The following is a 57,671-nucleotide window of genomic DNA, read 5'->3' as shown; positions in this document are numbered from 1 at the left end:
TCAGCAGCGTGGCGGCGGCCGAGACGGCAAGCCGGTTGGTGTTGTCGGCGGTGGTGTTGATGCCGAGATAAGACGGTGTGCCGATGGCGTCATGGATGGCCCAGGTGGTGCCGTTGTGGATCTTCAATTTGTCCTCGGCGAGGAACCAGCCGCGCCAGCCCTCTTTCGGGCTGATGAAGATCCAGTCGCCGTCCTGGCGGAAGGCGAGTTTGCCGCTCTTGCCGGTCCATGCGCCGGTGGATGACGCGGCGATATCGTAGCAAGTTCCTTCCTGTGGATCGGAAGGCGGGGTTGGCAAGCTCGCGGTCACCGTCAGCTGGGCGACGGCGTCGAGCCGCTGCAGTGCTTCATTGTGGGTGACGTGCTTTTGTGCCTGGGAGGGCAGGATATAGGGCAGTTCGAGATTGGCGGTGGTCTCGCTCATCGGGCGGTTCTCCTTTGTCGTCAGGAGAAGGGTATCTGTTCACGGCAAAGCGGGGACGGATGCTCCAATGTTGCGTTGGCCGCAAAGGGGAATTTCGCCCGACTGTTCCCGCTGCCGCCTCACAGCGACGAGACGCGCGGTGCGCGCCTTGCGAAAACTCAGGTCATTTTTTTCCCCGCGAAACGAAGTGCGGGTTGGCGAAGTCCACGTCGAAGGCCTGATTGCGCTTTCCGTAGGACAGGGGATTGCCGTCCATGGTGAGTGTTTCGCCGCCGGCCGCCCGCAAAACGGCGTCGCCGGCGGCGGTGTCCCATTCCATCGTCCGGCTGAGGCGTGGATAGATGTCGGCCAGACCTTCGGCGAGAAGACAGAATTTCAGCGACGAGCCGATGGACTCGTAATCGGTGATGCCGTGCTCGGCGAGGTAGGCGATGGTTTCCTCGCTGTTGTGCGACCGGCTGGCCAGCGCGACGAGGCGGTCGCCGCGGCTGCGGCAGCCGATGATCGTCGGCGGGCCGATTTCGCGTTGGCCGGAGACGACGGCCTTCTCCGCCTTGTTGCGGCTGGCGGCGTAGAGGATGCCGAGCGCGGGCGCGTAGACGACGCCGGCGACAGGCTCGCCGTTTTCGACCAAGGCGATGTTGACGGTGAAATCGTCGTTGCGGCCGACGAATTCCTTGGTGCCGTCGAGCGGATCAACGAGAAAGAAGGGCTTGCCCTCGATATCGGGAACGTACCCGGCCGATACGGCTTCCTCGGCGACGACAGGGATGTCCGGAAAGGCCGCTGCCAGCCGATCGAGGATGATCCTTTCCGCGCTCTCGTCGGCATCGGTGACGGGGGAGGAGTCGGCCTTGTAGCTGACATCCGGGCCGGCATGATAGACGTCGAGGATTGCCTTCCCCGCTGCCACGGCCGCTTCTTCCAGTATGTCCAGCATTTGCTTCCCGCGCCCCTGATGAATTTCTCCGGAAACCGCCGATGATGTTGTCCGGAACGACGAGTATACATCCACGTTCCTTACCGGTCTTTTCAAGATTTGTTCGTCGAATTTTTCCGACTGTGCCGGATTTGGCACTGTGTCGCGGGTTCGCTTCGGCTAGAGATTCGACAGCATGGCGTGGGCCGAGGCGGCCTTTGCACAGGTCGCAGCCCGTGCAGATGCGGCGCGGCAGCATGATGGGGAAAATGGGACTGGCATGCGCTATTCGGCATTATCGATCGTCAGGAACGCGCTTTCGGGCAACCTCAACTGGAAGCGGGCCTGGCGCCAGCCGGAGCCGAAACCCTTCTATGACGTGATCATCGTCGGCGGCGGTGGCCACGGGCTGGCGACGGCCTACTATCTTGCGAAGGAATTCGGCCTCAAGAACATCGCGGTGCTGGAAAAGGGCTATCTCGGTTCGGGTAATGTCGGCCGCAACACGACGATCGTGCGCTCCAACTACATGCTGCCCGCAAACGAGCCGTTCTACGAATTCTCGATGAAGCTCTGGGAAGGCCTGGAGCAGGATCTCAACTACAACGCCATGCTCTCTCAGCGCGGCGTCATCAATCTCTACCACAATGACAGTCAGCGCGACGCCTATATCCGCCGCGGCAATGCCATGTGGATGGAGGGCGTTGCAGCCGAGCTGCTCGACCGGGCCGCGCTGAAGAAGATGCTCCCCTTCCTCAATTTCGACCATGCGCGCTTCCCGATCCTAGGCGGGCTGCTGCAGAAGCGCGGCGGCACGGCGCGGCACGACGCTGTCGCCTGGGGTTACGCCCGCGCCGCCGATCGCCTCGGCGTCGACCTCATCCAGAATTGCGAGGTCACCGGCATTCGCCGCGAAAACGGTCTCGTGACAGGGGTCGAGACATCGAAGGGCTTCATCGGCTGTGGCAGGCTGGGCCTTGCGGCGGCAGGCAACACCTCACGCGTCGGTCAGATGGCCGACCTGAAACTGCCGATCGAAAGTCATGTGCTGCAGGCCTTCGTCACTGAAGGGCTGAAGCCGGCGATCAACCATGTCATCACCTACGGCGCCGGGCATTTCTACATCTCCCAGTCAGACAAGGGCGGCCTCGTGTTCGGCGGCGAGATCGACGGGTACAATTCCTATGCCCAGCGCGGCAATCTGGCGACGGTCGAACATGTGATGGAGGAGGGGGTGTCGATGATCCCCGGCCTGTCGCGCGTGCGCGTCCTGCGCTCCTGGGGCGGCGTCATGGATATGAGCATGGACGGCTCGCCAATCATCAGCCATACGCCAATCGCCAATCTCTACCTGAACTGCGGCTGGTGTTACGGCGGCTTCAAGGCGACGCCGGCCTCGGGATGGTGTTTCGCCCATCTCATCGCCAAGGACGAGACCCATCCCGTCGCCCGTTTCCTGCGTCTCGATCGCTTCCAGCGCGGCTATGCCATCGATGAACGCGGCGCCGGCCCGCAACCCAATCTGCATTGAGACCCGCATGGCAAGCCTCATTCATTGTCCGCACTGCGGCATACGGCCCAGACAGGAATTTTCGATCCGCGGCGACGCGTCGGTGACGCGCCCGGCCCCCGAGGCCTCCGACGAGGCCTGGCATGATTACGTTCATCTGCGTTCCAACCCGCGGGGCCGCCATCAGGAGCACTGGCACCATGTTGCCGGCTGCCGGCGATGGCTCGTCGTCGAGCGCGATACCTTTACCCATGACGTCTTTTCGGTAACGGATGGCGCAGCCGTGGCGCGGGAGGGTGGCCGATGACCGCCTATCGCCTTGCATCCGGCGGCGTCATCGACCGCAGCAACACGTTGGGCTTCAAGTTCGACGGCCGGGCCATGAAGGGATATGCAGGCGATACGCTGGCCTCGGCCCTGCTTGCCAATGATCAGCTTCTGGTCGGCCGCAGCTTCAAGTATCACCGGCCGCGCGGCATCGTCACGGCTGGCCCTTCCGAGCCGAATGCGCTGGTTGCGATCGGCAAGGGGGCAGCCACCGACCCGAATACCAGGGCAACGGTCGCCGAGCTTTGCGCGGGGCTCGACGCCCGCAGCCAGAACCGCTGGCCGTCGCTGAAATACGACATCGGCGCCCTCAACGGTCTTCTGTCGCCATTCCTGTCGGCGGGTTTCTACTACAAGACCTTCATGTGGCCGGCTGCCTTCTGGGAGAAGGTCTACGAGCCTCTCATTCGCCGCGCCGCAGGTCTCGGCCGGGCCGTGCTGGAACACGATCCGCACAGCTACGAGAAGTGCTGGGCCCATTGCGACCTGCTCGTCGTCGGCGCCGGACCGACGGGTCTGATGGCGGCGTTGACTGCCGGCCGCGCCGGGCTGCGGGTCATTCTGGCGGACGAAGATTTCCGGCTCGGCGGTTCGCTGCTGGCCGAGACGACACGCATCGACGACCGCCCTGCGGTGGATTTCGCCGAGGCATGCCTTGCCGAGCTTCGCGCTTTGCCGAATATCACGATCATGCCGCGCACGACCGTCTTCGGCTGGTATGATGACAATGTCTTCGGTGCGCTGGAGCGGGTGCAGAAGCATGTGGTCGCGCCACAGGCGAAGCTGCCGGTGGAGCGGCTCTGGCGTATCGTCGCCAAGCGCGCGCTGCTCGCGACGGGCGCGGAGGAACGGCCGCTGGTGTTCGGCGGCAACGATCGGCCGGGCGTGATGATGTCAGGTGCCATGCGCACCTATGCCAACCGGTTCGGCGTTGCGGCGGGCAGGTCGGTGGCGATCTTCACCAACGGCAGTGCGGGTTACAGGACAGCCAGCGACCTTGCCGCTCATGGCATCGAGGTGGCGGCCATCATCGACAGTCGCGAAGCGCCGCACGACGCTGCACCAGCGGGCGTGCGGGTCATCCAGTCCGCGTCGGTCATCGACACGCGCGGGCGCCAGCGCATCCGCGGCCTTGTCGTTGAACGCGCGGGCTTCGAGGAAACGATTGCCTGCGACGCGATCGGCATGTCCGGCGGCTGGAACCCGGTCATTCATCTCGCCTGCCAGCGTGGCGCGAAACCGGTCTGGTCGCCGGAACTGAACACGTTTCTTGCGCCTGACATTGGCAAGGGGCTGGTCGTCGCCGGCTCTGCCGCCGGCCGATACAGCCTTGGCGGTTGTCTTCAGGACGGCGCGGAACGGGCTGCAAGGATCGCGGCTGATCTCGGTTTTCCATCCGCTGGCAATCCGTTGCCCGCGGTGGGCGAGGAAGTCGATCCCTCCTTCACGGCATTGTGGTACGCCCCGGGCGCCAGGGCGAAAGCCTTTGTCGATTTCCAGAATGACGTCGATGTCAAGGATCTCGGTCTGGCTCTCAGGGAAGGTTTCGGCCATGTCGAGCATGCCAAGCGCTACACCACTGCCGGCATGGCAACGGATCAGGGCAAGCTGTCGGCTGTCAACACCACCGGCCTTCTGGCGAGCATGCAGGGTATCAGCCCCGGAGACGTCGGAACCATCACCTTCCGTCCCTTCTATACGCCGGTCGCAATCGGTGCCCTTGCCGGAACAGCGCGTGACGAGCGTGCCGTGCCGGTGCGCAAGTCGCCTCTGTATGGCTGGGCGGAAAAGAACGGTGCGACCTTTGTCGATTCCGGCCTGTGGTATCGGCCGGCCTATTTCGCCCGGCACGGCGAGAAAACATGGCGGGACAGCACCGATCGCGAGGTTGTCAACGTGCGCCAGCATGTCGGGCTCTGCGATGTTTCGACGCTCGGCAAGATCGAGATTTTCGGGCCGGACGCCGCCGAGTTCCTCAACCGGCTCTATTGCAATCCATTCCTCAAGCTGCCGGTTGGCAAGGCGCGCTACGGCTTGATGCTGCGCGAGGACGCAATGGTCTATGACGATGGCACCACCAGCCGGCTTTCGCCGCAGCACTTCGTCATGACCACCACCACGGCGCTCGCCGGCGGGGTTATGTCCCATATGGAATATTGCGCGCAGGTGCTCTGGCCGGAGCTCAAGGTTCGTTTTAGCTCCTCGACCGATCAGTGGGCGCAGATGGCGATTGCCGGTCCGAAATCCCGCCTTGTCGTCCAGGCGCTGGTCGAGGATGATGTCTCGGATAAGGCCTTTCCATTCCTTTCTGCCGGCGTCGTGACGCTGAAGGGCGGGCTTAACGCGCGGCTGTTCCGCATCTCCTTTTCCGGGGAACTGGCCTACGAGCTTGCGGTGCCCGCGGGCTTGGGTGAAGCCGTCGCCGATGCGATCATGGCAGAGGGCAGCGCGCATGGCATCTGCGCCTATGGGCTGGAGGCCATGAACGTGCTGCGCATCGAGAAAGGTCATGCCACCCATGCCGAATTCGACGGCCGCGTGACGCCGGACGATGCCGGTTTCGGACGGATGGTATCGGCGCAAAAAAACGATTTCATCGGCAAGCGGCTTTCGACGCGCTACGGACTGACGGCGGCAGACCGCATGCAGATGGTCGGGCTGAAACCCGTCGAGACGGACCAGCATATCCGCGCCGGTGCGCACCTGCTGCGCGAGGGCGCCAAGGCGTCGACCTTGAACGACCAGGGCTATGTCAGTTCCGCCTGCCACTCCCCGACGCTCGGTCATGACATCGCGCTCGCCTTCCTCAAATCGGGCCGCGAACGCTATGGCGAACGTGTCGTCGTCTGGGACAAGCTTGGCGGCAGCGAGACAGTGGCGGAGATCTGTCACCCGGTCTTCGTCGATCCCGGCAATACGCGGTTGAGGGTGTGAGCGGATATGATCAGGACCTACATTTCCCACCACCCACTGGAAGGCCGCATTCCGCTGGAACCCGGCATCCGGGCCGTCGATCACCTGGAGGTTCCTCGCCGGCAGGCGATCGTGACGGTCATGGCGGCTGACGGCGAGGAAACTGCCGTCGCCGCGGCGCTGAGTACGATGAGCGAGGCATCCTTGCGATTCGTCGGGCCGGGAGAGTGGCTGGTGGTATCGCAGTCGGAAACGCCGGACGGCCTGGTGCGCAGCCTTTCGCTTGTGCTTGCTGATACCGCCTATGTCCTTGACCAGAGCGACGGTCGCATCGTCCTGCGGCTGTCGGGTCCGAACGCGCGCCGCATCCTGGCCAAGGGCGTGGCAATCGATCTGCACCCTTCCGCTTTCGCGATCGGCGCCGCGTCGAATCTTCTGTGCGGACATATCAGCGTCAATCTGGCGCGAACCGGCGAGAACGAATTCGAACTGATCGTCGCGCGTAGTCTTGCCGAATCGCTGTTTGACGACCTGAGGCTGATGGGGCGGGAGTTCGATCTCTCCATCGATTTCTCCGGCTGAAACCGTCTGTCGTTGAGATGCTGACAGTTCGCCCGAAGGTGCAACCCTTCGTGCCGCGGATCGCACCTGCGATCTTGCCGAAACGACTGGCGGGGCTCTCGCCGTAGATTTCACGGTTTGCTGCCTAAAAACCGGCATGCGACTGCTCTTTTTTTTAGCCCTAAAAGCGTCAATGTCACTAAACTGGGAAAGAATTTCAGCAGGCTGTCATTTTACGCTTCACTTTTTGTTCGAAAGCATTATGGAATCCGTATCGAAAAAGGCTCGTTAAGAGCTTCTAAAACAAGAGGTCTGACCGAAACGGATCCGGCCCGGGGGATATAGATGGAGTATTTTGTCCAGCAGCTCGTCAACGGGCTGACGCTTGGCTCGATTTACGGTTTGATCGCCATTGGCTACACAATGGTTTACGGCATCATCGGCATGGTCAACTTCGCCCACGGCGATATTTTCATGCTTGGCGGCTTCGCAGCCCTGATTGTCTACCTGATCCTTGTCGGGCTCTTTGGCGGCGTTCCGGTCGCCCTTGCCCTGTTCGTCATGATCCTCATCGCGATGCTCATGACGGGCCTGTGGAATTGGGTGATCGAAAAGCTGGCTTACCGCCCGCTGCGCGGTTCGTTCCGGCTGGCGCCGCTGATCACCGCCATCGGCATGTCGATTGCGCTGTCGAACTTCGTTCAGGTGACGCAAGGCCCGCGCAACAAGCCCGTGCCGCCGCTGGTGTCGTCCGTTTACGACATTTTCGGCATTGCGATTTCACTGAAGCAGATCATCATCGTGCTGGTGACCGCGGTTCTGCTGACCATCTTCTGGTACATCGTCAATCACACGCCGCTTGGCCGTGCGCAGCGGGCTACGGAGCAGGACCGCAAGATGGCGGCGCTGCTTGGCATTGACGTCGACAAGACGATCTCGATCACCTTCGTCATGGGTGCGGCTCTGGCGGCCGTCGCCGGTACGATGTACCTGATGTACTACGGTGTCATCGTCTTTACCGACGGGTTCACGCCGGGCGTCAAGGCTTTCACGGCGGCCGTTCTCGGCGGCATCGGCTCGCTGCCCGGCGCAGTGCTCGGCGGTCTGATGATCGGTCTGATCGAATCGCTGTGGTCTGCCTATTTCACCATCGACTACAAGGATGTCGCGACATTCTCGATCCTCGCCATCGTGCTGATTTTCAAGCCGTCTGGTATTCTGGGTCGGCCGGAAGTCGAGAAGGTATAGTTTCATGGCAAACATTTCGCACACCACTGAGGCCGTCAGCACCAATCTGATGGCACGGGCTCTGCGCGAGGCCTTTTACGCGGGTCTCATCGCTCTCGGGCTGTTCGTATTGTTCGTCGGGCTGAAGACCGACCAGAACATTCTGAACGAGCTTGTCCTGGTTCAGCGCTGGGGTCTCCTGGCAACCTTTGTCGCCCTTGCCATGGTCGGCCGTTTCCTGGCGGTCGCCTATGTTCGTCCCTGGCTGGAGGCGCGCAAGGCGGCGAAGGCCGCAGCTCCCGTCGTCGAGCGGGAGGCTGGCTTCGTTGCACGCAATTTCAACCTGCTCGCCATCGTTGCCCTGATCGCGTACCCTTTGGTCATGGTCGCTGTGTTCGGCTTTCAGGGCTCGCTGAAATGGGTCGACAATTTCGGCATCCAGATCCTCATCTACGTCTTGCTGGCATGGGGCTTGAACATCGTCGTCGGCCTTGCCGGTCTTCTGGACCTTGGCTACGTCGCCTTCTATGCGGTCGGCGCCTATTCCTATGCGCTCTTGTCCTCCTATCTCGGCCTGTCCTTCTGGTTGCTCCTGCCGATCGCCGGCGTCCTGGCAGCGCTATGGGGCACCATCCTCGGATTCCCGGTGCTGCGCCTCAAGGGTGACTATCTGGCGATCGTGACGCTCGCCTTCGGGGAAATCATCCGGCTGGTGCTGATCAACTGGACGGAAGTCACCAAGGGCACCTTCGGTATCTCAGGCATCGCCAAGGCAAGTGTCTTCGGCATCTGGTCCTTCGACATCAGCGCCGCGAACAACTTCGCCAAGGCGTTCGGCCTGCCGATGTCCTCGGCCTATTACAAGATCTTCCTGTTCTACCTCGCTTTGGCACTCTGCATGCTGGCTGCCTTCGTGACGATCCGCCTGAGGCGCATGCCGATCGGCCGTGCCTGGGAAGCATTGCGTGAAGACGAGATCGCCTGCCGTTCGCTCGGCATCAACACGGTTACCACCAAGCTGACGGCATTCGCCACCGGCGCGATGTTCGGGGGGATTGCAGGGTCGTTCTTTGCGGTCCGCCAGGGCTTCGTCTCGCCGGAATCCTTCGTCTTCCTGGAATCGGCGATCATTCTTGCGATCGTGGTTCTCGGCGGCATGGGCTCGCTGGTCGGCATCGCCGTCGCTGCGACCGTGATGATCGGCGGCACCGAACTGCTGCGTGAAATGAACTTCCTGAAGCAGATCTTCGGCCCGGACTTCACCCCGGAACTCTACCGCATGCTGATCTTTGGTCTGGCAATGATCGTCGTCATGGTCTGGAAGCCTCGCGGCTTCGTCGGCTCGCGCGAACCCACGGCATTCCTGCGTGAACGCAAGAGTGTCTCCGGCAGCTTTACCAAGGAAGGGCACGGCTGATGGCCCTCGAGACAGACACAATGACGAAAGATCCAATCCTCAAAGTCGAGCATCTGTCGATGCGTTTCGGCGGACTGATGGCCATCAACGACCTGTCGTTCGAAGCCTATCGCGGTGATATCACCGCGCTCATCGGCCCGAACGGGGCCGGCAAGACGACGGTGTTCAACTGCATCACCGGCTTCTACAAGCCGACGATGGGCATGATCACATTGCGGCAGAAGGCCGGGAAGGAATACCTTCTCGAGCGCATGTCGGATTATGAAGTCAACCGCGATGCCAAGGTGGCCCGCACCTTCCAGAATATCCGGCTTTTCTCGGGCCTGACGGTTTTGGAAAACCTGTTGGTCGCCCAGCACAATAAGCTGATGCTGGCGTCGGGCTACACCATCCTCGGTCTGCTCGGCTTTCCGACCTACAAGGCGGCGGTCGGAGAATCAATCGAGCGTGCGAAATACTGGCTCGACAAGGCCAACCTGACGGATCGTGCCGACGATCCGGCCGGCGATCTGCCGTATGGTGCCCAGCGTCGCCTGGAAATTGCGCGTGCGATGTGCACAGGCCCGGAGTTCCTCTGCCTCGACGAGCCTGCGGCCGGTCTCAACCCGCGCGAATCGCTCGCTCTCAACGAGCTCTTGCGCAGCATCCGCAAGGACACCGACACGTCGATCCTTTTGATCGAGCACGACATGTCGGTGGTCATGGAAATTTCCGATCACGTCGTCGTGCTGGAATACGGCCAGAAGATCTCCGACGGAAATCCGGACTATGTGAAGCACGATCCGAAGGTTATTGCGGCCTATCTCGGTGTTGAAGACGATGAGGTCGAAGAAGTGATCGAACAGATCGAGGAAATCGCACCGGGAGAGACGCACTGATGAGCGATACTCTCCTGAATGTAAAAGGCGTCGAAACCTATTACGGCAATATCCGCGCACTCGCCGGTGTTGATGTCGAGGTCAGGCGCGGTGAAATCGTCTGCATGATCGGTGCCAACGGCGCCGGTAAGTCGACCCTGATGATGACCATATGCGGCAGTCCGCAGGCGAAGGCCGGTTCGGTCACCTTCGATGGACAGGATATTACCCGCATGCCGACGCACGAAATCGCCCGGTTGCGCGTTGCCCAGTCTCCTGAAGGGCGGCGGATCTTTCCGCGCATGACCGTCCTTGAAAATCTTCAGATGGGCGCGAGCCTCGACAACTTGAAGTATTTCGATGAGGACGTGGAAAAAATCTTCACGCTTTTCCCGCGGCTCAAGGAGCGGCAGGCGCAACGCGGCGGTACCCTGTCCGGCGGTGAGCAGCAGATGTTGTCGATTAGCCGTGCGCTGATGGCCCGCCCCAAGCTTTTGCTGCTCGACGAGCCATCGCTCGGTCTTGCGCCGCTGATCGTCAAGGGCATCTTCGAAGCGATCAGGAAGCTCAACGAACAGGAGGGCCTGACCGTCTTCCTCGTCGAGCAGAACGCCTTCGCTGCCTTGAAGCTCTCCCATCGCGCCTATGTCATGGTCAACGGCAAGGTCACGATGAGCGGCAGCGGCAAGGAATTGCTGGCCAATCCGGAAGTGCGCGCCGCCTATCTCGAGGGCGGCCATCATTGACGCCATGCCTGCCGGCGGCGTTTCCCGCAGTCGGCAGGTGGGATTTGGTATATTGGGCCGTTTTGCGCAGGCTCGCAGTCTGCCGGGGCCTTGAAGGGGAGAGTTGGAATGCAGGGCATTCTCTACGAAGAACCGACCGTTCTTCAGTTCGCGCTGGTCACAGTGGTGATGGGCGGGTGGACGGCCTGGCGCACGGGAAAGAGCGCTGCCGAGGGCTGGAGCAAATACTCGACGCTGATCATCTACGTCCTCCTTCTGGGCGTCGCTATCCGCTTTATCCATCATGCGCTTTTTAACGGCAGCATGTTGACTTTGCAGTACTATATCGTGGACACCGTCGTTCTTTTGTTGTTTGCTACCGCCGGCTATCGCTACTATCGCACGAGGCAGATGACCAACAATTACTACTGGCTCTATGAGAAGGCATCGCCCTTCTCTTGGCGATCGAAATAATAGAGGGAACCCGCGGTTGCGCCGGGTGCGGCGCCTGCGGTTACGAGAATACCGGCGCGGTTATGGTGGGTATCGTGACCGGTTTTAAACGACACCCGCTCAATTTTTTGGGAGTAACAAGATGAAAAAGTCACTTTTGTCGGCTGTTGCGCTGACTGCAATGGTCGCTTTCAGCGGCACTGCATGGGCCGACCTCCTGGTTGGTGTTGCTGGCCCGCTGACGGGACCGAACGCAGCTTTCGGCGCGCAGCTCCAGAAGGGTGCTGAACAGGCCGCGGCTGACATCAATGCTGCAGGCGGCATCAATGGCGAACAGATCAAGATCGTGCTCGGCGACGACGTCTCCGACCCGAAGCAGGGCGTTTCCGTAGCCAACAAGTTCGTTGCCGACGGTGTCAAGTTCGTCATCGGTCACTTCAACTCGGGCGTTTCGATTCCGGCCTCGGAAGTCTACGCTGAAAACGGTATCCTGCAGATCACGCCGGCTTCCACCAACCCGACCTTCACCGAGCGCGGCCTGTGGAACACCTTCCGTACCTGCGGTCGTGACGACCAGCAGGGTGCAGTTGCCGGTGCCTACATTGCTGCAAACTTCAAAGACGCCAAGGTTGCGGTTGTTCACGACAAGACGCCGTACGGCCAGGGCCTGGCTGATCTGACCAAGGCGGCGATGAACGAAGCAGGCGTCAAGGAAGTCGTCTACGAAGGTGTCACGACCGGCGACAAGGACTTCTCAGCCCTGATCGCCAAGATGAAGGAAGCCGGCGTAAGCGTGGTTTACTGGGGCGGTCTGCACACCGAAGCCGGCCTCATCATGCGCCAGATGGCTGACCAGGGCCTGAAGGCCACCTTCATGTCCGGCGACGGTATCGTTTCGAACGAACTGGCCTCGATCGCTGGCGACGCTGTCAACGGCACGCTGATGACGTTTGCTCCGGATCCGCGCAAGAACCCGGCTGCAAAGGAACTGGTTGAGAAGTTCCGCGCTGCTGGCTTCGAACCGGAAGCCTACACCCTGTACTCCTATGCCGCTCTGCAGGTCATCGCGGAAGCTGCAAAGACCACCGGCAGCAATGATCCGCAGGCTGTTGCCGAAAACATCAAGGGCAAGGGTCCGTTCCACACCGTCATCGGCGAGTTCGGCTATGACGAAAAGGGCGACATCACCCGTCCGGACTACGTCATGTACACCTGGAAGAAGGGTGACGACGGCAAGTACAGCTACTTCCAGAACGAATAGTTGTTCCATTGGTCCATCGGATCGCGAAAGGCCCGGCTTTGCCGGGCCTTTTTGCATTATCGGTCCCGGCGGTGTCAGGGCTATCGCATATGGATATGCGGCGGTCTCCCTCTTCTCCCCGGCGGGGAGAAGGTGGCGCGAAGCGCCGGATGAGGGGGCGGCGGCTATAGCGCCGAAATTGCCGAGAAAACCCCCTCATCGCCTCGCATACGCTCGGCACTTCTCCCCGGCGGGGAGAAGAGGGAGCTTGTCGCAATCGCCTTCAGTTTATATGCGATAGCCCTGCTGGCCGTGGAGACAGCGCAACACCTTGCCTGCAGGGCGTGGCTATCGCAGCAGCGATGATCTCAGCGCCGCGATCTCTTTCTTGAGCCGCGCCAATTCCTCCACCTCCAGGCCGCTTGCCTCGAGAATGCAGGGCGGAATGGTTTTCGCCCGAGCTTGAAGCGCGCGTCCCGCTGCCGTCAATTGCACCCGCACCTGCCGCTCATCCGTCTTGTCGCGCGTCCGGGCGATGAGCCCCAAACCTTCCAGACGTTTCAGCACCGGCGTCAGTGTGCTCGATTCCAGAAACAGCTTTTCGCCCAGGCTGCCGACCGTTCGGTCATCCTGCTCCCAGAGCGTGACCATGGCTATGTACTGCGTATAGGTAAGCCCGATCTCGTCGAGCAGCGGCTTGTAGACGCGGTTGAGGGCGTGGTTGGCGGAATAGATGGCGAAACAAAGGAAGTCGTCGAGTTTTACCGTGTCGGTCTTGCCGGTCGATGTTTGATCCATTGTGTCCCGTCCTTTATCCGTCGCGCGCAAGATAAATCGTTCGCGATTTAAAGCAAGGCATTGACATTCGAAACGCCGGCGGATAAACATCGTGCACGATTTGATTGAGCACAAATTGTTCTGCGTCGGCTGAGCTGATCAAGTGGAAGCCTCGGATACTAATATCGCGCGCGATTAAATCGTATGTCATAAACTCAGCGTCGCCAGCGGCATCGCAAAGGAGCAACCAAATGTCCGATAGCGCCAACAACCAGAATTTTTCCCGTCGTAACGTCCTGCTTGCCGGTGTCGGCGGAGCAGGGATCGCCGCCGTATCCGGCGCTCTGGCCGGCGCGCGCGCACACGCCGAGGAACAGGCTGCGCGCGCGTCGGCAGATCGCTCGCCGGTAAAGCAGAGCGTCAACACCATCCTCACCCGCGATGGAGTCGAGATCTACTACAAGGACTGGGGTCCGAAGGATGGCCCCGTCGTCATTCTCAGCCACGGCTGGCCGCTGTCTTCCGACAGCTGGGAAGCCCAGGCGCTGCATCTTGCCGATCACGGTTTCCGCGTCATTACACATGACCGTCGCGGTCACGGCCGATCCTCCCAGCCCTGGCACGGCAACGATATGGATCACTATGCCGATGACCTGGCCGATCTGATCGAAGTCCTGGAGTTGAACGCCGTTTCGCTGTTCGGCTTCTCCACGGGCGGCGGCGAGATCAGCCGCTATATCGGCCGCCATGGTACCAGCCGTGTGGCCAGGGCCGGTCTGATCGCCGCCGTGCCGCCGCTGATGCTCAAGACTGCTGCCAATCCCGGTGGCCTGCCGATCGAGGTGTTCGATGGCATCCGTGCAGCGTCGATCGCCGACCGCTCGCAACTCTACAAGGATATCGCTTCAGGCCCGTTCTTCGGCTTCAACCGGCCCGGTGCCAAGCCCTCGCAGGGCATGATCGACTCATTCTGGCTGCAGGGCATGATGGCCGGCCACAAGAATACCTATGACTCGATCAAGGCGTTTTCCGAAACCGACTTCACCGAGGACCTGAAGAAGTTCGACATCCCGACGCTGATCGTCCACGGTGACGACGACCAGATCGTGCCGATCGACGCTGCAGCCCGCGCTTCCAAGGCGCTGGTGCCGCACGCCACGCTGAAGGTCTATGCTGGTGGGCCGCACGGCATCACCGATACCCACAAGCAGCAGCTGAACGACGACATGCTCGCCTTCCTGAAAGGCTGACGACAACCTTTCGGGGCGCTACCCTGGCGCCCCGATCGTCGCGCGGGAGCCCCAATTCGATGGGCATGAAAGCTGCCGGGAACGTCCCGGCGCTGTCGCGAAGCCGGCAGCTTCCGGATCGCGCTGCATAAGTCCCTGACTTACAAATGCTAAATATTAGAATGTTGCGATATTGCAACGTGGAGCGTTTGTCGACGGCCGCCGATTGCCGCCGCGGACAAATCGGCGGATAATGCTCAAATATAAGGCAGGCTGGCACCACCCAGGGATTGTCGTGGCGCCATGTCCAGGAACGGAGGCAGGACCCGGAAGGGGTCATGCTGATGTCGGCGTCGGCGCAGCTTGCCGACGTCAGCCGGCATGCGGGAAGAAACGCTTCGACGGCGGGAACAGCAGTGGTCCCAAACCAGGAGTTCTTCATGCGCTTCTCAAAGGTAGCCTACCGCCCCATCTCCGATGGACATGTTTCGGTCGCGATCTTCGTCCTTCAGGAAAGAAGATACTACCTCGCCTGGCTCATACCGCCGCTGATTGCAGCTGGCTTGTGGCCTGCGGTGGCCAAGGCGCATGATGCGCCGTCCGGCTGGAGTTACCCGTTCTCCTGCTGCTCCAATCAGGATTGCCGGCCAGTCGCCACCAAGGCGATCAGCGAGAGGCCGCAAGGCTATGTCATCAATATTACCGGTGAGGTCGTACCCTACAAGGATACGCGCGTCAGGACCTCGCCGGACGGCGAGTACCATTGGTGCTCTGTCGCCGGTCAGGAAAGAAGCCGGACCATCTGTCTCTTCGTCCCACCGCATTCCTATTGACGGCGGCTGGAGCCGAATGATTTCAGTCGAAACGACCTGACCCCGCATCCGCTCTGGAACCAGGGAAGCAGAGCCTGATGTCGTGCGAAAGGCGCTTGTTCGGCATCACACTCTAGACCTCGCGCAAGGCGTTCGCCGCTTTGACCGCGGCAGAAGCACGGTTTTCGACGCCGAGCTTCACGTAGATCTGTTCCAGGTGCTTGTTGACGGTGCGCGCGCTCAAGCCCAGGATTTCGCCGATGTCGCGGTTCGACTTGCCCTTGGCGATCCAGAGCAGCACCTGGGCCTCGCGTACCGTCAGCGAAAAATTCTGCCTGAGAATGTCGTCGTCGCTGGTCTGGCTGACGCCGGTGAGGCGGAACAGGAATTCATCGCCGCCGATGGCGCCGAGATAGGCAAGCTGCAGGACCGGTTGCCCATGCTGGTGGATCATCAGCGGCTCCTTGGAGACACCGTGTCTTTGGCGCTCCTCCAGCCAGGTGCGGATATGGTCGGCGAGCGTCTCCAGCCCGTCGTCCCGGCCCGTTGCGGCATTGACCAGCCGCGTTGCCTGCGGCGTCGACCATTGGATGCTGCCGGAACCACGCACCGCAAGCAGGTGCCGCCCGGCCGCATCCAGCGCCACGCGCGCGCTTTGCGCCGAGCGCGCATTGGCGAGATGAACGCGGATGCGGGCGCGCAGCTCGTCGATGTTGATGGGTTTCGAAAGATAGTCGACGCCGCCGGATTCGAGCGCGCGGACGATATGTTCGGTCTCCGTAAGCCCGGTCATGAAGATCACCGGAACCTGAGCGATGCCGGGGTTGGCCTTGAGGCTGCGGCAGGTGTCGAAACCGTCCATGCCGGGCATGACCGCATCCATCAGGATGATATCCGGCGTGATGCGGTCAACGACATTGATCGCAGCCTTGCCGGACGTGGCGATCAGTACCGAGAACCCGGATTGTTCGAGTGCATCGGTGAGGAAGCCCAGCGTTTCCGGAGAATCATCCACGATGAGCACGATATCGCGTGGATGGACTGCGTCATTCACCGGCGGCTCTCCCTTGTCTGTTTATGGTCTGGAGGAAATCGGCATAGCCGGCAAGGTCGAAAGCCTGAACATAGGTCTTCACCGCCTCGGTGAAGGGCTGATTTTCCTCGAGACGGGCGAGATCGGCGAGCTTTGCCTCGATGCCGCGGACATAGCCGATTTCACCCAGCCGGATCAGTTCCTCGACATGGGCGACACCGGGCGTCTTGACCTTGGCGTTGGCCTTCGGCTTAGGCGCCGGTGCAGCCATATCGCTGTATTCCCATTTGAGCGCCAGATGGACAGCCAGCCTGTCGTGCAACTGGCGGATATCGAAAGGCTTGGCAAGGCTGTCGTTGTGGCCGGTGTGACTCTCTGCCTCGCTACTGTCGCCGATATTGGCCGACAGCATGATGATCGGAGCGGTTTGTCCGTACTCGCGCAGGCGGGTGACCAACTGCCAGCCGTTCATGCCGGGCATTGAGATGTCGATCAGGAAGAGATCGGGCTCGATGCCCTCGATCAGCGTCAGGCATTCCGTTCCGCCCGCTGCCGTCAGGACGACGAAATCGAGCGGCATCAGCACCTCACGCATCAAGTCGCGGTGATCCTCGTTGTCGTCGACGACGACGATCGTTCGGCGCGGTCCGGCATAGCCGGCGATCTTGCGCACCGAGGGGAGCGAGGCGGTCGGCCGGTTGATTGCCGAAAGCATCAGGCGGACCCGGAAGGTCGAACCCTTGTCGCGCTCGCTGTCGACGACGATCTCGCCGCCGAGCGTCTGGGTCAGAAGCCGGGTGATGGTGAGCCCCAGCCCAAGGCCCGGCATCGGCCGGACATGTTCGGCCTCGCCACGCTGGAAGGGTTCGAAGATGCGGGGCAGGTCGGCTTGCGAAATGCCGCGACCGGTATCGGAGACGGTGAAGGTCGCGACCTGGCTGCGATAGGCGACATCGAAGCGGATCGTGCCGGTGTCGGTGAACTTGATGGCATTTGAGAGCAGGTTGACGAGGATCTGGCGCAGCCGTTTCTCATCGGTGCGGACATATTGCGGCAGGGTGCTTGCCCGCTCCTGCGCAAAGACCAGGCCCTTGGCTTGCGCCTGCGGGCGGAACATGTCGACGATCTGGTCGAGGAAATCCTGGATGTTGATCTCATTGGAATAGACCTGCAGCCGGCCGGCCTCGATCTTGGAAATATCGAGCAGCCCGTCGATCAGGCCCGACAGGTGGTCGGCACTGCGCTTGATCACCTTGATCGCTGATTGACGCGGTGCCGGAATGGTCTCGTCGCGTTCGAGGATCTGCGCGTAGCCGAGCACGGCGTTGAGCGGTGTGCGCAGTTCATGGCTGAGCCCCACGACATAGCGGCTCTTGGCGCGGTTGGCTGCCTCCGCCGTTTCCTTGGCATATTGCAGGGCCGCGTCGGTCTTCTTGTGGGCGGCGATTTCCTTCAGCAGCAAGGTGTTCTGGCGCGAGGATTCCTCCTCCGCCACCAGCCGGCTGTCATGCGCCAGGACGTAGAACCAGCAGACGATGCCGGTGACGACAGCAAAGACGAAGAAGACAATGCCGATCGTCCGGTTGATCACCGCGGCGGTCTCAGGCGATGCGCTGCCGGTCTGGTGCGCTATCATCGCCAGGATGATGCCGATGCCTGCAACCGACAGCACAACGGCGATCCCGTAGCGGCCAAGGCGCGTGGAAAGCGTTTCCGTCACCTTCTGCGGCAGCAATGTCCTGGCAACCACGGCCGTCTGGTAGTTGAAGCTCGCATGCGGTTTGCACATGTCGTGGCAGCGGCTGTCGAGCGAGCAGCAGAGCGAGCAGATCGGCGCGGAGTAGGCAGGGCACCAGGCCATGTCCTCGGGTTCGAACGGATGTTCGCAGATCGAGCAGGTGACGGTGGACAGCTTTTTCCAGCTCTGGCGCGGCTTGCGGGCGAGATAGTATTTGCCCTTCGTCGCCCAGGCGATGGCGGGAGAGGCGATGAAGGCGGTGATCAGCGCAAGATAGGGCGCCAACGACGACGCCATCGCCCCGAACAGCCCGAAATGGGCGGTGAGGGCGATCAAGGCCGACAGCGTCATGGCGCCGACGCCGACCGGATTGATGTCATAGAGATGGGCGCGCTTGAACTCGATGTTTGCCGGCGCCAGACCCAGCGGCTTATTGACGAAGAGGTCGGCCGAGATGGTGCAGAGCCAGGACATGGCGATGATCGAGAAGATCCCCAGCGTTTCCTCCAGCAGCTTGTAGATGCCGAGTTCCATCAGTAGCAGGGCGATCGCCACGTTGAACATCAGCCAGACGACGCGGCCGGGGTGGCTGTGGGTCAGGCGCGAGAAGAAGTTCGACCAGGCGAGCGATCCCGCGTAAGCATTCATCACGTTGATCTTCAATTGCGAAACGACCACGAAGGCGGCCATCAGCAGCAAGGCCGCATTGTGCCACGGGATCATGTAGCCGAATGCGGTCAGGTACATATGTGCCGGATCCGCCGCGTCCTCGACCGGAACGCCGGCGCTGAGGCAGAGCACGACCAGGAAGGAGCCTGCCAGCAATTTCGGCGCGCCGACGATCACCCAGCCGGAGCCGGCCAGGAATACGGCGATCCGATGATGCAGCTTGCGCTGCCCTTCCGGCGGCAGGAAGCGCAGGAAGTCCACCTGTTCGCCGATCTGCGCCATCAGGGCGAGGATCACGGCCGACGCCGCACCGAACTCGGCAATGGAAAAGGGTGCCAGGGACCCCGGGGCACCGGCCGACTTGTGGGCACCGGCAAAGGCCACCCAGACGTCGAATTTGCTCCAGTCGGCGAGCGCGATGAAGATGAAGGGCAGGATGTTGAGAATGATCCAGAATGGCTGGGTCACCAGCTGGAACTTGCTGATCAGCCGAACGCCATGCGTCACCAGCGGGATGACCATGACAGCGCTGACGATATAGCCGATCCAGACCGGGATGCCGAGCGCAAGTTCCAGCGCCGCCGACATGATCGAGGCCTCGATGGCAAAGAGCATGAAGGTGAAGCTCGCATAGATCAGCGAGGTGATGGTCGAGCCGATATAGCCGAAGCTCGCGCCGCGGGTGAGGAGGTCGATGTCGACGCCATGGCGGATGGCATAGCGGCTGATCGGCAGGCCGACGGCGAGCATGACGATGCTGGCCGCCAGAATGGCGATGACGGCGTTGGTGGTGCCGTAGGAGAGCGTGATCGCCCCGCCGATTGCCTCGAGCGCCAGAAAGGAGATCGCCCCGATCGCCGTCTGGGAAATGCGCTGCGAGGAGAATTGCCGGGCGCTCTTGGCAGTGAAACGCAGCGCATAGTCTTCCAGCGTCTGGTTGGCGACCCAGCGGTTATATTCACGCCGGACCGGTATGATGCGCTGGCGGGCTGTCATCGGCGGTGTCGGATCCCCTTGCTGTCTTTGCGTCCGCGACAAAGTGGTAGCACAGAAGATCGCGATCCTTAAAGGTGCTGCATTGCACACTTCGCCCCCGTGTCTACGTCAATTGACGTATACAGGTTTCTCTGCCCCCGGCGGATAGTTCCTTTACGAACGGTAAAGGTCTCCCAAGCGCCGTCGTCCAAAGAACGAGAGGGGTTCACAATGAAAATCAAATCTCACGTCATGAGCGCGTTCCTCGCCGGTGCGCTTGCCACGACTGCATTCTCCGGTGTTCATGCCGCCGAGGACACGATCAAGGTCGGGGTCCTGCATTCACTCTCCGGCACCATGGCGATCTCCGAGACGACGCTCAAGGATGCCATGCTGATGCTCATCGAGGAGCAGAACAAGAAGGGCGGCCTGCTCGGCAAGAAGCTTGAGGCCGTCGTCGTCGACCCGGCGTCCGACTGGCCGCTGTTTGCTGAAAAGGCGCGCGAACTGATCTCCGTCAACAAGGTCGCAGCCGTCTTTGGCTGCTGGACCTCGTCGTCGCGCAAGTCCGTTCTGCCGGTCTTCGAAGAACTGAATTCGCTGCTCTTCTACCCTGTCCAGTATGAGGGCGAAGAATCATCGCGCAACATCTTCTACACGGGCGCCGCTCCGAACCAGCAGGCAATCCCGGCGGTCGATTACCTGATGAACACAGAAGGCGTCGAGCGTTTCGTGCTTGAAGGCACCGACTATGTCTATCCGCGCACGACCAACAAGATCCTCGAAGCCTATCTGATTGCCAAGGGTATCCCGAAAGAGGATATCATGATCAACTACACGCCGTTCGGTTTCTCCGACTGGCAGACGGAAGTGGCGAAGATCAAGGAATTCGGCTCGGCCGGCAAGAAGACCGCCGTCGTCTCGACCATCAATGGCGATGCCAACGTTCCCTTCTACAAGGAGCTCGGCAACAAGGGCATCAAGGCAACCGATATCCCGGTCGTCGCATTCTCGGTCGGCGAAGAAGAACTTGCCGGTCTCGATACCAAGCCGCTGGTCGGCCATCTGGCCGCCTGGAACTACTTCCAGTCCGTCGATGCTCCGGTCAATGCCGAATTCATCAAGCAATGGCACGCCTTCACCAAGAACGACAAGCGCGTGACCAACGATCCGATGGAAGCCGCCTATATCGGCTTCAACGCGTGGGTGAAGGCCGTCGAAGCTGCCGGCACCACCGACACCGATGCGGTTCTCGATACGATCATCGGCACCAGCGTTCCGAACCTTTCGGGCGGCTATTCCACAGTCATGCCGAACCACCACATCACCAAGCCGGTGCTGATCGGTGAAATCCAGGAAGACGGCCAGTTCGAAATCGTCCAGCAGACGCCGGCGGTTGTCGGCGACGAATGGTCCGACTACCTGCCCGACTCGAAAGACCTGATCTCTGATTGGCGCAAGCCGATGTCTTGCGGCAACTTCAACGTTGCCACCGGCAAGTGCGGCGGCAAAGGCTCCTGATTTTCATCAAGGCCAGCATAGTCCGGAAACGGTCTGACCGCCGTTTCCCCCAAATCATGTACTCACCTTTCTGTCGGACACCAATACCCCTCCGTTCGGGCCTCCCACCCGGACGGGGGACTGTCTGCCCCAGGGTGGTACTGGCATGTTTTCTGCATGAGTGGAGCGTCACGACGTGGTTCCCGGTGCCACATCGGTCCGATCTGATCGTCGGACGTGCGCATTGCGGAAACTTTAAGCAGCAGCGCCAGCGGTCCAGCACTCGCCGGAATTCGCAGCGTCAGCCAAAACGGAACTTGAAGAGCTCATGTATCGCGCCCTCCAGACCTTCCTCGTTGCTCTCTGCCTTCTGGTCAGTTGCCTCGCAACCGGTCTACGTGCGCAGGAAGATATCCGGCCGTTGGTCGACGCGCTCGGGACCGGTGGCTTTCCCCAGAAGATCGAGGCCGTCAAGGCGCTTGCGGCTTCGGGCGACGCCAAGGTTGCCGAAATCCTGCAAAACCTCAGCGAAGGCAAACTTTATGCGCCGAAGACCGGTGGCTCCGTCTACCTCGCCGCGCCGACGGATGGCGCCTATGTGGATGTGCTGACTGGCGCGCCGGTGGCCGACGTCCCCGGCAATCTTGCCAGGATCAAGCTCAACAACGGCCTGCGCGGCGCGATCGGCGCGGCGCTGAGCCAGCTGACGCTGCTGAGCCCCGACCGGGCCGCCCGTCTGGCCGCATCGCAGGACCTGCTCAAGGACGCCGATCCCGATAATCTCGATCTTTTGAACGCCGCTTTGGCGCAGGAGAAGGACGCCGAGGTCAAGGCGACCATGGAAGCGGCCCGGGCCGTCATCCTGCTCAAGACCGATGCCAGCGCCGAGGACAAGAAGGCCGCCATCGATACGATCGCGGCGCGCGGAAACCGCGATGCGCTGACGATCCTGACCGGGGCAATGGAAAATGCGCCGGAAGAACTGAAGCCGGCGATCGAGCAGAACATCGCGTCGATCGAGACCAGTCTCGCCATTTGGGATGTGACGCAGAACGTCTGGTACGGTCTGTCGCTCGGCTCCGTTCTGCTTCTCGCCGCCATCGGCCTTGCCATCACCTTCGGCGTCATGGGCATCATCAACATGGCGCATGGCGAAATGGTCATGCTCGGCGCCTACACCACCTATGTGGTGCAGCAGACGCTTCATGCCGTCGCGCCCCAGATGAGTGATTATTCGCTCGCCTTTGCGGTGCCTGCGGCGTTCCTGTTCACGGGCCTCGTCGGCATCGGCATCGAGCGCAGCGTCATCCGCTGGCTGTATGGCCGGCCGCTGGAAACGTTGCTCGCCACCTGGGGCATTTCGCTGATCCTGCAGCAGTCGATCCGCACCATCTTCGGGCCGACGAACCGCCAGGTCGACAATCCGAGCTGGATGTCGGGGGCCTTCGATGTCGGCGGCCTGGCCATCACCTACAACCGCATGTGGATCATCGTCTTTTCGCTCGGCGTATTTGTAGCGCTGCTCCTGCTGCTCAAGCGCTCCAAGTTCGGGTTGCAGATGCGCGCCGTGACGCAGAACCGCCGCATGGCGTCGTCCATGGGTATCCGCACGCCTTGGGTCGACGCTTTGACATTCGGTCTCGGTTCCGGCATTGCCGGCATGGCGGGCGTTGCGCTCAGCCAGATCGACAACGTCTCGCCCAATCTCGGCCAGAACTACATCATCGACAGCTTCATGGTCGTGGTCTTCGGTGGGGTCGGCAATCTCTGGGGGACGCTGGTCGGCGCCTTGACGCTCGGCATCGCCAACAAGTTCCTCGAACCCTATGCCGGCGCGGTGCTGGGCAAGATCCTCATCCTCATCTTCATCATTCTCTTCATCCAGCGGCGGCCGCGCGGCCTGTTCGCGCTCAAGGGAAGGGCGATCGAACAATGATTACGCAAATGCTGTTCAGCCGGCACGAGAAGAAGATCCTCTGGGCCGTGGCGCTTATCCTTCTGGCGGCAGCGCTCGTGCCGCTTGCCAACCTTCTGATCCCGGAAGGCAACTTCTTCCATGTCCCGGGCCATCTCGTCCCTCTTCTCGGCAAGTACCTCTGCTACGCCCTGCTTGCGCTCGCGCTCGATCTCGTCTGGGGCTATTGCGGCATTCTTTCGCTCGGCCACGGCGCGTTCTTCGCGCTCGGCGGCTATGCCATGGGCATGTATCTCATGCGTCAGATCGGTGACCGGGGCGTCTATGCCAACCCGCTGCTGCCGGATTTCATGGTGTTTTTGAACTGGAGCGAGCTGCCCTGGTACTGGTACGGCTTCAATCATTTCGCCTTCGCCGCGTTGATGGTGCTCTTGGTTCCCGGTCTGCTCGCCTTCGTGTTCGGCTGGTTCGCCTTCCGCTCGCGCGTCACCGGCGTCTATCTGTCGATCATCACCCAGGCGATGACCTACGCCCTGCTGCTCGCCTTCTTCCGCAACGAGATGGGCTTCGGCGGCAACAATGGCCTCACCGATTTCAAGGATATCCTCGGCTTCAACGTCCAGGCCGGCGGCACCCGGGCGACGCTCTTTGCGGCAACCGCCGTCGCTCTCGCCCTGGCGCTGATCCTGAGCTCGGCCATCGTCCGTTCCAAATACGGCAAGGTGCTGGTCGGCGTGCGCGACGCCGAAAGCCGCACGCGTTTCCTCGGCTACCGGGTGGAAAACATGAAGCTCTTCATCTTCACGGTTTCTGCAATGATGGCCGGCATCGCCGGCGCGCTCTACGTGCCGCAGGTCGGCATCATCAATCCCGGTGAATTTGCGCCGGCAAACTCGATCGAAGTCGTCATCTGGACCGCGGTCGGCGGGCGCGGCACGTTGATCGGGCCGATCATCGGCGCCGTCCTCGTCAATTTCGGCAAGAGCATCTTCACCGCCGCCTTCCCGGAATTCTGGCTGTTTGCGCTCGGTGCGCTGTTCGTTGCGACAACCTTGTTCCTGCCCAGGGGCGTCGTCGGCACGGTCCAGCAACATCTGGCGACCCGCAAGGAGCAGAAAAAAGCCGATGCGGCCGAGCGCGCCTACCGGGACAAGGCGGCAGCCAGCGCCGAAAGCCGGCTTGCCTCACTCGAACCTCAGGCGGCGGAGTAAGACCGATGGATGCAAAGACTTCCCGCAGCCTTCTCTACCTCGACGGCGTCTCGGTTTCCTTCGATGGCTTCAAGGCGCTGAATTCGCTCTCCTTCGTCGTCGAGCCGGGAGAACTTCGCGCCATCATCGGCCCGAACGGGGCCGGCAAGACGACGATGATGGACATCATCACCGGCAAGACCCGGCCGGATTCGGGCCAGGTGTTCTTCAACGGCGATATCGACCTCACCAGGAAGGATGAGGCCGAAATCGCCCAGCTCGGCATCGGCCGCAAGTTCCAGAAGCCGACGGTGTTCGAGAGCCACACGGTCTGGGACAATATCGAGCTGGCGCTCAACCGGAAGCGCGGCGTTTTCGCAACGCTGTTCTACCGCCTGACGGCTGAGGACAAGGCTCGCATCGAGGAGATCCTCGAAACGGTGCGCATGACGGCGCGCAAGGACGATCTCGCCGCCAATCTCTCGCATGGCCAGAAGCAGTGGCTGGAGATCGGCATGCTTCTGGCGCAGGAGCCGAAACTGCTGCTCGTCGATGAGCCGGTGGCCGGCATGACCGACGCCGAAACGGCGGAAACCGCCATCCTGCTCAAGGAAATCGCCAGGACCCGCTCGGTCGTGGTGGTCGAACACGACATGGGCTTCATCCGCGATCTCGGTGTCAAGGTCACCTGCCTGGCGGAGGGCTCGGTACTGGCCGAAGGCTCCATCGATTTCGTCAGCAGCGACCCGAAGGTCATCGAGAACTATCTGGGGCGGTGAATGAACGTAAAGGTTGAACCTCGCCGGGAAAGCGGCTTTAACACCGCCAGTACATTTCGCAGTGCGGGGTTTGATCCATGCATATTGTCGGTTTTGTCGTGTTCGTATTGGCCGGAGCGGCCGTTTGGTACTGGCGTTTGAAGATGGTGCGGGAAGCGGGAAGCGAAATCATCGACTCGGTCGAGCGCATGCGCGGCGCCTACAAGCGCCGGCAGTTCCGCAAGAAGGCGGAGGTTGCGCCGCTTGCCTCGATCGCCGATCCGGCGATTGCAGCGGCTGCATTCTTCCTGTGCCTCGCCAATGAAAAGCCGGTCTGGAAGGATGCGGCGCGCGATCTGATCCGCCAGCGCATGGCCGGTATCATCAAGCCGGGTGACATGGAAGAGGTGCTGGTGTTCGCCGACTGGGCGGTCAAGAACGTGGTCAATCCCGAGGATCCGATCCGCCGGTTCCGTGACCTGTGGGCCAAGGCGCTGACCGTGGACGAACGGCAAGAACTGATCGCCATCGCCGACGATGTTGCGAACGTTGGCGGCGAGGCGACGCAGGAACAGAAACACGTTTTGCAGACGCTGAGGCGGACGCTTTTGAACTGATGCTGAAAAGGTGATGGAATGCTGACGGTCGACAATATCAATCTGCACTATGGTGCGGCCCAGGCCCTTCGCGGCGTCTCCATCACCGCTCCCATGGGCAAGATCACCTGCGTCCTCGGGCGCAATGGCGTCGGCAAGACCAGTCTCTTGCGCGCCATCACCGGCCAGCATGGGCCAAGCGCCGGCACCATCACCTTCAACGACATTCCGATGAACGGCATGGCGCCCTATAATCGCGCCAGGCACGGCATCGGCTTCGTGCCGCAGGGCCGCGAAATCTTTCCGTTGCTGACGGTCAGGGAGAATCTGGAATCGGGTTATGCGCCGGTCGCGCGCAAGGACCGCTTCATTCCGGAGGACATTTTCAACCTCTTCCCGATCCTGCGCTCCATGCTTGGCCGCCGCGGCGGCGACCTTTCGGGCGGCCAGCAGCAGCAACTGGCGATCGGCCGTGCGCTGGTGACGCGGCCGAAGATCCTCGTGCTCGATGAGCCGACGGAAGGCATCCAGCCGTCGATTATCAAGGATATCGGCCGGGCGATCCGGTATCTGCGCGATTCCACGGGGATGGCAATTCTGCTTGTGGAACAGTACCTTGACTTTTGCCGCGAGCTTGCAGACCATGTCTATATCATGGATCGGGGCGAGATCGTGCACGAGGGGCCGGCAGAGACGCTGGACACGCCGGAAGCACGCCGCCACCTGACGGTTTAACGGCGGATCTTATGGCAGAAGCGGCGGCGATCGCTCCGCAACGCGCGTGGGGCAAGGGACGGCTCGCGGCAAAGCCATTTGGCGGGCGCACGCGGCTTGCCGAATTCTACCAGGAAGGCTGCGCCAAGATCAGGCTGCCCGATACGTTCGACGCCACGATGGAAGCGGTGCTGATCAACAGTTCCGGCGGGCTGACCGGCGGCGACCATATGGAGTGGGAATTTTCGGCCGGAGAGGCCACGCATCTCACCCTGACGACCCAGGCTTGCGAGAAGATCTACAAGGCGAGTGCCGGAACCGCGGCAGTGCGGGCGAAAATCGCGGTCGGGGCCGGTGCGACGGTGCATTGGCTGCCGCAGGAGACGATCCTGTTCGACCGTGCCTCTCTGTCGCGTCGGCTCGACGTCGAAATCGCCGAGGGCGGCGAGTTCCTGGCCGTCGAGGCCGTCCTTTTGGGCCGCAAGGCCATGGGCGAGGCAATGCGGACGGGCCTGTTTCAGGATTGCTGGCGTATCCGCAAGGGGGGAATTCTGCTGCACGCCGAAAATCTGCGCCTGAGCGGCGACATCGCCGCGCTTGCGCAGGAGACCGCCACGCTCGGCGGGCAGGTCGCCTTTGCCACGCTCTTCTACAGCGGCATGGACTGCGAGCAGCAGCTGGAGAAGCTGCGGGCTCTGATCGGCGGTGCCAATGGCGGGGTCAGCCACTATCACGTTGCCGGGCAGGACAAGCTGATTGCCCGCCTCGTCGCCGCCGACGGTTTTGCCTTAAGAAAAATCCTCATCCCGGTCATTTCGCACTTGCGCAAGGGCGCTTCCGTGCCGAAAGTCTGGAACCTGTAATCGACACGCAATCTTGGTGGCCGCGCATGAATCTCACCCCTCGTGAAAAAGACAAACTGCTGATTTCGATGGCGGCGATGGTTGCCCGCAGGCGCCTGGAGCGCGGCGTGAAGCTCAATCACCCCGAGGCGATCGCACTGATCACCGACTTTGTCGTCGAAGGTGCGCGCGACGGCCGGTCCGTTGCCGACCTGATGGAGGCCGGTGCCCATGTGATCACCCGCGAGCAGGTGATGGAAGGGATCCCCGAGATGATCCACGACATCCAGATCGAGGCGACCTTTCCGGACGGAACCAAGCTCGTCACCGTCCACGAACCCATTCGCTGAAGGAACAGGCGATGCTGCAACTGAGACCCAACTGCGAATGCTGCGACAAGGATCTGCCGCCGGGCAGCCGCGAGGCGATGATCTGCAGCTTTGAATGCACCTTCTGCACACAATGCGCATCCGAGGTTCTGGACGGACAGTGCCCGAACTGCGCAGGCGAGCTCGTGCGCCGTCCCGTTCGCCCTGCCGCCAAACTGGGCAAGTTCCCGGCATCCACCGAGCGCGTGTCGAAGCCGGATGGTTGCGCGCCGACCAAGGCAGCCTGAACAGGAGAGAGACAGATCATGATCCCCGGTGAAATCATTGCCTCAAGCGGCGAGATCGAGCTGAATGCCGGTCTGGAGACCGTGACGCTCGAGGTGTCGAACACGGGCGACCGGCCTATCCAGGTCGGCAGCCATTATCATTTCGCCGAAACCAATGCCGGTCTGTCCTTCGACCGGGCGCTGGCGCACGGCAAGCGCCTTGACATTCCGGCGGGAACGGCAGTGCGCTTCGAGCCCGGGCAGACGCGTAACGTCACGCTCATTCCCTTTGCCGGCAAGCGCGAAGTCTACGGGTTCCAGCAGAAGATCATGGGCAAGCTATGAGCCGGCTGCGTCCTGCAAGCGTAATCGTGGCGGGCTTTCTGACCTTTGCGCCGCTTGCGCAGGCGCAGGACGAGCCGCAGGTCGATTGCGAGAAGGCGATGACCCAGTCGGATCTGAACATTTGCGCCAACAAGGACTATGAAGCGGCCGACAAGGAACTGAACGCAGCCTACAAGACGACGATGACGGCGATGCAGGAGACCGACAAGGAACTGGGTGAGATCGACCCGAACTATGTCGGTGCCGTCGAAGCGCTGAAGAAGGCGCAGCGCGCCTGGATCGGCTATCGCGACGGTCAGTGCGAGCTTGCCGGTTTCGCGGCGCGGGGCGGATCGATGGAACCGATGCTGGTTTCCGGATGCCTTGCCGACCTGACGCTGAAGCGCACCGCGGAACTGAAGAGCCTGACCGAAGGCCTTGGAAACTGAGGGAAGCCCAAGTGACGGTGAGCCGGTCCATCATGATCGTCGGAAACGGGCCGGTACCGGAAGGTGCGGCGGCCGTCGTTGATCAGGCCGATCTGGTGATCCGCTTCAACGATTGCCGCTCCCGCGGCGCAGGCGGCGAGAAAACCGACGTCGTCGCCGTCTGCAACACCGGCCGGCCGGCGCTGGCGATGCTGGGTGGTGGCCGGTGGAAAGCCGATGCGGCCGTGCGGCAGGCACGCGAAATCTGGTGCGTTCGGGCGGCTGAAAAATTTCAGGCGCTGCGGCCGCAAATCGAGGAACGCCACCCGGAACTCGACGATCTCTGCGACGACTACACGGATGGCTTCCGGGCCTTCGCCAAGGCGACCGGCCGAGCCTTCCATACAGTCCCGGCGTCGACGCATGAAAGCGTTGATGCCGAGTTGAGATATTTCCACTCCGGCGAATACGTCGCGCCGAGCAGCGGCCTGATCGTCATCGCCGAAGTGCTGGCGCATTGGCGGCGGCCGAGCGACCGCATCATGCTTGCCGGCTTCGGCCATACCGGTTGGGAGGGCCACCCGTTTGCGGCGGAACGCAGGTATGTGGATGCGTTGGTCGCCGCGGGATATGTGGACCGCATTGATACGTTGCCGGCGAACCCGTCGCACCTTTCGTTTACGCCGGGTGGCATAGGCGCGCGAGGCCGCCGCCTTTCGGATTTGCAGGGAACCGCGAAGCCCGATTTCCCGGTCACTGGCGGGGACATCGCTCGGTGGACCAAGGAAGCGCGTACTGCCGGATGCGGGAGTGACGGGAAATGATCGGGCGGCTCGACACCAACCTTCTGACCGTCGTCAACCAGCAAAACGGCTGCCGAACGACAATGACTTTCGACAAGGCAGCATCGAAATCTCCCAATTTTTCAGAACTTCAGAGGTAGACCATGTCCTATAAAATGTCGCGCGCGGCCTATGCCAATATGTTCGGCCCCACCACTGGCGACAAGGTTCGGCTGGCCGATACGGAGCTTTTCATCGAGGTGGAGAAGGACTTCACCACCTATGGCGACGAGGTGAAGTTCGGCGGCGGCAAGGTCATCCGTGACGGCATGGGGCAGAGCCAGGTGACGCGCGCCGCGGGCGCGGTCGATACCGTCATCACCAATGCGTTGATCGTTGATCATACCGGCATCGTCAAGGCGGACATCGGCCTGAAGAATGGCCGCATCGTCGGGATCGGCAAGGCGGGCAATCCGGATACGCAGCCGGGCGTCACCATCATCGTCGGTCCCTCGACGGAGGCGATCGCAGGCGAAGGCAAGATCGTCACGGCTGGCGGCATGGACAGCCACATCCACTTCATCTGCCCGCAGCAGATCGAGGAAGCGCTGATGAGCGGCATCACCACCATGCTCGGCGGCGGCTCTGGCCCGGCGCATGGGACGCTTGCCACCACCTGCACCGGCGCCTGGCATATCGAGAGGATGATCGAGAGTTTTGACGCCTTTCCGATGAACCTTGCGCTCGCCGGCAAGGGCAACGCGTCGCTGCCGGCCGGCCTCGTCGAAATGGTGCTGTCGGGTGCAAGTTCGCTGAAGCTGCACGAGGACTGGGGCACGACGCCGGCCGCCATCGACTGCTGCCTGTCGGTCGCCGACGAATATGACGTGCAGGTGATGATCCACACCGATACGCTGAACGAGAGCGGTTTCGTCGAAGATACCATTGCCGCCATCAAGGGCCGCACCATCCATGCCTTCCACACGGAGGGTGCCGGCGGCGGCCACGCGCCCGACATCATCAAGATCTGCGGCCAGCCGAACGTCATACCGTCCTCGACCAACCCGACCAGGCCTTATACGAAGAACACGCTCGCCGAACATCTCGACATGCTGATGGTCTGCCACCACCTGTCGCCGTCAATTCCCGAGGATATCGCCTTTGCCGAAAGCCGCATTCGCAAGGAGACGATCGCTGCCGAGGATATCCTTCACGATATCGGGGCCTTCTCGATCATCTCGTCCGACAGCCAGGCCATGGGCCGCGTCGGCGAAGTGGCGATCCGCACCTGGCAGACGGCCGACAAGATGAAGCGCCAGCGCGGCCGGCTCACGCAGGAGAGCGGCGAGAACGACAATTTTCGTGTCAAGCGCTACATCGCCAAATACACGATCAACCCGGCAATCGCCCATGGCGTCAGCCATGAGGTCGGCTCGATCGAGGTCGGCAAGCGTGCCGATCTGGTCATCTGGAACCCGGCCTTCTTCGGCGTGAAGCCCGACATGGTTCTGCTTGGCGGCTCGATCGCGGCAGCCCCGATGGGTGACCCGAACGCTTCGATCCCGACGCCGCAGCCGGTGCATTATCGCCTGATGTTCGGCGCCTATGGAAAGAACCGGACGAATTCCTCGGTCACCTTCGTTTCCCAGGCCTCGCTCGATGCGGGCCTCAAGGGTCGCCTCGGCGTCGCCAAGGAACTGGTTGCCGTCCAGAACACGCGTCACGGTATCGGCAAGCATTCGATGATCCACAACAGCCTGACACCGCATATCGAGGTCGATCCGGAAACCTATGAGGTCCGCGCCGACGGCGAACTCCTGACCTGCGAACCGGCAACCGTGCTGCCGATGGCACAGCGGTATTTCCTGTTCTAACAGACTTGGAGTTTGGTCAGGGCGCGGGCGAAAATGCTGGTTTACGAGTACCGAAGCGGAGCGTACCTATAGTAGGTGAGCATCGGAGCGCAGAAAAACGCCATTTGCAGCCCGGCCTCCACAGTACACGACGGTAGCCTTCTCAACCCCCTCTGCCCTGCCGGGCATCTCCCCCTCAAGGGGGGAGATTGGCATGGGGCTGGCCTCTTGCTCCGATCTCCCCCCTTGAGGGGGAGATGTCACGAAGTGACAGAGGGGGTATTTCCGACGCTGCCTGTACGTGGGATGAGGGGCGGCCAATAGTTAACGCGATGAAATATCTTACATAATCCTCTTCATCGATGATTTCGATAAACGAGGCAACAGGTCGTGTCACGACGGCCACGACCTTTCCTCCCCGTGCATTTTATCCCCGCTGATCCCCGCCTTGAAAAGCCGTGCCATGATCATGGCGTCCTGTCGCGGATACACCGCAAGACGTTGGCGGCGAGGCAGGGCTGGCGCTCCACGGGAAGCCTCGTGGCCTTCGGGCCACGAACGTCAGGCGGACCGGAAGGAGAGCCCCCGGAAAATGGATCCCCTCCGTCCTTCTGGGGCGGGCGTGCCTGTGTGGTACACATGTCGCGACAGGACGCGTGACGTACCGGAGCTGCGATGCTTAATGCCGGCACCGGAGAGCTGCGCCACGAAGTCGTCGCGAGGCAGAGGATCTAAAGTCGGGGTCTGTAGGGAGGAAAGCTCCCGAGAGAACGCCAAACGGGGCGCTGGAAGGCGTCACATATGCTTATTCGTTAGAGACGGTTTCCAGTGCCCCGTCCGATTGAAGTGCATGTTTGAAAACCACGGCGGCAAACCGCGCGGGGAAGTTTCGGCTGTCCGATGGGAAGAGGGCAAGGTTTCCGCGACGGAATGGACTTCCTCTCATGCGTCTGGCGCATGGCAGCCATGCGACGCGGTTTTCTTGCCTGTCCCATGCTGCATCGCAGTACGGCTTGCGGTAAAAAGCGGCTTCAGCTTCCGCGCCGGGCTCCTCCCGAGATCTCGCCGCACGGGAAGTGCAATTTCAAGGAGATAGCTATGATCGTTGGCAGAAAAGTGCCGTCCGTGACCTTCCGTACGCGCGTCCGTGACGAAGCCGTCGGTGGTCCCAACCCCTATCGCTGGCAGGACGTGACCTCGGCCGATTATTTCGCCGGCAAGCGCGTCATCCTCTTCTCGCTGCCGGGCGCGTTCACGCCGACCTGCTCGACCTACCAGCTTCCCGATTTCGAAAAGCTCGCCGGCGAATTCAATGCCCAAGGCATCGATGCGATCTACTGCATCTCGGTCAACGACGCCTTCGTCATGAACGCCTGGGGCAAGTCGCAGAACCTTCAAAACGTCCAGCTGATCCCGGACGGCTCCGGCGAGTTCACCCGCAAGATGGGCATGCTGGTCGCCAAGGACAATCTCGGCTTTGGCATGCGCTCCTGGCGCTATGCGGCCATCATCAATGACGGTGCCGTCGAGCAGTGGTTCGAGGAAGAAGGCTATTCGGACAATTGCGACAGCGATCCCTATGGCGTTTCCTCGCCACAGAACATCCTGGAAGCCCTGAAGTCGGAAAAGCTTGCAGCCTGAGTTGAGCGGCCTTGCCGATCTGAAATCCGGTGCGGGGCTCTTGGGTCTGGCGCCGGATTTTTTTATGGCTACAGTGGCGGAAAACATTTCGAGGTGCACATGATCTACGTCATCGCCCATCTGAAGACGCATCCCGGCAAGGGGTTCGAGGTTGTTTCCGATGCCGGTCCCCTGATTGCGGGGACGCGCAGGGAGGCAGGCTGCATCTTCTACGATCTCTACCAGAAGCCCGGCGAACCGGACACTCTGGTGTTCATCGAGCAATGGGAAACCCGCGAGGCGCTGGAGGCGCATTTCGCCGAACCGCATATCGTCGCGTTCCAGAAGGCGACTGCGGAACTGGTGGCGGATGGCCGTATCGAGGTTGTTCACTCAGACAAGGTCGAGGTTCTCTGAATGCCCTATCGCTCGACCCAAATTCTTTCGCCTGGCCCGGCGGACAAGACGCCGCTTCACACGATCGCGCTTGCTCATGACCAGCGGCACCTGCGCCGCAAGCTGCTGCATCTCGACAATGACGACGTGGTGATGCTCGACCTGAAGGAACCGGTGATGCTCGCCGATGGCGACCTTCTGGTGCTCGATACGGGCGACTATGTCCGCATCGCCGCGATCGAGGAGCCGCTCTACGACATCCGAGCGCGTGATCCGCTGCACCTGATCGAGCTTGCCTGGCATCTCGGCAACCGCCACCTGCCGGCGGAAATCCGCCAGGACCGGATCCTGATCCTGCGTGATCCGGTGATCAAGGCGATGCTCGAGGGCCTGGGGGCGAAGGTCGCGGAGGTGACGGAACCGTTCCAGCCGATGCGCGGCGCCTATCACGGGTCCGGCGGCCACGATCACGGTCATTCCCACGGACACTCACACGGACACGGCGGTCATCATCACGCCCATGACTGAGCAGGCAGACACGCGGGCGTTGCTCAGGCTGGTGACATGGCTGTCGCCGGCTTTTCCGGTCGGCGCATTCTCCTATTCCGGTGGGCTCGAGCAGGCTGTTCACGATGGTTTGATCACCGACGCTTCCGCCTTGAGGCGATGGCTGGAAGCGCTGATCCGCCATGGCTCAAGCTGGAACGATGCCGTGCTTCTGGCCGAGAGCTATCGGGCCTGTGACGATCGCAGCAGGCTTGAAGCGGTGCGCGAACTGGCGCAAGCCCTGGCAGGCTCGCGGGAGCGCCACATGGAAACGATGCTGCAGGGCGAGGCTTTCCTCGCTGCGGCTTCGCATTGGCCGCATCCGGTGCTCGCTACGCTGGTCGGTGCAGTTGCCTATCCGGTCGCGGTTGGCGCTGTCGCCGGGGCGCATGGCACCGGATTGGAGCCGGCGCTGGCGGCCTATCTGCATGCCACGGCATCGAACCTGGTTTCCGTTGCGATCCGCTGCGGAGTAACGGGCCAGAGGCATGGCGTCGGCGTTCTTGCGCAATTGGAAGCCGCGATCGCCGAGACGGCGGCATGCGCATCCTCAAGCACGCCGGACGACCTCGGCTCTGCTACAATCGTCGCCGACATAGCGGCGCTTCGTCACGAGACCTTGTATTCGCGGCTCTTCCGCTCCTGACGGCTGCGACATCACTTGCGAGAAAGGAAGACTTCGATGAAATCTGCGAACGGCCCGCTCCGCGTCGGCATCGGCGGCCCGGTCGGCTCCGGCAAGACGGCGCTGACCGACAAGCTCTGCAAGGCGATGCGCGAGACCTATTCGGTCGCCGTCGTCACCAACGATATCTACACCAAGGAAGACGCTGAGGCCCTGGTTCGCATGCAGGCGCTGCCCTCCGACCGCATCGTCGGCGTCGAGACCGGCGGCTGCCCGCACACGGCGATCCGCGAGGATGCGACAATCAACCTGCAGGCGATCGCCGATCTCAACCGCCGCATTCCCGATCTCGACGTCGTCTTCATCGAATCCGGCGGCGACAATCTGGCGGCGACCTTTTCGCCCGATCTTGCCGACATCACCATCTATGTAATCTCCGTCTGCCAGGGCGAGGAAATCCCGCGCAAGGGCGGACCCGGGATCACCCGTTCCGATCTGCTGGTGATCAACAAGAAGGATCTGGCTCCCTATGTCGGCGCCGACCTCGAGGTAATGGAGCGGGATGCCAATCGCATGCGGGCGACCCGGCCCTTCGTGTTTTCCGACATGAAGCGCGGCGACGGCATCGACAAGATCGTCGATTTCCTGCGCGTCGAAGGCGGTCTCTGACATCAGTCGCCTTAACGAAAAGGCCGGCCGCATGCGATGCGGCCGGCCTTTCCCGTTTGTACGTCACTCCGCGTGGGTTAGATCACTCCGCGGCGAGGTGGATGACGTTGCCGCTGCGTTTCGGGGCTTCGAGCTTGTCCAGCCGCTCCTGCAGTGCCGTGATCGTCTTGCCCTGATCGGTGACGATTTCCGTCAAGGCCTCGTTTTCCAACACTTCCAACTCGTCATCCTTCTTGCCGACAATGCGGCCGAACAGCCAGCCGAGCAGTCGCGAGACGTCGTCCATGATCAGGAAGAACGACGGCACCACGACAAGCGACAGGACGGTGGAGACGATGATTCCGCCGATGACGGCGATCGCCATGGGTGCACGGAACGACCCGCCTTCGCCGACGCCGAGTGCCGACGGGATCATACCGGCCGACATGGCAATGGACGTCATAATAATCGGCTGGGCCCGTTTCCGGCCCGCCTCGATCATGGCCTGGACACGCCCCATGCCACGACGCTTCATCTCGACTGCGAAATCGACAAGCAGGATCGCGTTCTTGGTCACGATACCCATGAGCATCAGCACGCCGATCATCACGGGCATCGAGAAGGCGTTGCGCGTCAGGATCAGCGCCACCGCGACCCCGCCGATGGCGAGCGGCAGCGAAAGAAGGATCGTGAACGGCTGGATCACATCCTTGAAGAGCAGGATGAGGACCACCAGCACCATCAAAAGACCAAGCAGCATGGCATTGCCGAAGCTCTGCATCATTTCGCTCTGGATCTTCGCGTCGCCGCTTTCGGCAAGCCGAACCGTCGGCGGCAGTTTCGTCTCTTCGACGATACGCTTGAACTCGGCAGTCGAGGTATCGAGCGCGGTCCCCTGCGGGACGTCCGAGCCGATCGATGCCACGCGATTGCGGGCATTGCGCAGGATGGAACTCGGCCCTTCCGCATAGCTGATATCGGCCACGCTATCGATCGGTACGGTCGCCCCTGATGCTGTTTTCACCTTGAGAGCGCCGATCGCCTGCAGGTCGCGCCGGACGTCGAGCGAGGTTTGCACCCGGATCGGTATCAGCCGGTCATCGAGCGAGATCTTGGTGAGCGCCGAATCGACATCGCCGGTGGTGGCCACCCGGATCGTCTGCGAGATCTGCTGAGGCGTTATGCCGAGGCGGGCGATTTCATCCTTACGTGGAAAGATCTGGAGCTCGGGCCGGGGCAGGGCGCCCTCGGAGCTCACATTGGCGAGAATGGGGGAGGCGCGAAGCTTTGCTTCCAGAACGCCAACGGCTTCATTCATGTCATCTTCGTTCGACGACAGGAAGTTGAAGGTCAGTTCACGCTCGCCACGGTCGTTCAGCTTGGTGATGCGCACATCCGGAATGCCGCGCAATTTGGCGAAGATATCCTTCTCGACATCCCATTGCGGACGGGTTCGGCCATCCATTTGCATCTTGGGGATATACTGACCGATGACCGGAAGACCGCCGAGGCCCTTGTTGACGAGGTTTTTCAGCAAGGAATGATCGATCGTGCCCAGGATGATGCGCACGGTTGCGCGGCGCAATTCGAGGTCTCCCTTCGGCGATGCGCCGCCGAGAACGAACACGCTCTCGACACCGTCGACATCGCGCACGGCATCATAAATGCGCGTCGTTGTCTGATCGGTTTCGGCAAGCGTGGCATTCGGCGGCAGCTCGACGGAAAGGACGACACGTGAGGAATCGTCGGGCGGCATGAAGCTGCCGGGCACCTGCGCCATCAGGTAGAGCGAGCCGGCCAGGAAGGCAAAGGCGGCCAGCATGGTCGCATAACGCATATACCAGCGCGCCGTCGTGGCGCTCACCAGCTTCGTATAAGCCTTCATCATACGGCTGTCGTTGTCATGGTGGTCGTCAACACCATCTTCCGGCCGCATCAGGTAGGCTGCCATCAACGGGGTTATCAGACGCGCCACCATCAGCGAGAAGAACACCGAAAACGCGACCGTCAGGCCGAACTGGATGAAATATTGACCGGCGATGCCGGGCATGAAGGATACCGGCACGAAGACGGCAATGATCGTGAAGCTCGTGGCGATAACCGCAAGCCCGATTTCGTCGGCAGCGTCGAGCGACGCCCGGTACGGCGTTTTGCCCATCTTGATGTGTCGGGCGATGTTTTCGATCTCGACGATCGCGTCGTCAACCAGAATGCCGGTTGCCAGCGTCAAGGCGAGGAAACTGACGAGATTGAGCGAGAAGCCCATCAGGTCCATGATCCAGAATGTCGGGATCGCCGACAAGGGCAGGGCAACGGCGGCAATGAATGTTGCGCGCCAGTTTCTCAGGAACAGGAGCACGACGATAACGGCAAGGATCGAGCCCTCCAGCAGCGTGTGCAGGGCAGCCTCATAGTTGCCGTAGGTAAAGTAGACGGCATCATCGACCATCGCGATGTTGACCTCGGGATGGGCGGCACGAACCGCGTCGAGGCTTTTGGCCACCGTTTCGGCAACCGAGACCTCGCTTGCTCCCTTGGAGCGGAAGACGGCAAATGTAACCGACGCATCACCGTTGAAGCGCGAGAACGATCTCTGCTCTTCATAGGTATCGGTGACCGTGCCGAGGTCGGACAGTTTCACGAACCGTCCATTTGGCAGGGCAATCGTGGTATTGGCCAGCTGAGCGACATTGCGGGCGTCGCCAAGCGTGCGGATGGTCTGCTCGTTGCCGCCGATCTGTCCGCGGCCCGAGCCGAGATCGACGTTGGTGCTGCGCAGCTGGTTGTTCACATCAGGCGCGGTGATGCCGAAGGAATCCAGCTTGCTGGGGTCGAGTTCGACCTTGATTTCCCGGTCCGAGCCGCCGTAGCGATCGATACGCCCGACGCCCAGCTGGCCCTGCAACGCGCGTTTGATCGTGTCGTCAACGAACCAGGACAGTTCCTCCAGCGTCATGTCCGGCGACGTCACGGAGAAGGTCTGGATCGCCTGGCCTTCGACATCGATCTTGGTCACGACCGGTTCTTCGACATCGGCGGGAAGGTCGCTGCGGATGCGGTCGATGGCGTCCTTGGTGTCCTGGACGGCTTCCTCGGTCGGCTTTTCGATGCGGAAGACGACGCTCGTCACCGATTGGCCGTCGGTGACAGTCGACTGGATTTCGTCGACCCCGGCGATCGAGGCAACCGCATCCTCGACCTCCTTTGTCACCTGCATTTCGAGTTCCGAAGGCGACGCCCCGTTCTGGGTTACCGTGATGGCAACAACGGGAACGTCGATGTTCGGAAACTTTGTGATCGGCAATGCAAAGAACGATTGCAGTCCGAGGTACATGAGAAGCGCAAAACCGAGGATCGGTGCGATGGGGTTTCGGATCGACCAGGCGGAAAAGTTCATCGCTATGACCTCGATCAGTTCGATACGGCTGCGGTGGCAGCGAGCACCGGCTTGATGCGATCACCGTCGCGGACGAATGCGCCTGCCTTGGTGATCACCCGGTCTCCCTGCTTCAGGCCAGTGCGGACCTCGATAAATCCGTCGTCTTCGATCCCCGTCTCGATCGGGGTCACCCGGGCTACATCGTTCTCGACCTTTCGGGCAACCATGCCGTCCTTTGTCTTCGTTACCGCCGACAGCGGAAGGACCAGGGCCTGTTTCTCGGTGACAATGATCTGTGCCCGCGCATACATGCCGACGCGTGCCTTTTCAGGTTCGAGCAGGCTGATATAGACGTTGCCGAGGCGGGTCTGCGTATCGATGACCGGCGATATCAGGCGGATCTTGCCCTCGATTTCTGTTTTCCCGTCGGCCAGCATCACCTTGGCCCTCTGGCCGATCGCAAGTTTCGGCAGGTCGGTTTCAATGATGTCGGCCTTCATCTCAACGGCGCCGTCGCGAATGATGGTGAACAGCGGTTCTCCGCTTCCGTTGGCGATGGCCCCGACCTTGGCGGTCCGTGCCGAGACGACGCCGGTGACCGGCGTCTTCACGTCGGTGCGGACAAGCCGCAAATCGATATCGGAAATCTGGGCCTCGACAACCTTGATCTCGGCCTTGGCGACGGAGACCAGTTGTTCGGCTGAACGAACCCGTGCCAGTGCTGCCGTCGCAGCGGCCAGTTCCTGATCCCTTTGGGCCGCCGACATCGATCCGGCTTCGGCAAGCTTCTTCGACCGCTCGCTGACGCGCACGGCTTCTTCCGCATTGGCCTGCGCTTCGGCAAGTTGTGCCTCGTATTGCGCCAGTGCTGCATTCGCCTTGGCGAGGCTGGCAGCATACTGGCTTTTCTGCAACAACAGCATGTCCGGGTTGAGCGTGGCAAGCGTGCTCTCGGCTTCCACACGGTCACCGACATCGGCATTCAGGGCGCGGATGGAAAGCCCATCGACAAGCGGGGAAACATAAGTCTCTTCAACGGCCTTCACCGCACCGGTTGCCACAACCCGATCGACGATCGCCCTGGATTCAACCTCGCTGACGATGATCGAGGGCAGGTTCTGCTCTGCCTTGGGTGCTGCGGCTTGCTGCGCAAATGCCGCACTCGACAGGAAAGCCAGCAGAACGGTTATCGAAATACCAAACGCATGGGTCTTTTTGCGGGCCATCGGCTTACTTTCATCGAATTGCGGATAAATCAAAGTTGGTGACGCCACAGCCCTTCAAGGAAGGGTTTGCCATCGTCACCTGCTGGAAGGGAAGAAAATGTCGCCCCAATCATACCGAGCTCAAATTTCCCCCGCATCCTCCTCAAATGCCTCGGGCTCTATTTAGTTAGGCCCTTTCAGCGATGCAAGGCGATACAAATGAAGAATGGCACCTCATTAATTTATTTGTATGGTGCCATCAACACAATTTCTGATTTATTTAGTTTTGTTGCCCAGAAGCCGCTCGCGAGTGATGCAAATGAGAAACGCGCGAGACTGGCCCGCGCGTTTCCGGTCTGCAAAGTACGGCAAATGGCCTACTTCAAGGCAGCGTCGGTGATCTCGTGCGTGAAGGCGCCTTCCGGTTCCTTGGTGATGACCGGATCGGAACCACCCTTCATCAGCGAAGCGACGGTGCGCTTGTAGTCGGCCTCGTCCAGCGCGCCGTTCGAGCCGGCCGTCAGCTTGGCGATTTCGCCCATCATGCGCTTCTGGTGCGCTTCCGTCTGGGCACCCGTCGCATCGTTCTCCAGCACGATGTCGGCCGCTTCATCCTGATTGGCCTCGGCATACTTCCAGCCCTTCATCGAGGCACGGACGAACTTCACCATCTTCTCCTTGAAGGCCGGGTCCTTGAGCTTGTCTTCCAGCACGTAAAGGCCGTCTTCCAGGGTGGCGACGCCCTGGTCCTCATACTTGAAGGTAACCAGGTCCTCGGGCTTGATGCCGGCATCGATGACCTGCCAGTACTCGTTATAGGTCATGGTGGAGATACAGGCCGCCTGCTTCTGGATCAGCGGGTCGACGTTGAAGCCCTGCTTCAGGACCGTGACGCCATCCGGGCCGCCATCGGTCTTCAGGCCAAGCTGGCTCATCCAGGAGAGGAACGGATATTCGTTGCCGAAGAACCAGACGCCGAGCGTCTTGCCCTTGAAATCGGCCGGCGTGGCGACGCCGGATTCCTTTAGGCAGGTCAGCATCATGCCGGAGGACTTGAAGGGCTGGGCGATGTTGACCAGCGGTACACCCTTTTCGCGGGTCGCAAGCGCCGACGGCATCCAGTCGACGACGACATCTGCGCCGCCGCCGGCGATGACCTGCGGAGGTGCGATGTCCGGGCCGCCCGGCTTGATCTCGACGTCGAGGCCTTCCTCCTCATAGAACCCCTTGTCCTTGGCAACGTAGTAGCCGGCGAACTGCGCCTGGGTGACCCATTTCAACTGCAGCACCACCTTGTCGGCGGCGATTGCCTGGAATGCGGACAGCGAAAAAGCGCTTGCCAGCAGCAGAGATGCAAGTCTTGTCTTCATGTCAGTTCCCTCATTTTGTTGTGCCGGCCCAACCACGGACAGGCGGTTTTTTGCTACGCCTGCCCACCGCGGACAGACGGGTGCCAGAACGTGACGGCGCGCTCGACGAGCGCAACCAACCCGTAAAACGCGGAGCCAGCCACCGCCGCGACGGCGATTTCGGCCCAAACCATGTCGACATTCATGCGCCCGACTTCCGTGGAGATCCGGAACCCCATGCCGACGATCGGGGTGCCGAAGAATTCGGCAACGATGGCGCCGATCAGCGCCAGCGTGGAATTGATCTTGAGCGCATTGAAGATGAAAGGCCATGCCGCCGGTAGCCTGAGCTTGAGCAGGGTCTGGAACCAGCTTGCGGCATAGGTGCGCATCAGGTCCCGTTCCATGGAACTCGTGGCGGCCAGTCCCGAAACCGTGTTCACCAGCATGGGGAAGAAGGTCATGATGACGACCACCGCGACCTTCGACTGCCAGTCGAAACCGAACCACATCACCATGATCGGTGCAACGCCGATGACCGGCAGCGCCGAGACGAAATTGCCGAGCGGCAGCAGGCCCTTTTGCAGGAAGGGGGAGCGGTCGATGGCAATGGCGACGAGAAAGCCAAGGCCACAGCCGAGCGCGTAGCCGGTGATCACGGCCTTGAGAAAGGTCTGCTGGAAATCGGCCCAGAGCGTCGGCAGCGAGTTGATCAGCCGCGTCCAGATCATCGATGGCGGCGGCAGGAGAACGGAGGGTACGTTCAGCCCGCGCACGAGGCCTTCCCAGAGCACGAGAATGGTGATGCCGAAGAGAAGCGGCACGGCGAGCCTTGCCGCACGGACCGCCGACCGGTTTTTAAACTTCCTGCGAACGAGCCATTCATTGATGGCCCACGCAATCAGCCAGAAGGCGATGGAACCGACGATGAGACCGGAATTCATGGCTTGACCCCCATGCGCCGGAGGACTGCCGTGTGGGCAAAGCCGACGATGATCACGAGCGTTGCGGCCAGAGCGGCTGCCATGAACAGCGCCGACCAGATCTGCACGGTCTGGCCGTAGTAGGAGCCGGCAAGCAGGCGGGCACCGAGGCCGGAGATGGCACCGGTTGGCAGTTCGCCGACGATTGCGCCAACCAGCGAAATGGCGATCGCGACCTTCAGCGAGGTGAAGAGATACGGCATGGACGCCGGCCAGCGCAGCTTCCAGAACGTCTGGGACGGGCTGGCATAGTAGGTGTGCATCAGGTCGAGCTGGATCTGCTCGGGGCTGCGCAGTCCCTTCACCATGCCGACGACGATCGGGAAGAAGCTGAGGTAGGTGGAAATCAGCGCCTTCGGCAAAAGGCCGGCAATACCGACCGCATTCAGCACGACGATGATCATCGGCGCAATCGCAAGGATGGGAATGGTCTGGCTGGCAATCACCCAGGGCATCAGCGAGCGGTCCATCGCCCGGTTGTGGACGATGCCGACTGCGAGAAGAATGCCGAGCACGGTGCCGATGCCGAAGCCGAGCAATGTCGCCGACAGCGTGATCCAGGCATGATAGACGAGGCTGCGCTTCGACGTGATCGGCTTGTTGACGGTCGTATCCCAGATCTCGGCGACCACCTGATGCGGCGCCGGCAGCACCGGCCGCTCCTGAAACATTGTCTTCGGCAGGATCTCCGAGAAGCTGATCGGCGTTCCTGCGCGCGCTGCCGTATCGCGCTCGAAGGGCGCGTTGAGGAAGACGGTGGCGATGTACCAGATGACCAGGAGACCCAGCAGGATGGTTCCCACCGGCATGATCCTGTCTCTGAAAAAGCTCTGCTTTTCCATGCTCACGCCTTTCCGCTCAGCGGCAGGAGCATCAGCGCCATGGAGACGACCCCGAGGGCGACGCCCGCCATCTGCGCCGTCGTCAGCCGTTCGCCGAACATGGCAAAGGCGATGAGATTGACCAGGAGAAGCTGGGCAATCGCGGATGCCGAAATCGCAAGCCCCAGCCCGCCTTCACGCATCAGCCGCACCATCATCAGATTGCCGACGCAGTAGAGCCCAAGCGAGACGATCAGGACGAGGATGTTGTTGCTGGCGACATAGTAGCGCGAGGCCGTTGCGGCACTGAGGAATATGGCCATGGAGGCGGCCAGCCACAGGATGAAGGACGGGTTCATGATAAACACCTCGTCGTGCCGCGGCACCACGCCACAGTCGATCTACTCGTCATAGCTATGCCCCGCTCTCAAGCCCTCGCGCACCCGGCTGGCGATCTCCAGGAACTCAGGTGTCTCGCGGATATCGAGCGGCCGCTCCTTGGGAAGGGTGGATTCGATGACGTCGGTGACGCGCCCGGGGCGGGGGCTCATGACGACGATCTTGGTGGACAGATAGACGGCCTCGGGAATGGAGTGCGTGACGAAACAGATCGTCTTGTTGGTGCGGTCCCACAGCTTCAGCAATTGCTCGTTCAGATGATCGCGGACGATCTCGTCAAGCGCGCCAAAAGGTTCGTCCATCAACAGGAGGTCGGCATCGAACGCGAGCGCGCGCGCGATCGAGGCGCGCTGCTGCATGCCGCCGGAAAGCTGCCAGGGGAATTTCTTGCCGAAGCCGGTCAGGTTGACGAGATCCAGCGTGCGCTCGATGCGGGCCTTCTGGTCGGCGGCGCCGTAGCCCATGATCTCAAGCGGCAGGGCGATGTTTTTCTCGATGGTTCGCCAGGGATAGAGGGCGGCTGCCTGGAAGACGTAGCCGTAGGAGCGGTTCTTGCGGGCGTCCTCCGGTGTCGTGCCGTTGACGGTGATCGTGCCGGAAGTCGGCTTTTCCAGATCGGCGATGACGCGCAGGAAGGTCGTCTTGCCGCAACCGGAAGGGCCGATGAAGGAGACGAAATCGCCCTTGTTGACGTCGAGATTGACGCCGGTCAGCGCGTTGACGGGGCCGTCATTCGTCTCGAAGGTGAGGCCGAGATTGCGGGCCGAGACGACGGATGCGGGTGTGATTGTCATTGGATCCGGTGCGCTCCGTCCTGAATGCCATTGCCTTGAACTGTGCTGTGTGGTCATTCGGCTGTCTGCCTTCGATAGTCGTACTTCATATTTTTCGAATGAGGTATGCTGCGCGCGACGTTGCTGCTCAGGAGATGTGGATATGTTGCAATCATCAAGACCGACCTGCCGGATCATCCGCCCCGGCCATACCTATGACGGCAAGCAGGGGCTCAGCTATTTCGAAGGCATTTCGGCCGAAGCGGTCGGTTCGACCGGCATCTGCATGCATCTCCTGACGATCCCGCCGGGCGGCCGCGCCAGGGCCCATCTGCACGAAAGCCACGAAACGGCGATCTACGTTCTGTCCGGTGAGGCGCACACCTGGTACGGCGACCGCCTGGAACATCACGCCGTCGTGCGGGCGGGCGAGATGTTCTACATCCCGGCCGGAGTTGCGCATCTGCCGGCCAATCTGTCGGACCAGCCCTGTTCGGCGGTGATCGCGCGGACAGATCCGAAGGAGCAGGAGAGCGTGGTCCTGTTGCCCGAACTGGATGGGTTGGTTCCGGCTTGAAAGGCGGGGGCGGCGGCGGAACCCCCCTCTTCGTGACATCTCCCCATCAAGGGGGGAGATGGGGTCGACGCATCGCATCTGTCCTACGAGAACCTTGAATGTGCCGTCGCTTGACCGGCGATCACCGATAATTTGTGAAACCGGCGCTTCTTGCCGATCTCCCCCCTTGAGGGGGAGATGTCCGGCAGGACAGAAGGGGGTGTTCCGCTGGACCATCGACTTCCGCTTAAACCCCGCTCGCCGGGATGCCGGTGCGCTGGACCTTGCGCGGTGCGGTGATTTCCTTCCAGGTCGAAAGCGCCTTGCTTACGGCGGCAAAGGGTTCGCGGCTGACGAACTCGCCATGGCCTTCCTGGGTCTTGACCGTCGACTCTTCGATTGCGACCACGCCGCGCGTCAACGTGTAGCGCGGCAGGCCGGTCACCTGCTTGCCCTCGAAGACGTTGTAGTCGATCGACGACTGCTGGGTGGCCGCCGAGATCGTCTTCGAGCGCTTCGGGTCCCAGACGACGATGTCGGCATCGGCGCCGACGAGGATCGCGCCTTTCCTCGGATACATGTTGAGGATCTTGGCGATGTTGGTCGAGGTGACGGCGACGAATTCGTTCATGGTGATGCGGCCGGTGGCGACGCCGTGGGTCCAGAGCATCGGCATGCGGTCCTCGAGTCCACCGGTGCCGTTCGGGATCTTGGTGAAATCGCCGACGCCGAAACGCTTCTGCGCGGTGGTGAAGGCGCAGTGGTCGGTTGCCACCACCTGCAGCGAGCCGCTGGCAAGGCCGGCCCACAGACTGTCCTGATGCTGCTTGTTGCGGAAGGGCGGCGACATGACGCGGCGGGCGGCGTGGTCCCAGTCGGGATTGGCATATTCGCTCTCGTCCAGCGTCAGATGCTGGATCAGCGGCTCCCCATAGACGCGCATGCCCTTCTGACGCGCGCGGCGGATGGCTTCGTGCGCCTGCTCGCAGGAGGTGTGCACGATATAGACCGGCGCGCCTGCCATATCGGCGATCATGATCGCCCGGTTGGTGGCCTCGCCTTCAACTTCGGCGGGGCGGGAATAGGCATGCGCCTCGGGGCCGTTGTTGCCTTCGGCGAGCAGCTTTGCCTGCATCTGCGCGACGATGTCGCCGTTTTCGGCATGCACCAGCGGCAGGGCGCCGAGCTCGGCACAGCGCTGGAACGAGTGGAACATCTCGTCGTCATCCACCATCAAGGCCCCCTTGTAGGCCATGAAGTGTTTGAACGTATTGATGCCCTTGTCCTGAACGATGGTCTGCATCTCATTGAAGACCTGCTCGCTCCACCAGGTGATCGCCATGTGGAAGGAGAAATCGCAATTGGCCCGCGAGGTCTTGTTGTCCCACATGGTCAAGGCTTCGAGCAGCGACTGGCCGGGCGAGGGGAGCGCGAAATCGACGACCATGGTCGTGCCGCCGGAAAGCGCCGCGCGCGTGCCGCTTTCGAAATCGTCGGAGGAATAGGTGCCCATGAAGGGCATTTCGAGATGGGTGTGCGGATCGATGCCGCCCGGCATGACATAACAGCCGGTCGCGTCGAGCGTTTCGTCGCCCGAGAGGTTCGGACCGATCTCGACGATCTTGCCGCCATCGACCTTGACGTCGGCCTTGTAGGTGAGGTCGGCGGTGACGATGGTGCCGTTCTTGATGACTGTGCTCATTGTTTTTGTTCCCTCATTCCATGTTCTTGGTGGTTTTGCCGATCAGTGGGGGCGCAACCGGATGAAGTCGCATTGGGACGCTATCTCACCGTTCAACACAGCGAGGATAGGTCGAGAACAGCGCGGCGTTCCTGCAGCACTTCGTGATTCCAGAAACGCAAAACGGCAGAGCCTTGATTGTTGAGCCGGCGCGTTCAGCGTCAAATCGGCGGGACGCATCGGATTACTCCATAATCACCGCCGTCTCGACCACCGCATGGAACAGCACGTCGCAGCCGGCCGACGCCCATTCCTTCGAAATGTCCTCCGCCTCGTTGTGGCTCAAGCCGCCGACGCAGGGGCACATGACCATGGTGGCGGGCGCGACCTTTGCGGCCCAGCAGGCGTCGTGGCCGGCGCCGGAGATGATATTCATGTGGCTGTAGCCGAGCTTTTCGGCGGCTGTGCGAACGGCGGTGACGAGCGTCGGATCGAAGGTGACCGGCGCGAAATGGCCGATCGCCTCGATCGAACAGCCGACGCCGAGCGGCTCGGTGATGCCGGGCGCTTCGGCCTCGATCCTGGCGCGCATGCGGTCGAGCTTGTCCTTGTCCGGCGAGCGGATATCGACGGTGAAGACGACCTTGCCGGGCAGCACGTTGCGGGAATTGGGCGAGAAGAACACCTGGCCGACGCCGCCGACGGCACCCGGCTGGTTTTCCATCGCGACCGTCTGAACCATCTCCATGATGCGGGCCATGGCAAGGCCGGCATTGACGCGCATGTTCATCGGCGTCGAGCCGGTGTGCGCTTCACGGCCGGTCAGCGTGAATTCCAGCCACCAGAGCCCCTGACAGTGGGTGACGACGCCGATGGTCTTTTCCTCCGCCTCGAGGATCGGACCCTGCTCGATGTGGTATTCGAAATAGGCGTGCATCTTGCGGGCGCCGACCTCTTCGTCGCCCAGCCAGCCGATGCGCTTCAGCTCGTCGCCGAAGGTCTTGCCGTCGGGGTCCTTGCGGTCATAGGCATATTCGAGCGTATGGACGCCGGCAAAGACACCGGAGGCGAGCATGGCAGGCGCAAAGCGCGCGCCTTCCTCGTTGGTCCAGTTGGTGACGACGATGGGGTGCTTCGTCTTGATGCCGAGATCGTTCATGGTGCGCACGACTTCCAGCGCGCCGAGCACGCCAAGCACGCCGTCATATTTGCCGCCGGTCGGCTGCGTGTCGAGATGCGAGCCGACATAGACGGGAAGCGCCTCGGGGTCGGTGCCGGGGCGGGTGGCAAACATCGTGCCCATCTTGTCGACGCCGACGGTAAGCCCCGCGTCCTCGCACCAGGTCTTGAAGAGCTTGCGGCCTTCACCGTCCTCATCCGTCAGCGTCTGGCGGTTGTTGCCGCCGGCAATGCCGGGGCCGATCTTCGCCATGTCCATCAGCGTCGCCCAAAGACGGTCCGCATTGACGCGCATATTCTCGCCCGGTGCTGCTACCATGGCCGCTCTCCTCATCGTTTTGCGGGCGGCACGCGGTGGCGCGCATCCCTTGTTCCCGTCGGTCGAATCGGGGCCATCTGGTTTTTTCGATTGCCCTGCGATCAGCCGTTGCGTTTGAATTTGAACTGACTGATAATTTGACCGGTTGGTAAAACATTACAACTTCCATTGCCGCACTCAAGACGAAAAACGGAAGTGTCGCCCGAATTTTCAGATCAAGCGGTTTTCGGGCGTTTTCAAAGTCGTGCGCAGGCGGCGATTGGTGAGAAGACAGGGGGGAACATGGTACTTCCGAGGGCAGCCCGAACACAAAGGCGAACCCGCATCCAGGAGGAGAAGGAAGAACAGATCCTGGAGGCGGCGCTGGACGTGTTCGCCACCCACGGCTTTCGCGGCAGCACCATCGATCAGATCGCCGATGTGGCGGGCATGTCGAAGCCGAACCTGCTCTATTATTTCCGCACCAAGGAAGCGATGCACCGGGCGCTGATCGACCGGGTTCTCGACAGCTGGCTCGATCCACTGCGTGAGTTCGACGCCGAGGGAAATCCGGTTTCCGAGATTTGCAGCTATATCCGCCGCAAGTTGGAAATGGCTCGCGACTTCCCGCGCGAGAGCCGGCTGTTTGCCAACGAGATCCTGCAGGGTGCGCCGCATATCGAGGACGAACTGAAGGGGCCGTTGAAGGCATTGGTGGACGAGAAGGCAGAGGTGATCAGGGCCTGGGCGAAGGCCGGCAAGATTGCCAAATGCGATCCCTACCACCTGATCTTCGCCATCTGGTCGACAACGCAGCATTATGCCGATTTCGACGTGCAGGTGCGCGACGTGCTTGGCGAGGAGCGGTCGGGCGAGGGACGATTCGAAGACGCAGCGCGGTTCCTCGAGCAATTGTTCGTCAAGGGCTTGGAAATCAAGAACGGGAGCGACTAACCGCCATCGGCGCTCACTTCCTCTTCTCCCCGGCGGGGAGAAGGTGGCCGGCAGACCGGATGAGGGGCGGCTTGCGCCGAAATCACCGTGAAACCCCCTCATCGCCTCGCATGCACTCGGACTTCTCCCGCGGGGCCGCAAGCGCCTTTGCTCCATATGCAAAAGCCTTCCCGTCAGAGCGGGGTCTCCTTCGGATGGTTCGCGGAAGCCATCATGATTTCGATCTCTGCCGCGTTCTGGATGATGAGTGTTTCGAGCGTGCCCGCACGGCCACGAATGGAGATGTTGTAGCTTTCACGGTCGTCGAGCGAAAGTCCGGCGTAGCGCACGACGTCGGCGGAAACGGCCAGTTGCGCGTCATATTCCTTGGCAAACCCTTCGAGTCGGCTCGCCGCGTTGATGGTGTCGCCGACGGCGGTCAGCGATGAGGCCCTGCCATAGCCGATCTGGCCGATGATTGCCGGACCGGCATGCATGCCCATCGCAATGCGCAGCGGCTTATCGAGTTCGGTCATGAAACTGCGGTTGAGCACTTCGACGCCATTGGCGATGCGCACCGTTGCGGCCAGCGCCTGGGCGCAGGCTTCCTCGATCGTGTTGCTCAGTCCAAAGATCGCCAGGGCGCCGTCGCCGATAAACTTGTCGATCACACCGCCGGATGCTTCGACAGCCTCGCCGATGGTTTCGAAATACCGGTTCAACAGGAAGACCGTATCGAACGGCAACTGCTTCTGGGCAAGCAGGGTGAAGTCGCGCAGGTCGCAGAAGAGGACCGCGATGCGCCGCTCGCGACCGGCTGCCTGCTGCTCGCTCGGCTGGGCCTTCAAACCGATATTGTCGGCTCCGAGAACGGGCGCGATCGACAGGTTGTGGTTCGGCCGCAGTTGGCAGGCCAGGCGGACATCGTCGGGTGCGCGGATACGTATAAGCGTCGCCTTCTCGGCCTCGTTTGGCGGGGGCAGCCGATGCACACCCTCCGTGACCCGAACGCGACAGGTCGAGCAGCGGCCGCGGCCGCCACAGATCGAGATATGCGGAATGCCTGCGGCGCGGCTCGCCTCGAGCACGCTGAAGCCTTTCGGAACGGAGATGGCGCGGTCGGGATAGGTGATCTTGACTCTTCCCCGCACCGGGATTGCACGCAGGATCAGCGTTCCGCCAATCATTGCCAACAGGCCGGCTACGATGGAAAGCCGGATTTGTGCAAGGATTTCGGGCCGCGCATGGTTCGACATGAACCATGCTTCGGACGGCATCCCGACCTCCAGGGACCGTGCAGCAACGGCGAAACCGAGCAGGGCGAGCAGCGGGACGATGACTGCGAAGGAATAGAAGAACAGGAAGTAGCGCGGATACCAGTCGCGGCCGCGCATCCAGAACCAGAAGCCGAGGCAGCCATGCGCCCAGGCGAGAATGAGAGCAAGGGATTGCCGTGTTGCGCCGAAAGCGCTCGACCAAAGAACCGGCAGCACCTCGTAGTAGCCGTCACCGGAGCCCGTCAGCATCCATTCGATGCGGGTGCTGACCACATGGCCAACGATGAGGAAGGGAAAGGAAAGCCCGAAGATGATCTTCAGCGCTTCCCGAACCGGCATGCGCAGGGTTTGCCGGCGATACAGGCTTTCAAGCGCCAACAGAAAATGCACCAGTAACGAGCCGTACAGCAGGATCGTGCCCGGCCAGCTTCGCCAGAACAGGTTGAATACAGCGCGCATCCTTTCCATCGCCTCGACCGAGACAAGGCCAAGCGCGTGATTGGAAAAATGGCTCAGCAGGAACAGTCCCAGGCAGGCGCCTGAAAGCAGATGCAGCCTTTTGCGCGTTCGAGAAGAGGCAATTTTCAATCAGATATCCGAGGTTGGCGGCCGCTGGCGACGTCGTGTCGTGTTTCTTATCGACGAGTTCGCGATCAGGGGCAACGCACGTTTTGTGGACGCTTCGTCGCAATTTCGTGTCCAATGCGCTATCGCCGAGCGCATTTCTCGGTTCGCGGCGAAGTCCAACGCGGACCACAGGCGCCGGGGATAGGCCGGGCGCGTGTGGTCCTTCAGTTTCGCTCTCTAAAAGTCATGGTCCCGCTCGATGCGGGCGCTTCACAACAGGTTTGGAGCGTGGATCAACGGCAATCGGCCGCCTTGATCCGAAACAAAGCGGCCGATTTGCATTGAAAATCCCTTATTCCGCGGCCTGCCGCGCCATCGGGTTGTTCGGGTGGGTCGTCCAGTTGGCGTAGTTCGCTTCGACGACCTTGCCGGTGCGCTCATCCAGCGTGCCGGGTTCGAGCCCGACCATGGTGATGCAGTCCTGCACGGGACAGACGTTGACGCAGAGATTGCAGCCGACGCACTCGTCTTCCATCACCTCGAAATGCCTGACGCCATTGACATACTGGGTGATCGCCTGATGCGAGGTATCCTCGCAGGCGATATGACAGCGGCCGCATTTGATGCAGGCATCCTGGTCGATGCGAGCCTTGGCGACGTAGTTGAGGTTGAGGTACTGCCAGTCGGACACATTCGGGACGGCGCGGCCGCAGATGTCGTCGAGACCGCGGTGGCCCTTGGCATCCATCCAGCTGGAAAGACCGGTGATCATTTCCTGGACGATCTTGAAGCCGTAGGTCATGGCCGCCGTGCAGACCTGCACGTTGCCGGCGCCAAGAACCAGGAATTCGGCCGCGTCGCGCCAGGTGGTCACGCCGCCGATGCCGGAGATCGGCAGGCCGTAGGTTTCCGGATCGCGGGCGATCTCGGCCACCATGTTGAGCGCGATCGGCTTCACCGCCGGTCCGCAATAGCCGCCGTGGCTGCCCTTGCCGTCGATTGACGGTTCCGGCGAGAAGGTGTCCAGATTGACCGAGGTGATCGAGTTGATCGTGTTGATCAGCGAGACGGCATCGGTGCCGCCGTTCTTTGCCGCGCGAGCCGGCTTGCGGATGTCGGTGATGTTCGGCGTCAGCTTGGTGATCACCGGCATGCGGGTATACTGCTTGCACCAGCGCACGACCATTTCGATATATTCCGGCACCTGCCCGACCGCGGAGCCCATGCCGCGCTCCGACATGCCGTGCGGACAGCCGAAGTTGAGCTCGATACCGTCGGCGCCCGTTTCCTCGACGAGAGGCAGGATCGCCTTCCAGGCATTTTCCTCGCAAGGTACCATGATCGAGGCGATCAGGGCCCGATCCGGCCAGTTCATCTTCACCTGCTTCATTTCGCGCAGGTTGGTGTAGAGGTCGCGGTCGGTGATGAGCTCGATGTTGTTCAAGCCGAGCAGGCGGCGGTCGGCTCCCCAGATCGCGCCGTAGCGCGGGCCGTTGACGTTGACGACCGGCGGGCCTTCCTCGCCCAGCGTCTTCCAGACCACGCCGCCCCAGCCTGCCTTGAAGGCGCGCTCGACGTTGTAGGCCTTGTCGGTCGGCGGCGCCGAGGCCAGCCAGAACGGGTTCGGGGACTTGATGCCGACGAAGTTGTTGCGGAGATCAGCCATTGTTCATTCTCCCCTTCAGGCGACGGCCGCGGCCGGCTGCGTCGCAGCGGCGAGAGCCCGGTTGATCGATTCGGCCGCATCGCGACCCATGGCGACGGCGGAAACCGTCAGGTCCTCGCCGCCCAGCACGCAGTCGCCGCCGGCCCAGACGCGCTCGAGCGAGGTGCGCCCCTCGGCATCGACGACGATGCGGCCGGATTGCAGCGCAATCGCCCCGAGACCGTCGGCCTCGAAGGTCTGGCCGATTGCCTTCAGCACGTGATCGGCGGTGATCACGCCGGTTTCGCCGGTGGTGACGAGGCGGCCGTCCTCGAGCGCCGTGTAGTCGAGCTCGATGCCGGCCACGTTGCCGTCCCGGGTCAAGATGCGCTTCGGCTGCAACCAGTGGCGGATGGTCACGCCCTTGGAGGCGGCAAGATCCTGCTCGAATTCCGAGGCGTTCATGTTTTCCTTGCCGCGGCGATAACAGATGGTCACTTCCTCGGCGCCGAGCAGCTTTGCCTGAACGGCCGCGTCAATTGCGGTCATGCCGCCGCCAAGCACCACGACCCTGCGGCCGACCGGGATGTCCGCCTTGGTTGCCGACTGCCGGAGAGCCGCGACGAAATCGACCGCATCTTCCACGCCCGCGGCCGTTTCGCCTTCTGCACGCAGCGCGTTGACGCCGGCAAGGCCAAGGCCGAGGAACACAGCATCGTGCCTGGAAAGCATGTCGTTCAGCGAAAAGTCGCGACCCAGCATCTGGCGATTGCGGATGTCGATGCCGCCGATGGAGAGCACGTAGTCGACTTCCTTCCGGGCAAAGTCGTCGACGGTCTTGTAGGTGGCGATGCCGTATTCGTTGAGACCGCCGGCCTTTTCACGGGCGTCGTAGATGACGACGTCGTGGCCCTTGACGGCAAGGCGATGAGCGCAGGCAAGGCCCGCCGGGCCGGCGCCAATCACGGCGATTGACTTGCCGGTCGGCTCGGCGCGCTCGTAGAACTGGACGTTGTCGCGCATGGCGATATCGGTCGCATAGCGCTGCAGCCGGCCGATCTCCACCGGCCGGTGCTCGGCTGTATTGCGCACACAGGCCTGCTCGCACAGCGTCTCGGTGGGACAGACACGGGCGCACATGCCGCCGAGAATGTTCTGGTCGAAGATCGTATTGGCCGACCCAATCGGGTTTCCAGTCGATATCTGCCGGATGAACAGCGGGATATCGATGGAGGTGGGACAGGCTGTCATGCAGGGCGCGTCGTAGCAGAAATAGCAGCGGTCGGAGGCGACCAGCGCTTCATGCTCGTCGAGCGGCGGATGCAGATCGGCAAAATTCCTGTCGTATTCGGCGGGCGACAGGCGTCCGCTCACTATTCCGGTTTCAGTCGTTCCCATTTTATCGCTCCCAAATGTCATGCCTCAGGATGATGAAACGGTAACACGCTTTATTTTTTTATCAAACGGTAAAATTTCAAAAATGAAAACGCGGGAATCGCGGCGCCACAGGGGGTTCGTTGCTGGCTTTAGCACGAGCATCGAGGTCTGTGTTTGACAGGAGACCGGAAAAAGTGTCAGCACTTTTTCCAGGAGTACAGCACGATGGCCCGCAAACCGGAAGCAAGCAACAGGCTCGACGATGCCGCGCGCGCGGGTTGGCTTTACTATGTCGCAGGGCGCACCCAGGACGAAATTGCGTCGGCCATGGGGATCTCGCGGCAGTCGGCGCAACGGCTGGTTTCGCTTGCCATGGCCGAGCGGCTGATCAAGGTTCGCCTGGACCATCCGATCGCGGCCTGTCTCGAGCTCGGACAGCGGCTCAAGGAAAAATACGATCTGCGGCAGGTGGATATCGTGCCAAGCGATCCCGGCTCGACCTCGACGACCGTCGGCATTGCCGAAGCCGGCGCAGCCGAAATCGAGCGCTGGCTGAAATCGACCGATCCGATCATCCTTGCCATCGGGACGGGGCGGACTCTCAAGGCGGCGATCGATCAATTGCCGGCAATGGAATGTCCACAGCACCGAATAGTCTCGTTGACCGGGAATATCGGTCCCGACGGTTCGGCTGCCTATTACAACGTCATCTTCAGCATGGCGGATGCCGTCAAGGCGCGCCATTTCCCGATGCCGCTGCCGGTTCTGGTTTCCTCGCCGGAGGAGCGGGCGGTGCTTCACAATCAGGCACTCGTCAAATCGGCGTTGCAGCTCGGCGCGGAGGCGAATGTCGCCTTTGTCGGCGTCGGCGAACTGGGCGATCGCGCGCCTTTGTGCGAAGACGGTTTTCTCGCCCGTGACGAAATGGTGCGACTGATGGACGAGGGAGCGGCCGGAGAAATCTGCGGTTGGATGTTCGACCGCGACGGCCAGATGATGTCGGGCAGCATCAACAAGCGGGTCGCCAGCGTGCCCCTGCCGTCGCGTGATTCGGCGAGCGTCATCGGCATCGCCAAAGGCCAGCGAAAATACCTGGCGCTGAACGCCGCGCTCAAGGGGCGGGTGATCAATGGCCTCATCACCGATGAGGCGACGGCCGAGTTTTTGCTCAAACAGTGAGCTGATGCCCACAAATAATCAATAATAGCTATCAAGTGGTTAGCCCCTCGTTTCTGCGCTGCAGCAACGAATGCGATTGACATTTTTTGCAAAGGTGCGAGTAATTGCTCACGAGCAAGGCAAATGCTCACAACTCTTCTGGGAGGAAGAATATGAACTTGAAAACTTTTTTGCTGGGCACGTGCTCGGCAGTCGTCATCGCGGGTTTTGCCCAGGCTGAAACCCTCACCATTGCCACGGTGAACAATGGCGACATGGTCCGGATGCAGGGACTGACGGACGACTTCACCAAGACAAATCCTGACATTCAGCTCGAGTGGGTCACCCTTGAAGAAAACGTGCTGCGCGAACGCGTCACCACCGACATCGCCACCAAGGGCGGCCAGTACGACGTGCTGACGATCGGCACCTATGAAGTGCCGATCTGGGCCAAGCAGGGCTGGCTCCTGCCGCTCGACAATCTCGGCGCCGATTACGACGTCGACGACCTGCTGCCGGCTATCCGCGCCGGCCTTACCTTGGACGGCAAGCTCTATGCGGCTCCGTTCTACGGCGAAAGCTCGTTCATCATGTACCGCAAGGATCTGATGGAGAAGGCAGGGCTCACCATGCCCGACGCTCCGACCTGGGAGTTCGTCGGGGAAGCGGCCCGCAAGATGACCGACCGTGCGGCCGGCATCAGCGGCATCTGCCTTCGCGGCAAGGCCGGCTGGGGCGAGAACATGGCGTTCCTGACCGCGACGGCCAATGCCTTCGGCGCCCGCTGGTTCGACGAGAACTGGAAGCCCCAGTTCGATCAGCCGGAATGGAAGAACACGCTCGACATGTACGTCAAGCTGATGAACGACGCAGGCCCGCAGGGCGCTTCGTCCAACGGCTTCAACGAAAATCTGGCGCTCTTCCAGCAGGGCAAGTGCGGCATGTGGATCGACGCCACGGTGGCTGCATCCTTCGTGACCAACCCGAAGGATTCGACGGTTGCCGACAAGGTCGGTTTCGCTCTTGCTCCGGACACTGGCCTTGGCAAGCGGGGCAACTGGCTCTGGGCATGGTCGCTCGGCATTCCTGCCGGCACGCAGAAGGCGGATGCGGCACAGAAGTTCGTGTCCTGGGCAACCAGCAAACACTATCTCAATCTGGTTGCCGAGAAGGAAGGCTGGGCAAACGTTCCTCCCGGCACGCGCACCTCGCTCTATGCCAATCCCGGGTATCAGAAGGCGGCGCCGTTTGCCAAAATGACGCTGGATTCGATCAATGCGGCTGACCCGACCAAGCCGACCGTGAAACCGGTTCCCTATGTCGGCGTTCAGTTCGTCGCCATCCCCGAATTCCAGGGGATCGGCACGACGGTCGGCCAGCTCTTCTCGGCGGCTCTCGCCGGCCAGATGAGTGTGGATGATGCGCTTGCACAGGCGCAGCAGGTAACCACCCGCGAAATGACCCGCGGCGGCTACATCAAGTAGGTCCCTCCCAAGGGCGGACGACCCGGGTCTGCCATCCGGGTCGTCAGACTGGAACCTGACGTCAGTCGTTAAGCGAATCTCCATCGTAGGAGCGGCTGACGTCAGGGGCTTTGCGAGACAAGGACCAAGAAGACCGGGTTTGCAGCCCTCCCCGGGGCGGGCCTGACCTGGCTCTAGAGCGGCGCATTTGCGGACGGAAAACCGTTCCTGGAAATGCTCCAGCGGGAGGGTTATTCAATGGCGACACAGAATACACGGGCGCTTGCGCGCCTTATGGTTGCCCCGTCGGTCGGGCTGCTTCTGATCTGGATGATCGTGCCGCTGGCTATGACGCTGTGGTTCTCGTTCCAGAACTACAATCTGCTCAATCCGGCCAATGTCAGCTTCGCCGGCCTGTTCAACTATCAGTATTTCTACACCGACCCCGCGTTTTTCCAGTCGATCTGGAATACGCTGGTCATTGTCGGCGGCGTGCTCCTTATCACCGTCATCGGCGGGATCGCAATCGCGCTTCTGCTCGACCAGCCGATACTGGGGCAGGGGATCGTGCGCATCATGATCATCTCGCCGTTCTTCGTCATGCCGCCGGTCGCGGCACTGGTCTGGAAGAACATGATCATGCATCCGGGCTACGGCGTGCTTGCCGATATGAGCCGGGCTCTCGGTCTGCAGCCGGTCGACTGGTTTGCCCAGTATCCGCTGTTTTCGATCATCATCATCGTTGCCTGGCAGTGGCTGCCGTTCGCGACGCTCATTCTCCTGACCGCGCTGCAATCGCTGGACGGCGAGCAGAAGGAGGCGGCCGAGATGGATGGCGCCAATTTCGTCAACCGGTTCATCTATCTGACGCTGCCGCATCTGGCGCGCTCCATCACCGTCGTCATCCTGATCCAGACGATCTTCCTGCTCGGCGTCTACGCGGAGATCCTCGTCACCACCAATGGCGGACCGGGCTACGCATCCACCAACCTGCCGTTCCTGATCTACCGCACCGCACTGCTCGGCTACGACGTCGGCGGCGCCTCGGCCGGCGGCATTATTGCAGTCATCCTCGCCAATATCGTCGCCTTCTTCCTGATGCGCGCCGTTGGCAAGAACCTCGACAGATAAGGGAGGCAAGGACCATGGCCCGCGCAGTCTCGACAAGAAGAACCGCCGCTTTCACCATCGCCGCATGGATCGTCGCGCTGATCATCTTCTTCCCGATCCTCTACACGATCATCACCAGCTTCAAATCGGAAACCGAAGCGATCCAGGGCTTTAGCCTCATTCCCTCGGGCACCGTCGAGAGCTATGTCGAGGTGCAGACCCAGAAGGACTACTTCAAGCCGTTCATGAACTCGGTCATGCTGTCGATCGGCTCGACCCTGATTGCCCTGTTGATCTCCGTGCCGGCCGCCTGGTCGATGGCATTTTCGCCGACCAAGAAGACCAAGGACGTCCTGATGTGGATGCTCTCCACCAAGATG

General features: G+C 61.6%; 53 protein-coding genes and 1 pseudogene (2 of these 54 running past the window's edge). 36 read left to right on the top strand and 18 right to left on the bottom strand.

Annotated features, from left to right (window positions below):
• On the bottom strand, positions 1-424 hold the start of the coding sequence (locus JNB71_RS06290) for a DUF2793 domain-containing protein (RefSeq protein WP_220370928.1). The gene continues 608 nt to the left of window position 1, outside the view; the window shows 424 of its 1,032 coding nt (coding positions 1-424); its start codon is at positions 422-424; the stop codon falls past the left edge of the window.
• A 163-nt stretch (positions 425-587) separates the two neighbouring features.
• Positions 588-1,364, bottom strand: coding sequence for a 3'(2'),5'-bisphosphate nucleotidase CysQ (gene cysQ, locus JNB71_RS06285; protein WP_220370927.1), 777 nt, complete (start codon positions 1,362-1,364; stop codon positions 588-590).
• Between the two features lie 259 nt (positions 1,365-1,623).
• Here cysQ and JNB71_RS06280 point away from each other — a divergent pair, with 259 nt between their 5' ends.
• The 10 genes from JNB71_RS06280 to JNB71_RS06235 all read left to right on the top strand — a co-directional run bounded on the left by JNB71_RS06280 (position 1,624) and on the right by JNB71_RS06235 (position 12,594).
• Positions 1,624-2,874 (top strand): sarcosine oxidase subunit beta family protein, encoded by a 1,251-nt coding sequence (locus JNB71_RS06280; RefSeq protein WP_220371167.1) that lies wholly within the window; start codon positions 1,624-1,626, stop codon positions 2,872-2,874.
• A 7-nt stretch (positions 2,875-2,881) separates the two neighbouring features.
• Positions 2,882-3,160 (top strand): sarcosine oxidase subunit delta, encoded by a 279-nt coding sequence (locus JNB71_RS06275; protein ID WP_220370926.1) that lies wholly within the window; start codon positions 2,882-2,884, stop codon positions 3,158-3,160.
• Positions 3,157-6,114, top strand: a complete 2,958-nt coding sequence (locus JNB71_RS06270) for a sarcosine oxidase subunit alpha family protein (protein ID WP_220370925.1) — start codon at positions 3,157-3,159, stop codon at positions 6,112-6,114. The genes JNB71_RS06275 and JNB71_RS06270 overlap by 4 nt, the downstream gene beginning before the upstream one ends.
• Positions 6,115-6,120: 6 nt before the next feature.
• Positions 6,121-6,675, top strand: a complete 555-nt coding sequence (locus JNB71_RS06265; protein ID WP_220370924.1) for a sarcosine oxidase subunit gamma — start codon at positions 6,121-6,123, stop codon at positions 6,673-6,675.
• Positions 6,676-6,999: 324 nt separating this feature from the next.
• Positions 7,000-7,902 carry a branched-chain amino acid ABC transporter permease gene (locus JNB71_RS06260; protein ID WP_220370923.1) on the top strand — a complete coding sequence of 301 codons (903 nt, stop codon included), beginning with the start codon at positions 7,000-7,002 and terminating at the stop codon, positions 7,900-7,902.
• Between the two features lie 4 nt (positions 7,903-7,906).
• Complete coding sequence (livM, locus tag JNB71_RS06255) at positions 7,907-9,298, top strand: high-affinity branched-chain amino acid ABC transporter permease LivM (protein ID WP_220370922.1); 1,392 nt, start codon at positions 7,907-7,909, stop codon at positions 9,296-9,298.
• Positions 9,298-10,176, top strand: a complete 879-nt coding sequence (locus JNB71_RS06250) for an ABC transporter ATP-binding protein (RefSeq protein WP_220370921.1) — start codon at positions 9,298-9,300, stop codon at positions 10,174-10,176. Before livM ends, JNB71_RS06250 begins: the two co-directional genes overlap by 1 nt.
• The gene (locus JNB71_RS06245; protein ID WP_220370920.1) at positions 10,176-10,901 is read left to right on the top strand and encodes an ABC transporter ATP-binding protein; all 726 of its coding nucleotides are present in this window, start codon (positions 10,176-10,178) and stop codon (positions 10,899-10,901) included. Before JNB71_RS06250 ends, JNB71_RS06245 begins: the two co-directional genes overlap by 1 nt.
• Positions 10,902-11,009: 108 nt before the next feature.
• The gene (locus JNB71_RS06240; RefSeq protein WP_220370919.1) at positions 11,010-11,354 is read left to right on the top strand and encodes a DUF6867 family protein; all 345 of its coding nucleotides are present in this window, start codon (positions 11,010-11,012) and stop codon (positions 11,352-11,354) included.
• 121 nt (positions 11,355-11,475) lie between these two features.
• The gene (locus JNB71_RS06235; protein ID WP_220370918.1) at positions 11,476-12,594 is read left to right on the top strand and encodes a branched-chain amino acid ABC transporter substrate-binding protein; all 1,119 of its coding nucleotides are present in this window, start codon (positions 11,476-11,478) and stop codon (positions 12,592-12,594) included.
• A gap of 327 nt (positions 12,595-12,921) precedes the next feature.
• Here the strand turns inward: JNB71_RS06235 and JNB71_RS06230 are convergent, their stop codons facing one another.
• Entirely contained in the window at positions 12,922-13,371 is a 450-nt protein-coding gene (locus JNB71_RS06230; protein WP_220370917.1) for a MarR family winged helix-turn-helix transcriptional regulator, read from the bottom strand.
• 230 nt (positions 13,372-13,601) lie between these two features.
• Here JNB71_RS06230 and JNB71_RS06225 point away from each other — a divergent pair, with 230 nt between their 5' ends.
• The gene (locus tag JNB71_RS06225) at positions 13,602-14,600 is read left to right on the top strand and encodes an alpha/beta fold hydrolase (protein ID WP_220370916.1); all 999 of its coding nucleotides are present in this window, start codon (positions 13,602-13,604) and stop codon (positions 14,598-14,600) included.
• A gap of 518 nt (positions 14,601-15,118) precedes the next feature.
• The gene (locus JNB71_RS06220; RefSeq protein ID WP_220371166.1) at positions 15,119-15,412 is read left to right on the top strand and encodes a hypothetical protein; all 294 of its coding nucleotides are present in this window, start codon (positions 15,119-15,121) and stop codon (positions 15,410-15,412) included.
• A 112-nt stretch (positions 15,413-15,524) separates the two neighbouring features.
• Here the strand turns inward: JNB71_RS06220 and JNB71_RS06215 are convergent, their stop codons facing one another.
• Positions 15,525-16,445 (bottom strand): response regulator, encoded by a 921-nt coding sequence (locus JNB71_RS06215; RefSeq protein ID WP_220370915.1) that lies wholly within the window; start codon positions 16,443-16,445, stop codon positions 15,525-15,527.
• Positions 16,438-19,827, bottom strand: a complete 3,390-nt coding sequence (locus tag JNB71_RS06210) for a hybrid sensor histidine kinase/response regulator (protein WP_220370914.1) — start codon at positions 19,825-19,827, stop codon at positions 16,438-16,440. Before JNB71_RS06210 ends, JNB71_RS06215 begins: the two co-directional genes overlap by 8 nt.
• Positions 19,828-20,037: 210 nt before the next feature.
• On the opposite strand from JNB71_RS06210, the gene urtA reads away from it, so the two are divergent.
• From urtA to ureG, 18 genes and pseudogenes are all read left to right on the top strand, one after another.
• Positions 20,038-21,327 (top strand): urea ABC transporter substrate-binding protein, encoded by a 1,290-nt coding sequence (urtA, locus tag JNB71_RS06205; RefSeq protein ID WP_220370913.1) that lies wholly within the window; start codon positions 20,038-20,040, stop codon positions 21,325-21,327.
• A gap of 307 nt (positions 21,328-21,634) precedes the next feature.
• Entirely contained in the window at positions 21,635-23,242 is a 1,608-nt protein-coding gene (gene urtB, locus JNB71_RS06200; RefSeq protein ID WP_220370912.1) for an urea ABC transporter permease subunit UrtB, read from the top strand.
• Positions 23,239-24,432 (top strand): urea ABC transporter permease subunit UrtC, encoded by a 1,194-nt coding sequence (gene urtC, locus JNB71_RS06195; RefSeq protein WP_220370911.1) that lies wholly within the window; start codon positions 23,239-23,241, stop codon positions 24,430-24,432. The genes urtB and urtC overlap by 4 nt, the downstream gene beginning before the upstream one ends.
• 5 nt (positions 24,433-24,437) lie before the next feature.
• Positions 24,438-25,190: an urea ABC transporter ATP-binding protein UrtD gene (gene urtD, locus JNB71_RS06190; protein ID WP_220370910.1), complete on the top strand. Its 753-nt coding sequence runs from the start codon at positions 24,438-24,440 to the stop codon at positions 25,188-25,190.
• 77 nt (positions 25,191-25,267) lie between these two features.
• Positions 25,268-25,786, top strand: a complete 519-nt coding sequence (locus JNB71_RS06185) for a hypothetical protein (protein ID WP_220370909.1) — start codon at positions 25,268-25,270, stop codon at positions 25,784-25,786.
• Positions 25,787-25,804: 18 nt separating this feature from the next.
• Positions 25,805-26,500, top strand: a complete 696-nt coding sequence (urtE, locus tag JNB71_RS06180) for an urea ABC transporter ATP-binding subunit UrtE (protein ID WP_220370908.1) — start codon at positions 25,805-25,807, stop codon at positions 26,498-26,500.
• An 11-nt stretch (positions 26,501-26,511) separates the two neighbouring features.
• Entirely contained in the window at positions 26,512-27,342 is an 831-nt protein-coding gene (locus JNB71_RS06175) for an urease accessory protein UreD (protein WP_220370907.1), read from the top strand.
• 26 nt (positions 27,343-27,368) lie between these two features.
• Complete coding sequence (locus JNB71_RS06170; RefSeq protein ID WP_018326747.1) at positions 27,369-27,671, top strand: urease subunit gamma; 303 nt, start codon at positions 27,369-27,371, stop codon at positions 27,669-27,671.
• Between the two features lie 11 nt (positions 27,672-27,682).
• Positions 27,683-27,937, top strand: a complete 255-nt coding sequence (locus JNB71_RS06165; RefSeq protein WP_220370906.1) for a DUF1272 domain-containing protein — start codon at positions 27,683-27,685, stop codon at positions 27,935-27,937.
• A gap of 18 nt (positions 27,938-27,955) precedes the next feature.
• On the top strand, positions 27,956-28,261 hold the full coding sequence (locus JNB71_RS06160; protein WP_220370905.1) for an urease subunit beta: 306 nt from the start codon (positions 27,956-27,958) through the stop codon (positions 28,259-28,261).
• Positions 28,258-28,689, top strand: a complete 432-nt coding sequence (locus JNB71_RS06155) for a lysozyme inhibitor LprI family protein (protein WP_220370904.1) — start codon at positions 28,258-28,260, stop codon at positions 28,687-28,689. Before JNB71_RS06160 ends, JNB71_RS06155 begins: the two co-directional genes overlap by 4 nt.
• 11 nt (positions 28,690-28,700) lie before the next feature.
• Positions 28,701-29,312: pseudogene (locus tag JNB71_RS06150) on the top strand (Urease operon accessory protein); the annotation flags it as partial.
• 302 nt (positions 29,313-29,614) lie between these two features.
• Positions 29,615-31,324: an urease subunit alpha gene (ureC, locus tag JNB71_RS06145; protein ID WP_220370903.1), complete on the top strand. Its 1,710-nt coding sequence runs from the start codon at positions 29,615-29,617 to the stop codon at positions 31,322-31,324.
• 1,080 nt (positions 31,325-32,404) lie between these two features.
• Positions 32,405-32,944, top strand: coding sequence for a peroxiredoxin (locus JNB71_RS06140; RefSeq protein ID WP_220371165.1), 540 nt, complete (start codon positions 32,405-32,407; stop codon positions 32,942-32,944).
• A 99-nt stretch (positions 32,945-33,043) separates the two neighbouring features.
• Positions 33,044-33,340 (top strand): putative quinol monooxygenase, encoded by a 297-nt coding sequence (locus JNB71_RS06135; RefSeq protein ID WP_220370902.1) that lies wholly within the window; start codon positions 33,044-33,046, stop codon positions 33,338-33,340.
• The gene (gene ureE, locus JNB71_RS06130) at positions 33,341-33,847 is read left to right on the top strand and encodes an urease accessory protein UreE (protein ID WP_220370901.1); all 507 of its coding nucleotides are present in this window, start codon (positions 33,341-33,343) and stop codon (positions 33,845-33,847) included.
• On the top strand, positions 33,840-34,511 hold the full coding sequence (locus JNB71_RS06125) for an urease accessory protein UreF (protein ID WP_220370900.1): 672 nt from the start codon (positions 33,840-33,842) through the stop codon (positions 34,509-34,511). Before ureE ends, JNB71_RS06125 begins: the two co-directional genes overlap by 8 nt.
• Before the next feature lie 36 nt (positions 34,512-34,547).
• Positions 34,548-35,159 carry an urease accessory protein UreG gene (gene ureG, locus JNB71_RS06120; protein ID WP_220370899.1) on the top strand — a complete coding sequence of 204 codons (612 nt, stop codon included), beginning with the start codon at positions 34,548-34,550 and terminating at the stop codon, positions 35,157-35,159.
• Between the two features lie 82 nt (positions 35,160-35,241).
• On the opposite strand, the gene JNB71_RS06115 is transcribed toward ureG, so the two are convergent.
• From JNB71_RS06115 to JNB71_RS06085, 7 genes are all read right to left on the bottom strand, one after another.
• Positions 35,242-38,535 (bottom strand): efflux RND transporter permease subunit, encoded by a 3,294-nt coding sequence (locus tag JNB71_RS06115; protein WP_220370898.1) that lies wholly within the window; start codon positions 38,533-38,535, stop codon positions 35,242-35,244.
• Between the two features lie 14 nt (positions 38,536-38,549).
• A complete protein-coding gene (locus JNB71_RS06110) occupies positions 38,550-39,743 on the bottom strand; it encodes an efflux RND transporter periplasmic adaptor subunit (RefSeq protein ID WP_220370897.1) in 1,194 nt (397 codons plus the stop codon).
• 356 nt (positions 39,744-40,099) lie between these two features.
• Positions 40,100-41,092, bottom strand: a complete 993-nt coding sequence (locus tag JNB71_RS06105; protein WP_220370896.1) for an ABC transporter substrate-binding protein — start codon at positions 41,090-41,092, stop codon at positions 40,100-40,102.
• Between the two features lie 53 nt (positions 41,093-41,145).
• Positions 41,146-42,015: an ABC transporter permease gene (locus JNB71_RS06100; RefSeq protein ID WP_220370895.1), complete on the bottom strand. Its 870-nt coding sequence runs from the start codon at positions 42,013-42,015 to the stop codon at positions 41,146-41,148.
• Positions 42,012-42,896, bottom strand: a complete 885-nt coding sequence (locus JNB71_RS06095) for an ABC transporter permease (RefSeq protein ID WP_220370894.1) — start codon at positions 42,894-42,896, stop codon at positions 42,012-42,014. Before JNB71_RS06095 ends, JNB71_RS06100 begins: the two co-directional genes overlap by 4 nt.
• A 2-nt stretch (positions 42,897-42,898) precedes the next feature.
• The gene (locus JNB71_RS06090; protein WP_220370893.1) at positions 42,899-43,234 is read right to left on the bottom strand and encodes a hypothetical protein; all 336 of its coding nucleotides are present in this window, start codon (positions 43,232-43,234) and stop codon (positions 42,899-42,901) included.
• 42 nt (positions 43,235-43,276) lie between these two features.
• Positions 43,277-44,068: an ABC transporter ATP-binding protein gene (locus tag JNB71_RS06085; protein WP_220370892.1), complete on the bottom strand. Its 792-nt coding sequence runs from the start codon at positions 44,066-44,068 to the stop codon at positions 43,277-43,279.
• Positions 44,069-44,210: 142 nt separating this feature from the next.
• Between JNB71_RS06085 and JNB71_RS06080 the strand changes: the two genes are divergently transcribed.
• Positions 44,211-44,624, top strand: a complete 414-nt coding sequence (locus tag JNB71_RS06080; RefSeq protein WP_220370891.1) for a cupin domain-containing protein — start codon at positions 44,211-44,213, stop codon at positions 44,622-44,624.
• A 226-nt stretch (positions 44,625-44,850) separates the two neighbouring features.
• Here JNB71_RS06080 and hydA read toward each other — a convergent pair whose 3' ends face one another.
• The 3 genes from hydA to JNB71_RS06065 all read right to left on the bottom strand — a co-directional run bounded on the left by hydA (position 44,851) and on the right by JNB71_RS06065 (position 47,782).
• Positions 44,851-46,305 (bottom strand): dihydropyrimidinase, encoded by a 1,455-nt coding sequence (gene hydA / locus JNB71_RS06075; protein ID WP_220370890.1) that lies wholly within the window; start codon positions 46,303-46,305, stop codon positions 44,851-44,853.
• Positions 46,306-46,397: 92 nt separating this feature from the next.
• Complete coding sequence (locus tag JNB71_RS24395; RefSeq protein WP_262927092.1) at positions 46,398-46,466, bottom strand: hypothetical protein; 69 nt, start codon at positions 46,464-46,466, stop codon at positions 46,398-46,400.
• Between the two features lie 62 nt (positions 46,467-46,528).
• Complete coding sequence (locus JNB71_RS06065; protein WP_220370889.1) at positions 46,529-47,782, bottom strand: Zn-dependent hydrolase; 1,254 nt, start codon at positions 47,780-47,782, stop codon at positions 46,529-46,531.
• Between the two features lie 282 nt (positions 47,783-48,064).
• On the opposite strand from JNB71_RS06065, the gene JNB71_RS06060 reads away from it, so the two are divergent.
• Positions 48,065-48,715, top strand: coding sequence for a TetR family transcriptional regulator C-terminal domain-containing protein (locus JNB71_RS06060; RefSeq protein WP_112856964.1), 651 nt, complete (start codon positions 48,065-48,067; stop codon positions 48,713-48,715).
• Between the two features lie 173 nt (positions 48,716-48,888).
• Here the strand turns inward: JNB71_RS06060 and JNB71_RS06055 are convergent, their stop codons facing one another.
• The 3 genes from JNB71_RS06055 to JNB71_RS06045 form a co-directional block, all read right to left on the bottom strand.
• Positions 48,889-50,559, bottom strand: coding sequence for an adenylate/guanylate cyclase domain-containing protein (locus JNB71_RS06055; protein WP_220370888.1), 1,671 nt, complete (start codon positions 50,557-50,559; stop codon positions 48,889-48,891).
• A 331-nt stretch (positions 50,560-50,890) separates the two neighbouring features.
• Positions 50,891-52,204, bottom strand: a complete 1,314-nt coding sequence (preA, locus tag JNB71_RS06050; RefSeq protein WP_220370887.1) for an NAD-dependent dihydropyrimidine dehydrogenase subunit PreA — start codon at positions 52,202-52,204, stop codon at positions 50,891-50,893.
• 15 nt (positions 52,205-52,219) lie between these two features.
• Positions 52,220-53,581, bottom strand: a complete 1,362-nt coding sequence (locus JNB71_RS06045) for an NAD(P)-dependent oxidoreductase (RefSeq protein WP_220370886.1) — start codon at positions 53,579-53,581, stop codon at positions 52,220-52,222.
• Positions 53,582-53,785: 204 nt separating this feature from the next.
• Here JNB71_RS06045 and JNB71_RS06040 point away from each other — a divergent pair, with 204 nt between their 5' ends.
• The 4 genes from JNB71_RS06040 to JNB71_RS06025 form a co-directional block, all read left to right on the top strand.
• Positions 53,786-54,739 (top strand): sugar-binding transcriptional regulator, encoded by a 954-nt coding sequence (locus JNB71_RS06040; protein WP_220370885.1) that lies wholly within the window; start codon positions 53,786-53,788, stop codon positions 54,737-54,739.
• 152 nt (positions 54,740-54,891) lie between these two features.
• On the top strand, positions 54,892-56,202 hold the full coding sequence (locus JNB71_RS06035; protein ID WP_220370884.1) for an ABC transporter substrate-binding protein: 1,311 nt from the start codon (positions 54,892-54,894) through the stop codon (positions 56,200-56,202).
• 237 nt (positions 56,203-56,439) lie between these two features.
• On the top strand, positions 56,440-57,312 hold the full coding sequence (locus JNB71_RS06030) for a carbohydrate ABC transporter permease (protein ID WP_220370883.1): 873 nt from the start codon (positions 56,440-56,442) through the stop codon (positions 57,310-57,312).
• Between the two features lie 14 nt (positions 57,313-57,326).
• Positions 57,327-57,671, top strand: the start of a protein-coding gene (locus tag JNB71_RS06025) for a carbohydrate ABC transporter permease (RefSeq protein WP_220370882.1). Its footprint extends 480 nt past the window's final position; only the first 345 of its 825 coding nucleotides appear in the window; it begins with the start codon at positions 57,327-57,329; its stop codon lies beyond the right edge, outside the window.

Source organism: Rhizobium herbae (assembly GCF_019511375.1).
Taxonomy (GTDB): domain Bacteria; phylum Pseudomonadota; class Alphaproteobacteria; order Rhizobiales; family Rhizobiaceae; genus Pararhizobium; species Pararhizobium herbae_A.
The sequence above is the reverse complement of the archived record's forward strand: the minus strand, read 5'-3'. Positions and strand labels throughout refer to the sequence as shown.

Coding starts and splice junctions, on each gene's coding strand:
- cysQ (WP_220370927.1), bottom strand. CDS start 1,364: ATGCTGGACATACTGGAAGAAGCGGCCGTGGCAGCGGGGAAGGCAATC.
- JNB71_RS06280 (WP_220371167.1), top strand. CDS start 1,624: ATGCGCTATTCGGCATTATCGATCGTCAGGAACGCGCTTTCGGGCAAC.
- JNB71_RS06275 (WP_220370926.1), top strand. CDS start 2,882: ATGGCAAGCCTCATTCATTGTCCGCACTGCGGCATACGGCCCAGACAG.
- JNB71_RS06270 (WP_220370925.1), top strand. CDS start 3,157: ATGACCGCCTATCGCCTTGCATCCGGCGGCGTCATCGACCGCAGCAAC.
- JNB71_RS06265 (WP_220370924.1), top strand. CDS start 6,121: ATGATCAGGACCTACATTTCCCACCACCCACTGGAAGGCCGCATTCCG.
- JNB71_RS06260 (WP_220370923.1), top strand. CDS start 7,000: ATGGAGTATTTTGTCCAGCAGCTCGTCAACGGGCTGACGCTTGGCTCG.
- livM (WP_220370922.1), top strand. CDS start 7,907: ATGGCAAACATTTCGCACACCACTGAGGCCGTCAGCACCAATCTGATG.
- JNB71_RS06250 (WP_220370921.1), top strand. CDS start 9,298: ATGGCCCTCGAGACAGACACAATGACGAAAGATCCAATCCTCAAAGTC.
- JNB71_RS06245 (WP_220370920.1), top strand. CDS start 10,176: ATGAGCGATACTCTCCTGAATGTAAAAGGCGTCGAAACCTATTACGGC.
- JNB71_RS06240 (WP_220370919.1), top strand. CDS start 11,010: ATGCAGGGCATTCTCTACGAAGAACCGACCGTTCTTCAGTTCGCGCTG.
- JNB71_RS06235 (WP_220370918.1), top strand. CDS start 11,476: ATGAAAAAGTCACTTTTGTCGGCTGTTGCGCTGACTGCAATGGTCGCT.
- JNB71_RS06230 (WP_220370917.1), bottom strand. CDS start 13,371: ATGGATCAAACATCGACCGGCAAGACCGACACGGTAAAACTCGACGAC.
- JNB71_RS06225 (WP_220370916.1), top strand. CDS start 13,602: ATGTCCGATAGCGCCAACAACCAGAATTTTTCCCGTCGTAACGTCCTG.
- JNB71_RS06210 (WP_220370914.1), bottom strand. CDS start 19,827: ATGACAGCCCGCCAGCGCATCATACCGGTCCGGCGTGAATATAACCGC.
- urtA (WP_220370913.1), top strand. CDS start 20,038: ATGAAAATCAAATCTCACGTCATGAGCGCGTTCCTCGCCGGTGCGCTT.
- urtB (WP_220370912.1), top strand. CDS start 21,635: ATGTATCGCGCCCTCCAGACCTTCCTCGTTGCTCTCTGCCTTCTGGTC.
- urtC (WP_220370911.1), top strand. CDS start 23,239: ATGATTACGCAAATGCTGTTCAGCCGGCACGAGAAGAAGATCCTCTGG.
- urtD (WP_220370910.1), top strand. CDS start 24,438: ATGGATGCAAAGACTTCCCGCAGCCTTCTCTACCTCGACGGCGTCTCG.
- JNB71_RS06185 (WP_220370909.1), top strand. CDS start 25,268: ATGCATATTGTCGGTTTTGTCGTGTTCGTATTGGCCGGAGCGGCCGTT.
- urtE (WP_220370908.1), top strand. CDS start 25,805: ATGCTGACGGTCGACAATATCAATCTGCACTATGGTGCGGCCCAGGCC.
- JNB71_RS06175 (WP_220370907.1), top strand. CDS start 26,512: ATGGCAGAAGCGGCGGCGATCGCTCCGCAACGCGCGTGGGGCAAGGGA.
- JNB71_RS06170 (WP_018326747.1), top strand. CDS start 27,369: ATGAATCTCACCCCTCGTGAAAAAGACAAACTGCTGATTTCGATGGCG.
- JNB71_RS06165 (WP_220370906.1), top strand. CDS start 27,683: ATGCTGCAACTGAGACCCAACTGCGAATGCTGCGACAAGGATCTGCCG.
- JNB71_RS06160 (WP_220370905.1), top strand. CDS start 27,956: ATGATCCCCGGTGAAATCATTGCCTCAAGCGGCGAGATCGAGCTGAAT.
- JNB71_RS06155 (WP_220370904.1), top strand. CDS start 28,258: ATGAGCCGGCTGCGTCCTGCAAGCGTAATCGTGGCGGGCTTTCTGACC.
- ureC (WP_220370903.1), top strand. CDS start 29,615: ATGTCCTATAAAATGTCGCGCGCGGCCTATGCCAATATGTTCGGCCCC.
- JNB71_RS06135 (WP_220370902.1), top strand. CDS start 33,044: ATGATCTACGTCATCGCCCATCTGAAGACGCATCCCGGCAAGGGGTTC.
- ureE (WP_220370901.1), top strand. CDS start 33,341: ATGCCCTATCGCTCGACCCAAATTCTTTCGCCTGGCCCGGCGGACAAG.
- JNB71_RS06125 (WP_220370900.1), top strand. CDS start 33,840: ATGACTGAGCAGGCAGACACGCGGGCGTTGCTCAGGCTGGTGACATGG.
- ureG (WP_220370899.1), top strand. CDS start 34,548: ATGAAATCTGCGAACGGCCCGCTCCGCGTCGGCATCGGCGGCCCGGTC.
- JNB71_RS06115 (WP_220370898.1), bottom strand. CDS start 38,535: ATGAACTTTTCCGCCTGGTCGATCCGAAACCCCATCGCACCGATCCTC.
- JNB71_RS06110 (WP_220370897.1), bottom strand. CDS start 39,743: ATGGCCCGCAAAAAGACCCATGCGTTTGGTATTTCGATAACCGTTCTG.
- JNB71_RS06105 (WP_220370896.1), bottom strand. CDS start 41,092: ATGAAGACAAGACTTGCATCTCTGCTGCTGGCAAGCGCTTTTTCGCTG.
- JNB71_RS06100 (WP_220370895.1), bottom strand. CDS start 42,015: ATGAATTCCGGTCTCATCGTCGGTTCCATCGCCTTCTGGCTGATTGCG.
- JNB71_RS06095 (WP_220370894.1), bottom strand. CDS start 42,896: ATGGAAAAGCAGAGCTTTTTCAGAGACAGGATCATGCCGGTGGGAACC.
- JNB71_RS06090 (WP_220370893.1), bottom strand. CDS start 43,234: ATGAACCCGTCCTTCATCCTGTGGCTGGCCGCCTCCATGGCCATATTC.
- JNB71_RS06085 (WP_220370892.1), bottom strand. CDS start 44,068: ATGACAATCACACCCGCATCCGTCGTCTCGGCCCGCAATCTCGGCCTC.
- JNB71_RS06080 (WP_220370891.1), top strand. CDS start 44,211: ATGTTGCAATCATCAAGACCGACCTGCCGGATCATCCGCCCCGGCCAT.
- hydA (WP_220370890.1), bottom strand. CDS start 46,305: ATGAGCACAGTCATCAAGAACGGCACCATCGTCACCGCCGACCTCACC.
- JNB71_RS06065 (WP_220370889.1), bottom strand. CDS start 47,782: ATGGTAGCAGCACCGGGCGAGAATATGCGCGTCAATGCGGACCGTCTT.
- JNB71_RS06060 (WP_112856964.1), top strand. CDS start 48,065: ATGGTACTTCCGAGGGCAGCCCGAACACAAAGGCGAACCCGCATCCAG.
- preA (WP_220370887.1), bottom strand. CDS start 52,204: ATGGCTGATCTCCGCAACAACTTCGTCGGCATCAAGTCCCCGAACCCG.
- JNB71_RS06045 (WP_220370886.1), bottom strand. CDS start 53,581: ATGGGAACGACTGAAACCGGAATAGTGAGCGGACGCCTGTCGCCCGCC.
- JNB71_RS06040 (WP_220370885.1), top strand. CDS start 53,786: ATGGCCCGCAAACCGGAAGCAAGCAACAGGCTCGACGATGCCGCGCGC.
- JNB71_RS06035 (WP_220370884.1), top strand. CDS start 54,892: ATGAACTTGAAAACTTTTTTGCTGGGCACGTGCTCGGCAGTCGTCATC.
- JNB71_RS06030 (WP_220370883.1), top strand. CDS start 56,440: ATGGCGACACAGAATACACGGGCGCTTGCGCGCCTTATGGTTGCCCCG.